At 55.8% G+C, this 57,671-nt stretch carries 46 protein-coding genes and 1 riboswitch; of the genes, 31 read left to right on the forward strand and 15 right to left on the reverse strand.

From position 1 onward, the window contains the following. Nucleotides 1–88: 88 nt before the first annotated feature. Nucleotides 89–1,090, reverse strand: coding sequence for a sugar phosphate nucleotidyltransferase (locus ACW9KT_RS20530; RefSeq protein WP_457083918.1), 1,002 nt, complete (start codon nucleotides 1,088–1,090; stop codon nucleotides 89–91). 150 nt (nucleotides 1,091–1,240) lie between these two features. On the opposite strand from ACW9KT_RS20530, the gene ACW9KT_RS20535 reads away from it, so the two are divergent. From ACW9KT_RS20535 to ACW9KT_RS20545, 3 genes are all read left to right on the forward strand, one after another. Continuing rightward, nucleotides 1,241–1,819 carry a LemA family protein gene (locus ACW9KT_RS20535; protein WP_457083920.1) on the forward strand — a complete coding sequence of 193 codons (579 nt, stop codon included), beginning with the start codon at nucleotides 1,241–1,243 and terminating at the stop codon, nucleotides 1,817–1,819. 87 nt (nucleotides 1,820–1,906) lie between these two features. Further along, the gene (locus ACW9KT_RS20540) at nucleotides 1,907–2,362 is read left to right on the forward strand and encodes a TPM domain-containing protein (RefSeq protein WP_457083922.1); all 456 of its coding nucleotides are present in this window, start codon (nucleotides 1,907–1,909) and stop codon (nucleotides 2,360–2,362) included. After that, nucleotides 2,359–3,198, forward strand: coding sequence for a TPM domain-containing protein (locus tag ACW9KT_RS20545; RefSeq protein WP_457083924.1), 840 nt, complete (start codon nucleotides 2,359–2,361; stop codon nucleotides 3,196–3,198). The genes ACW9KT_RS20540 and ACW9KT_RS20545 overlap by 4 nt, the downstream gene beginning before the upstream one ends. Here ACW9KT_RS20545 and ACW9KT_RS20550 read toward each other — a convergent pair whose 3' ends face one another. Then, nucleotides 3,199–3,819 (reverse strand): hypothetical protein, encoded by a 621-nt coding sequence (locus ACW9KT_RS20550; protein ID WP_457083926.1) that lies wholly within the window; start codon nucleotides 3,817–3,819, stop codon nucleotides 3,199–3,201. It lies immediately after the preceding gene. Between the two features lie 333 nt (nucleotides 3,820–4,152). Between ACW9KT_RS20550 and ACW9KT_RS20555 the strand changes: the two genes are divergently transcribed. From ACW9KT_RS20555 to ACW9KT_RS20570, 4 genes are all read left to right on the forward strand, one after another. Next, a complete protein-coding gene (locus ACW9KT_RS20555; RefSeq protein ID WP_457083928.1) occupies nucleotides 4,153–7,341 on the forward strand; it encodes a SusC/RagA family TonB-linked outer membrane protein in 3,189 nt (1,062 codons plus the stop codon). Nucleotides 7,342–7,401: 60 nt separating this feature from the next. Further along, entirely contained in the window at nucleotides 7,402–8,847 is a 1,446-nt protein-coding gene (locus ACW9KT_RS20560; protein WP_457083930.1) for a SusD/RagB family nutrient-binding outer membrane lipoprotein, read from the forward strand. Nucleotides 8,848–9,047: 200 nt separating this feature from the next. After that, nucleotides 9,048–10,544, forward strand: coding sequence for a calcineurin-like phosphoesterase C-terminal domain-containing protein (locus ACW9KT_RS20565; RefSeq protein WP_457083932.1), 1,497 nt, complete (start codon nucleotides 9,048–9,050; stop codon nucleotides 10,542–10,544). Nucleotides 10,545–10,636: 92 nt separating this feature from the next. Continuing rightward, on the forward strand, nucleotides 10,637–11,536 hold the full coding sequence (locus ACW9KT_RS20570) for a glycerophosphodiester phosphodiesterase (protein ID WP_457083934.1): 900 nt from the start codon (nucleotides 10,637–10,639) through the stop codon (nucleotides 11,534–11,536). Between the two features lie 16 nt (nucleotides 11,537–11,552). On the opposite strand, the gene ACW9KT_RS20575 is transcribed toward ACW9KT_RS20570, so the two are convergent. After that, complete coding sequence (locus ACW9KT_RS20575) at nucleotides 11,553–12,191, reverse strand: DUF1684 domain-containing protein (protein ID WP_457083936.1); 639 nt, start codon at nucleotides 12,189–12,191, stop codon at nucleotides 11,553–11,555. A 111-nt stretch (nucleotides 12,192–12,302) separates the two neighbouring features. Here ACW9KT_RS20575 and polA point away from each other — a divergent pair, with 111 nt between their 5' ends. Next, nucleotides 12,303–15,155: a DNA polymerase I gene (gene polA, locus ACW9KT_RS20580; protein WP_457083938.1), complete on the forward strand. Its 2,853-nt coding sequence runs from the start codon at nucleotides 12,303–12,305 to the stop codon at nucleotides 15,153–15,155. A gap of 136 nt (nucleotides 15,156–15,291) precedes the next feature. Here the strand turns inward: polA and ACW9KT_RS20585 are convergent, their stop codons facing one another. Beyond that, nucleotides 15,292–15,780 carry a hypothetical protein gene (locus ACW9KT_RS20585; protein ID WP_457083940.1) on the reverse strand — a complete coding sequence of 163 codons (489 nt, stop codon included), beginning with the start codon at nucleotides 15,778–15,780 and terminating at the stop codon, nucleotides 15,292–15,294. 152 nt (nucleotides 15,781–15,932) lie between these two features. Between ACW9KT_RS20585 and ACW9KT_RS20590 the strand changes: the two genes are divergently transcribed. Then, entirely contained in the window at nucleotides 15,933–16,955 is a 1,023-nt protein-coding gene (locus ACW9KT_RS20590; RefSeq protein WP_457083942.1) for a YpdA family putative bacillithiol disulfide reductase, read from the forward strand. Nucleotides 16,956–17,030: 75 nt separating this feature from the next. Here ACW9KT_RS20590 and ACW9KT_RS20595 read toward each other — a convergent pair whose 3' ends face one another. The 3 genes from ACW9KT_RS20595 to ACW9KT_RS20605 form a co-directional block, all read right to left on the reverse strand. Then, nucleotides 17,031–18,488, reverse strand: coding sequence for an SGNH/GDSL hydrolase family protein (locus tag ACW9KT_RS20595; RefSeq protein WP_457083943.1), 1,458 nt, complete (start codon nucleotides 18,486–18,488; stop codon nucleotides 17,031–17,033). 23 nt (nucleotides 18,489–18,511) lie between these two features. After that, nucleotides 18,512–19,765, reverse strand: a complete 1,254-nt coding sequence (locus tag ACW9KT_RS20600; protein ID WP_457083945.1) for an OmpP1/FadL family transporter — start codon at nucleotides 19,763–19,765, stop codon at nucleotides 18,512–18,514. 159 nt (nucleotides 19,766–19,924) lie between these two features. Beyond that, a complete protein-coding gene (locus tag ACW9KT_RS20605; protein WP_457083947.1) occupies nucleotides 19,925–20,728 on the reverse strand; it encodes a cyanophycinase in 804 nt (267 codons plus the stop codon). A 196-nt stretch (nucleotides 20,729–20,924) separates the two neighbouring features. Here ACW9KT_RS20605 and ACW9KT_RS20610 point away from each other — a divergent pair, with 196 nt between their 5' ends. From ACW9KT_RS20610 to ACW9KT_RS20625, 4 genes are all read left to right on the forward strand, one after another. Then, nucleotides 20,925–21,752 (forward strand): ion transporter, encoded by an 828-nt coding sequence (locus ACW9KT_RS20610; protein WP_457083949.1) that lies wholly within the window; start codon nucleotides 20,925–20,927, stop codon nucleotides 21,750–21,752. Between the two features lie 98 nt (nucleotides 21,753–21,850). Then, the gene (mgtE, locus tag ACW9KT_RS20615) at nucleotides 21,851–23,233 is read left to right on the forward strand and encodes a magnesium transporter (protein ID WP_457083951.1); all 1,383 of its coding nucleotides are present in this window, start codon (nucleotides 21,851–21,853) and stop codon (nucleotides 23,231–23,233) included. A gap of 77 nt (nucleotides 23,234–23,310) precedes the next feature. Beyond that, the gene (locus ACW9KT_RS20620) at nucleotides 23,311–24,222 is read left to right on the forward strand and encodes a magnesium transporter CorA family protein (RefSeq protein WP_457083953.1); all 912 of its coding nucleotides are present in this window, start codon (nucleotides 23,311–23,313) and stop codon (nucleotides 24,220–24,222) included. Between the two features lie 47 nt (nucleotides 24,223–24,269). Further along, a complete protein-coding gene (locus ACW9KT_RS20625) occupies nucleotides 24,270–25,019 on the forward strand; it encodes a hypothetical protein (protein WP_457083955.1) in 750 nt (249 codons plus the stop codon). A gap of 20 nt (nucleotides 25,020–25,039) precedes the next feature. On the opposite strand, the gene arfB is transcribed toward ACW9KT_RS20625, so the two are convergent. Both arfB and ACW9KT_RS20635 read right to left on the reverse strand, forming a co-directional pair. Further along, nucleotides 25,040–25,447 (reverse strand): alternative ribosome rescue aminoacyl-tRNA hydrolase ArfB, encoded by a 408-nt coding sequence (gene arfB / locus ACW9KT_RS20630; protein ID WP_457083957.1) that lies wholly within the window; start codon nucleotides 25,445–25,447, stop codon nucleotides 25,040–25,042. A 78-nt stretch (nucleotides 25,448–25,525) separates the two neighbouring features. Continuing rightward, nucleotides 25,526–25,960, reverse strand: coding sequence for a hypothetical protein (locus ACW9KT_RS20635; protein ID WP_457083959.1), 435 nt, complete (start codon nucleotides 25,958–25,960; stop codon nucleotides 25,526–25,528). A gap of 153 nt (nucleotides 25,961–26,113) precedes the next feature. Here ACW9KT_RS20635 and ACW9KT_RS20640 point away from each other — a divergent pair, with 153 nt between their 5' ends. Together ACW9KT_RS20640 and ACW9KT_RS20645 are read left to right on the forward strand one after the other, a co-directional pair. Beyond that, nucleotides 26,114–28,171: a M13 family metallopeptidase gene (locus ACW9KT_RS20640; protein WP_457083961.1), complete on the forward strand. Its 2,058-nt coding sequence runs from the start codon at nucleotides 26,114–26,116 to the stop codon at nucleotides 28,169–28,171. Between the two features lie 155 nt (nucleotides 28,172–28,326). Then, nucleotides 28,327–28,722 (forward strand): ACT domain-containing protein, encoded by a 396-nt coding sequence (locus tag ACW9KT_RS20645; RefSeq protein WP_457083963.1) that lies wholly within the window; start codon nucleotides 28,327–28,329, stop codon nucleotides 28,720–28,722. A gap of 86 nt (nucleotides 28,723–28,808) precedes the next feature. On the opposite strand, the gene ACW9KT_RS20650 is transcribed toward ACW9KT_RS20645, so the two are convergent. After that, on the reverse strand, nucleotides 28,809–29,732 hold the full coding sequence (locus tag ACW9KT_RS20650) for an SDR family NAD(P)-dependent oxidoreductase (RefSeq protein WP_457083965.1): 924 nt from the start codon (nucleotides 29,730–29,732) through the stop codon (nucleotides 28,809–28,811). Between the two features lie 166 nt (nucleotides 29,733–29,898). Between ACW9KT_RS20650 and ACW9KT_RS20655 the strand changes: the two genes are divergently transcribed. The 3 genes from ACW9KT_RS20655 (at nucleotide 29,899) to ACW9KT_RS20665 (ending at nucleotide 32,406) form a co-directional block, all read left to right on the forward strand. Then, complete coding sequence (locus ACW9KT_RS20655) at nucleotides 29,899–30,282, forward strand: winged helix-turn-helix transcriptional regulator (protein ID WP_457083967.1); 384 nt, start codon at nucleotides 29,899–29,901, stop codon at nucleotides 30,280–30,282. Between the two features lie 223 nt (nucleotides 30,283–30,505). Beyond that, nucleotides 30,506–31,231: a head GIN domain-containing protein gene (locus ACW9KT_RS20660; RefSeq protein ID WP_457083969.1), complete on the forward strand. Its 726-nt coding sequence runs from the start codon at nucleotides 30,506–30,508 to the stop codon at nucleotides 31,229–31,231. Between the two features lie 167 nt (nucleotides 31,232–31,398). Next, on the forward strand, nucleotides 31,399–32,406 hold the full coding sequence (locus ACW9KT_RS20665; protein ID WP_457083971.1) for a DUF3667 domain-containing protein: 1,008 nt from the start codon (nucleotides 31,399–31,401) through the stop codon (nucleotides 32,404–32,406). Nucleotides 32,407–32,432: 26 nt separating this feature from the next. On the opposite strand, the gene ACW9KT_RS20670 is transcribed toward ACW9KT_RS20665, so the two are convergent. Beyond that, nucleotides 32,433–33,029, reverse strand: a complete 597-nt coding sequence (locus ACW9KT_RS20670) for a hypothetical protein (protein WP_457083973.1) — start codon at nucleotides 33,027–33,029, stop codon at nucleotides 32,433–32,435. Nucleotides 33,030–33,189: 160 nt separating this feature from the next. On the opposite strand from ACW9KT_RS20670, the gene ACW9KT_RS20675 reads away from it, so the two are divergent. Further along, nucleotides 33,190–34,137, forward strand: a complete 948-nt coding sequence (locus tag ACW9KT_RS20675; protein WP_457084129.1) for a 3-oxoacyl-ACP synthase III family protein — start codon at nucleotides 33,190–33,192, stop codon at nucleotides 34,135–34,137. Nucleotides 34,138–34,215: 78 nt separating this feature from the next. After that, entirely contained in the window at nucleotides 34,216–34,821 is a 606-nt protein-coding gene (locus tag ACW9KT_RS20680) for a DUF6992 family protein (RefSeq protein ID WP_457083975.1), read from the forward strand. Between the two features lie 68 nt (nucleotides 34,822–34,889). Here ACW9KT_RS20680 and ACW9KT_RS20685 read toward each other — a convergent pair whose 3' ends face one another. Beyond that, complete coding sequence (locus ACW9KT_RS20685; protein WP_457083977.1) at nucleotides 34,890–36,935, reverse strand: matrixin family metalloprotease; 2,046 nt, start codon at nucleotides 36,933–36,935, stop codon at nucleotides 34,890–34,892. Between the two features lie 232 nt (nucleotides 36,936–37,167). Further along, nucleotides 37,168–38,082 carry a DUF72 domain-containing protein gene (locus tag ACW9KT_RS20690; protein WP_457083979.1) on the reverse strand — a complete coding sequence of 305 codons (915 nt, stop codon included), beginning with the start codon at nucleotides 38,080–38,082 and terminating at the stop codon, nucleotides 37,168–37,170. A gap of 405 nt (nucleotides 38,083–38,487) precedes the next feature. On the opposite strand from ACW9KT_RS20690, the gene ACW9KT_RS20695 reads away from it, so the two are divergent. The 3 genes from ACW9KT_RS20695 to ACW9KT_RS20705 all read left to right on the forward strand — a co-directional run bounded on the left by ACW9KT_RS20695 (nucleotide 38,488) and on the right by ACW9KT_RS20705 (nucleotide 42,519). Then, nucleotides 38,488–39,273, forward strand: a complete 786-nt coding sequence (locus tag ACW9KT_RS20695; protein WP_457083981.1) for a septal ring lytic transglycosylase RlpA family protein — start codon at nucleotides 38,488–38,490, stop codon at nucleotides 39,271–39,273. Between the two features lie 101 nt (nucleotides 39,274–39,374). Further along, entirely contained in the window at nucleotides 39,375–39,899 is a 525-nt protein-coding gene (locus ACW9KT_RS20700) for an N-acetyltransferase family protein (RefSeq protein WP_457083983.1), read from the forward strand. A 184-nt stretch (nucleotides 39,900–40,083) separates the two neighbouring features. Continuing rightward, a complete protein-coding gene (locus ACW9KT_RS20705) occupies nucleotides 40,084–42,519 on the forward strand; it encodes a penicillin acylase family protein (protein WP_457083985.1) in 2,436 nt (811 codons plus the stop codon). A 183-nt stretch (nucleotides 42,520–42,702) separates the two neighbouring features. Here ACW9KT_RS20705 and ACW9KT_RS20710 read toward each other — a convergent pair whose 3' ends face one another. Further along, nucleotides 42,703–43,461, reverse strand: a complete 759-nt coding sequence (locus tag ACW9KT_RS20710) for an alpha/beta fold hydrolase (RefSeq protein ID WP_457083987.1) — start codon at nucleotides 43,459–43,461, stop codon at nucleotides 42,703–42,705. Between the two features lie 96 nt (nucleotides 43,462–43,557). Then, nucleotides 43,558–43,944 carry a winged helix-turn-helix transcriptional regulator gene (locus ACW9KT_RS20715; protein WP_457083989.1) on the reverse strand — a complete coding sequence of 129 codons (387 nt, stop codon included), beginning with the start codon at nucleotides 43,942–43,944 and terminating at the stop codon, nucleotides 43,558–43,560. A 270-nt stretch (nucleotides 43,945–44,214) separates the two neighbouring features. On the opposite strand from ACW9KT_RS20715, the gene ACW9KT_RS20720 reads away from it, so the two are divergent. From ACW9KT_RS20720 to ACW9KT_RS20755, 8 genes are all read left to right on the forward strand, one after another. Further along, nucleotides 44,215–45,360, forward strand: a complete 1,146-nt coding sequence (locus tag ACW9KT_RS20720; RefSeq protein WP_457083991.1) for an alkene reductase — start codon at nucleotides 44,215–44,217, stop codon at nucleotides 45,358–45,360. Between the two features lie 463 nt (nucleotides 45,361–45,823). After that, on the forward strand, nucleotides 45,824–46,438 hold the full coding sequence (locus tag ACW9KT_RS20725) for a gluconate 2-dehydrogenase subunit 3 family protein (RefSeq protein WP_457083993.1): 615 nt from the start codon (nucleotides 45,824–45,826) through the stop codon (nucleotides 46,436–46,438). Nucleotides 46,439–46,534: 96 nt separating this feature from the next. Further along, a complete protein-coding gene (locus ACW9KT_RS20730) occupies nucleotides 46,535–48,208 on the forward strand; it encodes a GMC family oxidoreductase (RefSeq protein ID WP_457083995.1) in 1,674 nt (557 codons plus the stop codon). Between the two features lie 650 nt (nucleotides 48,209–48,858). Then, nucleotides 48,859–50,205 (forward strand): M16 family metallopeptidase, encoded by a 1,347-nt coding sequence (locus tag ACW9KT_RS20735; RefSeq protein WP_457083997.1) that lies wholly within the window; start codon nucleotides 48,859–48,861, stop codon nucleotides 50,203–50,205. Between the two features lie 124 nt (nucleotides 50,206–50,329). After that, nucleotides 50,330–51,721 (forward strand): M16 family metallopeptidase, encoded by a 1,392-nt coding sequence (locus ACW9KT_RS20740; protein WP_457083999.1) that lies wholly within the window; start codon nucleotides 50,330–50,332, stop codon nucleotides 51,719–51,721. 324 nt (nucleotides 51,722–52,045) lie between these two features. Next, nucleotides 52,046–52,151: riboswitch (SAM riboswitch) on the forward strand. Between the two features lie 71 nt (nucleotides 52,152–52,222). Next, nucleotides 52,223–55,936, forward strand: coding sequence for a methionine synthase (gene metH / locus ACW9KT_RS20745; protein WP_457084001.1), 3,714 nt, complete (start codon nucleotides 52,223–52,225; stop codon nucleotides 55,934–55,936). A gap of 83 nt (nucleotides 55,937–56,019) precedes the next feature. Next, nucleotides 56,020–56,976, forward strand: a complete 957-nt coding sequence (metF, locus tag ACW9KT_RS20750; protein WP_457084003.1) for a methylenetetrahydrofolate reductase [NAD(P)H] — start codon at nucleotides 56,020–56,022, stop codon at nucleotides 56,974–56,976. A gap of 178 nt (nucleotides 56,977–57,154) precedes the next feature. Further along, entirely contained in the window at nucleotides 57,155–57,628 is a 474-nt protein-coding gene (locus ACW9KT_RS20755) for a tetratricopeptide repeat protein (RefSeq protein WP_457084005.1), read from the forward strand. Nucleotides 57,629–57,671: the final 43 nt, after the last annotated feature.

A 57,671-nucleotide genomic window follows, 5' to 3' on the forward strand; every position in this document is an offset into this window, starting at 1 on the left:
CGCTCCCGCTCTGTATGACCGCTTTTATTTGGTGCTCATTTAGAAAAGCTCAAAAGCAAGCTGGGGGGCAAATTTGCCCCCCAGACCACTAGCTGTAGTTGATTTCCGTGTTATCGCCGATGTTTAGGCTGTGATTTAGGCCACTGAAGGAAGCGTCGCTGCCCACGATGCAATCCTGCATCACGGCGGAGCGCAGCTCGCTGTAAGAGCCGATGATCGAGTCGCTGATGATGGTGTTGCGCACGATGGTCCGGTCGCCGATGGCTACGTTGGGGCCAATGATGGAGTGGCGAATCTGGCAGTCGCGGCCGATGCTGACGGGCGGGATGATAATGGTATCTGGAAACTCGGGATACTCACGGGACGTCAGAAACTCGGGGCGGTTGAGCAGGCGCGCATTGGCTTCAAGCAAGCTTTCCTTGCGGCCGCAGTCAAACCAGTTATCTACCGACGAGGTAGTCATTTCCTCGCCTTCATTGATAAGCAGCATCAGAGCGTCAGTGAGTTGGTACTCATTATGGGTGCGTACTTCATCGGCAATAATGCGCTCCAGGGCTACGGCCAGACGCTCGGGATTAGCAATTTTATACAGCCCGACCAAGGCGTGATTCGACTTCGGAATGCGCGGCTTTTCGACCACCTTCGTCACCTGACCGGTAGCATCCGTCTCCACCAGTCCAAACATGGAGGGCGTTTTTACTTCTTTCACGGCCAGCACTGTGCCGTGGGTCTGGAGCAGTTGGGTTAAGTCAACGTCCACGATAGTATCGCCGAGCAGAATGAGAATGCCGTCGGTTTCGTGGCGAAAATGCTCGCGGGCCACCCACAAGGCGTGACCAATACCTTCACGGGGCTCCTGTACCACAAACTCGGTGCGCAGATTGGGGTACTGACGCCGAACGTAGCTCTCGATTTTTTCACCCAGATACCCAATCACGAACACAAAATCTTCGATGCCTGCAGCCACCAGCCGGTCGATAATATGCCCCAGAATCGTATTACCCGCCACCGGTACCAGCGACTTGGGCTGGGTATGCGTGTGGGGGCGTAAGCGCGAACCAATACCAGCAACAGGAATAACAGCTTTCATAAACGACATACGTGGCATAAGACCGCAAAATAGTAATTCGAGCGGCAGTAACTCTAAAGACAACCGCTAAGACAGGTTTCCGTACTTTGCTCAGCGCATATTTACTATATATGCACTGTCACAACCTATCTCTTCCTCTTCCTTACCCCTATGAAACGTTTTTTTCTTTATTTGTTCGGTTTAATTGTGCTGCTCACGCAATCGTCGTGCGGCTACAACGGCATGGTGCAGCGCGATGAAGCCGTGAAAGCCCAGTGGGGCAACGTGCAGAACGCCTACCAGCGCCGCGCCGATTTGATTCCGAACTTGGTGAACACCGTGAAAGGTGCCGCCAACTTCGAGCAGACCACGCTTACCAACGTAATTGAGGCCCGTGCCAAGGCAACCAGCGTGCAGCTTTCCGCCGATCAGCTTACGCCCGAAAACATTCAGAAATTTCAGGCTGCTCAAAGCCAACTAAGCAGTGGCCTGGGTCGTCTGCTGGCTGTGTCGGAGAACTACCCAGAGTTGAAGGCAAACGCCAACTTTCAGGAATTGCAGGCGCAGATTGAGGGCACCGAAAACCGTATTAACGTGGAGCGCAACAAGTTCAACAACGTCACCAACGATTACAACGGCTTCATTCGGCAGTTTCCAAACAACCTGTTCGCGGGCGTATTCGGCTTCTCCTCAAAAGGCTACTTCGAAGCGGATCCTGCTTCTCAGAAAGCCCCTACAGTACAGTTTTAATACAGCGCGCAGGGCTTCGTGCAGGGGTTTATGCTTTGCTACTACCCCTAACACGAAGCCCTACGCACCTCGTACTAAGCACTTATTATGAACAACCCTCTAACCCCGGAGCAAGAAGCGGCGCTGGTAGCGGCTATTCGCCAAGCCGAAATCAAAACGTCGGGTGAAATTCGGGTACACTTGGAAGACACCTGCCCTACGCCCGAGCCCCTGGATAGGGCTGCGCAGGTGTTTGCTGAGTTGAATATGCACCGCACTGCTCAGCGCAACGGGGTGCTTTTTTATCTGGCTTGGGAAACGCGCCGCTTCGCCGTCATTGGCGATGTAGGCATAAACGCGGCCGTGCCCGACGACTTTTGGGAAACAACCAAGGAAACCGTGATTAGGCATTTTCGCGCCAACGACTACGTGACCGGCCTGGAAAAAGGCGTGCGTATGGTGGGCGAGCAGCTCCAGCACTTTTTCCCCTACGATGCGGCCACTGACCGCAACGAACTCGACGATTCTATCTCTTTTGGCAAACCGACGCCCCCGCGCGCATGAGGCAGCTCTCCCCTTCGGCCTTCTGGCGAATCTTTGTTCCCTGCTTGGTATTGTGGCTGGCCGTGGCCGGAATTTGCCCCTCAGCCCTCGCCCAAAATTTGCCCCCCAGGCCCAGTCCGCCCCGGCTGGTAAATGACCTCGCCGGCATGCTGCGCCCCGATGAAGTAGCAGCGCTGGAAAATAAGCTCGTCGCCTACAACGACTCCACGTCCTCCCAGATTGCCGTCGTGACCATTCCCACGCTCGGCGACTACGAGCTGGCCGACTATGCTCAGCAGCTCTACGAGGCCTGGGGAATTGGCCAGAAAGGCAGCAACAACGGCATCCTGATTCTGGTGGCGCAAAAGGAGCGCAAAGCCCGCATCCAGACTGGCTACGGCCTGGAAGGCGCCGTGCCCGATGCCATTGCCAAACGTATTATCACGAATACCGTCGCGCCGGCTTTTCAGCAAGAGCGCTACTACGACGGCCTTAATCGGGCCACCGATCAGCTTATTGCTCTGGCAAAAGGCGAGTACAAAGCCGACCCAGTTGCTCGCCGTACCCGCAGCAGCGACAACAGCGGCTCCGGCTGGACCTTCTGGATTATTATTGGGGTGTTGGTGTTGTTTCTGCTGATGCGCAACCGCGGCGGCGGCTCCGGTGGCCGACGCAGCCGGGGCTTTGGTGGCATGGGCGTGCCTCCCATTATCTTCGGTGACTTCAGCGGCGGCCGCGGTGTATTTGGTGGCGGTGGAGGTTTTGGAGGTGGCTTCGGCGGAGGCGGTGGCGGCGGTGGTTTTGGCGGCTTCGGGGGCGGCAGCTCAGGCGGTGGCGGGGCCAGCGGCAGCTGGTAGCTACTGCGCCTGCTCGGTGCCGCCCGGCACCACCTGCTTATATACCGACAGCTCATAGAATGGGCGCAGCAGCTGAATAACGTCCAGGGCATCAGCTACGGCTTCGTGGGCTACTGTGTCGTCTTCAAACTTTGCGCGCGCCTTGCAGATGCTCATCGTTGGCAGGCGCGAATCCTTATTCCAATTTAAGTAAAATGCGGCCGGGTCCAGCATAGCGGGCTCGGCGCGCACTAAATTGCCGTAGCCCGGCAGCTCACGCAGAAAGCCTAAGTCGAAAGAGGCGATATTCTTGCCGGCCATAGTCACGGTTACGCAATCGTGCTTATCGGCTTTGAATCCTTGGGCCAGCAAAAACTCGCGCAATTGGGGCAGAAGTTCGTCTGGGGGGCAAATTTCCGGGTTGGGTTCTTTGCGCGCCAACTCTTCTAACAAGCGGGCATTCAGAGCCAGCGCCCCGGCGGTGCCTATGTACTCATGGTGGCGCACCGCGCGCCTAAACACGGGCAGTTCGCTGAGTGGCCGGGGCCGCTTGGTGTCTTCTACCACGGCTGCCAGTTCCAGAATCTGGTGGCGCTGAGGCTTGCCGCCGGTGGTTTCGAGGTCGAGGGAGATATAGCGCATACTGCAGAAATCAGGCTTAGCGGCTTTGAGTAAAGGAAACTGACTTTGAAACGTACGCAGAGCAGCAGGTGCTGTATGTTTTTGACCTTAACATCTTCTTCATAGTTAGTACCTGAGCAATCTTGGCTTATTGCCCCGAGCATTGGTATGCTCTTGCTTTATAACCGACAGTGTACCATATGGTAACAGCTCAGCAGGCAGATTTGCTGCTGTTATGGCTGCGTTAAGCAAGTCCTGCTTTTCTCTGCTTCAGCATACAATATCATAGCCTTGGGGTAATATTTCAGTAACAGCGTGCTGGTAGTTTTGCACCCACAACAACCATCCAACACCATGTTACACAGTTACTTCGCCCGAGCTGCCAAGCTCGGTGCGACGGGTCTTCTTGTGCTTTTTTGGAGCATCAGTGCCTTCGCACAATCTCAATCTGTTTCGGGAACTGTGACCGACGACCAAGGTCTAGGACTGCCAGGTGCTACCGTCATCGTGAAGGGTACGACTACGGGCACCTCCACCGATCCGGAGGGCGCTTACACTCTCAATGTAAGCCCCGATGCCGTGCTGGTAGTTACCTACATCGGCTACCTCACTCAGGAAGTGCCCGTGGGGGGCAAAACCCAAATCAACCTGCGCCTCTCGCCCGACGCCAAGCAACTCAACGAGGTGGTGGTGACGGCCCTCGGTATTGAGCGCGAACAGAAAGCGCTAGGTTATGCTGCCCAAACGATCGACGGAGAAGCATTGCTGGAAGCTCGGCCCAACAACTTTGCTCAGGCTTTATCGGGCAAAGTGGCGGGCCTGAACCTGGTTTCGGCGGGTTCGGGACCGGTAAACTCCACCCGCATTACGCTGCGTGGCGACAACTCCCTGAACCCCAACGGCAACAATGCCCTAATCATTCTGGATGGCGTGCCTATGAATAGCGGCCTGACCAGCTCGGGCGTGGGCAGCGCTTACGGCGCGGGCTCCGGCAACGACGTACCCGTAGACTTCGGCAACGGCATTGCCGATATTAACCCCGATGATATTGCCAGCATCACGGTGCTAAAAGGAGCCAGTGCCACAGCCCTTTATGGTAGCCGCGCCGCCAATGGAGCCCTGATTATTACTACCAAAACTGGCTCGCGCAAAAAGAAAGGCTTAGGCGTAACGGTGAACAGTAACTCCAGCATTAACACCGTGCTGCGGTGGCCCGAATATCAGTATGAGTACGGCCAGGGTACAGGGCGCTCCTTTAACGCCGCCGGCGAGCCTTACTACTCCTACGGCGCCTCGCCCGACGGGGCCAGCACGGGCGGCACCAGCAGCGCCTTCGGGCCCCGCTTCGATGGGCAAGAGTACTTCCAGTACGACCCCGTAATCCAAGCTCAGTCGGCGGAACGGCTGCCTTGGGTGCCTTATAAAGACAACATTAAAGGGTTCTTCCGCACTGGCTCTACTCTCACCAACAGCGTAGCCTTGGAAGGGGGCAACGAAACCAGCTCGGCACGCGCCTCCATCACCCACTCCAAGAACAAGTGGATAATGCCCAACACAGGGTATGAGCGGCTAACGGCGGCCCTCAGCGTGAACCATAATATCACGGATAAGCTGAAGCTGGGGGGCAAAGTAAACTTTACCAACCGCACCAGCGACAACCTGCCCGCCACTGGCTACAACAACCAGTCGCTGTCGTACTTCATGATTTTTCAGAACCCGAACGTGCCGCTCGACGCGTATCGCACCATCTGGAAAAACGGCTTCGATCAGATTGACCAAGTGCACCCGTTCAGCACCTTTATCGATAACCCTTACCTGATTGCTCAGGAAATGACCAACGCCGTGACGACGCGCACGACGGTGGGCAACGTGTCGGGTACTTATGAGTTTTCGCCTAAGTTCAGCCTGCTGGCGCGCTCAGGTATTAGCATGAGCCAGGAGGCCCGCGAGATGCGCCGCCCTTATAGCACCGCCAACTTCCAGCGCGGCTACTACAAGCAGCAGGATATCAGCAACTACGAAGTAAATACCGACGCCCTACTGACTTACCACGAGCAACTAGGCACCCACTTCGACCTGCGCGCCTCGGTGGGGGGCAATATTATGAACCGGCGATTTCGGGGAATTGACGGCGTGGTGGAAGGCTTGGTAATTCCGGGCGTGTACAAGCTGACCAATGGTCTGAGCAATCCGCTACTTACCAGCACCACCACGGCCCGCCGCATCAACAGTCTTTATGCCCTCACATCGTTTTCCTACGACGACAAGATTTTCATTGATCTGACCGGGCGTAATGACTGGTCGAGCACGCTGCCAGCTCAGAACAACTCGTTCTTCTATCCTTCTATCAGCTCCAGCTTTATTCTGAATGAGCTTCTGCCTATGCCCTCTTCCATTTCGCTGGCTAAAGTGCGACTGTCGGCGGCGCAGGTGGGCAACGATACCGACCCTTACTACACCCGCAAGTACTACGGTCGCAGCGACTTTCCGGGCGCGGGCTCAGTGCCAACGACGCTCTTCAACCGGGATTTCAAGCCCGAAATCACAACCAGCTACGAGGCCGGCGTGCAGTACCTCATGTTTCAGGGGCGCCTAGGAGCCGACGTGACGGTGTACCAAAATACCACCCGCAACCAGATTCTGGAGGTGCCCATCGACCCTACCACGGGCTACAGCCGCGCGCTGCTCAATGCTGGTGAGGTGCGCAACCGGGGCGTGGAGGTAGTATTCAATGCCCAGCCTATCGACAACAATGCCTTTAAGTGGAAAACCACTACCACGTGGTCGCGCAACCGCAACAAGGTGCTAAGTTTGGCCGAGGGCCTGGATGATCAGCAGGTAATTGGCACCGGCGGCACGGCCACTATTATGGCTACGGTAGGTGGCACCACCGGCGACATCTACGGCTTCGGCTTCGAGCGCGCCCCCGACGGGCAGATTATTTACAACAAGGACGGCCTGCCAGTGCAGCCCGCCGCCATCAAGTTTATCGGTCGGGCCTACGCCGACTGGCGGGGGGGCTTTTTAAACGAGTTCAGCTACAAAAACTTCCGCGTGAGCGCACTGCTCGACGGGCAGTACGGCGGCATCATCTATTCCCAGACTCACCACAAAATGAGCGAGCAGGGCAAGCTAAAATCGACGCTGCCGGGCCGCGAAGAAGGCTTCATCATCGGGGAAGGCGTGGTAGTCAATGCCGACGGCACTTACTCGCCTAATACCAAAGAGGTGATTCCGGCCGCGTACTACGCTGAGTACTACCGCCGCGCCAACATCGAGTCCAACTCGTTTGATGCCTCTTACCTGAAGCTGCGCGAAGCTCGCATTGAGTTCACGCTGCCAGCCGCTCTGCTGGCCCGCACCAAAGCCCTGAGCGGGGCCACAATTGGCCTCTATGGTCGCGACTTAGCCATGTGGACCAGGTTCCCCATTTTCGATCCGGAGACGGCGGCCCTGAATGGCGGCACGCTGCTGCCCGGCGTGGAAATCGGGCAGTTGCCTTCCACCCGCACCATGGGCGTGAACCTCACCCTTCAGTTTTAAGCCACCAGGAGCCTGAAAAAGCCCCCCAGTCGGCCATTTCCTTTCTGACTTTCTTTTTCGATGAAAAAATTCGTTGTTCTGCTGCTGCTCAGCTTAGGCGGCAGTATGGTGTCGTGTACCGATGGGTTTGAGGAGTTGAATCTAGACCCCAACCGCATTGAGAGAATTAGCCCTGGCACGCTGCTCAATCCGATTGTGTACAGCATAGCCACTTTCAATACCAGCCGCGCCGACGCATTCACCTTCGATATTATGCAAGTGGCCTTGCCGTTTCCGAGTGTATCGGGGGGCGTGCATCGCTACTTGGTCAGCGAAAGTGCCGGCAACTCTACCTGGACCACGTATTACCGCTGGCTGGCTAATATCCGGGAAATGCGCTTGGCAGCCGAGGCGGCCCAAGACCCCAACTACGAAGCCATAGCCCTCACGCTCAATGCCTGGGCGTACGCCAACCTGACCGACTGCTTCGGCAACATTCCCCAGACCGAAGCCAGCCGGGCTGAGGACGGCATTCTGTATCCCGTATTTGATTCTCAACAGGAGATTTACACCCGCCTGCTCGACGACCTGGAAACAGCCAACGGCTTGTTTGATGCCACTCGTACCATGAGCTACGGCAGCGACCTGTTGTACAACAACAGTGTGCCTAACTGGCGGCGCTTCTGCAACTCGCTGCGCATGCGCCTCCTATTGCGGGTATCCAAGCGCCCTGAGATGAATGCTCCAACCCAGTTGGCGGCCATGATCAATGACCCGGTGAAGTATCCGGTGTTTACTCAAAACAGCGAAGCCGCCATCCTGCGCCTTACGGGCGTCACGCCCAACGTATCGCCCTGGGGCCGCGCTATTGACTTTACCACCTTCCGCGCCGCCGCCGAGTTCTTTATCGACAACCTCAATACTTGGGCCGACCCCCGCTTGTCCAGGTTCAACACCCAGGCCAGAACCCAGAACGGCAGCACCACCATTGGCTACAAGGGCATTCCGAGCGCCTACGCGGGCAGCGACGCGCAGTTTCAATACCAGCCTTCCAATTTCAACGTGGCTTTGGTAACTGCTACGGCCGCCGCTCCCATGCCCTCGGTGCTAATGACGTATGCCGAGGTAGAGTTGATCAAGGCAGAAGCCGCCCAGCGTGGCTACACCACCGCCGACGCCCGCACCCATTACGAGCGGGGCGTAAAGGCAGCAGTGGAGCAGTGGGGGGCAGTTTTGTCGGCTACTTACTTCCAGAATCCGGCCGCAGCCTACAACGGCACCTTGGAGCGCATTATGCTACAGAAGTACTACGCGCTGTTTTTCAACGATTACCAGCAGTGGTTTGAGTACCGCCGCACGGGGCTACCCCGCTTGCCTCGCGGCCAGGATTTGCAGAACGGCGGCATCATGCCCGTGCGCTTTAAGTACCCTCTGGTGGTGCAAACAAACAACGGCCCCAACTATCGCGCGGCCGTGGAAGCCATGGGCGGCGACGACGTGAACACCAAAGTATGGTGGGAAAAATAGCCCCCAGCGCTTTTTTAAGAGCTGCCAGATTTTAATAGAACGTCATGCAGAGCGGAGCGAAGCATCTCGCGTGCTGATGTAAGGTTAGTAATCTAATGGCGCGAGCGAGATGCTTCGCTTCGCTCTGCATGACCACCTTTTGGTTTTCTGGTCACTCAACACCTGTAAACTGCTACTCTTCTTTCTCTTAACTCCTCACAATGTCTCAGCTAAGACGGACTTTTCTTAAATCAATTGGCTTGGCGGGCCTGGGCGTAACGCTGGATTGGAATACTGGCCTAGCCAGCCCGAAAGCGCCCCGTGCGCTTGGGGAAGAAAATACCATCACCACGCTCAGCGGTAAAGTACACGCTCAGGGTCAGGGAATTGCGGGCGTGGCCGTGACGGATGGCCTCCGCGTAACGCTTACGGATGCTAAGGGGCAATATTCTCTGGAAAGCAGCGGAGCGGCCGAGTTTGTGTACATCTCGGTGCCGCGGGGCTACGAGTTTCCGCACGAGCACGGCATGGCTCGCTTTTATCGGCGCAAAGAGGCCGTGCGGGGCCGTTTCAAGGCCGACTTTGAGCTGCGCAAGCTTAGCCAAGACGACACCCAGCACAACTTTATCGTGTGGGCAGATCCGCAGATGATTTCCAAAGCCGACGAGTTCAAGGCCACGGCCGTGCCCGACACGCAGAAGCTAGTGGCCAGCTATGGCGCGGGCACGTTGTTTCACGGCATTGGCTGCGGCGACTTGGTGTGGGATCATTTCGAGCTGTTTGAGGATTACCAGCAGGGCGTGACCAGCACCGGTATTCCCTTCTTTCAGGTGATCGGTAACCACGACATGGACCTCACCGCCCGCACCGATGAGGGCTCCGCTGATACGTTCAAAAAGCTTTTCGGCCCCACTTATTATTCTTTCAATCGGGGCGAAATTCACTACGTAGTGCTCGATGACGTGTTTTTCATTGGCACAGCCAAAAAATACATTGGCTACCTAACCGAGCGGCAACTGGCGTGGCTGGAGCAAGACCTGGCTCACGTGAAGCCGGGCACTACGGTGGTGGTGAATATGCACATTCCGCCTTACACCCGGCAGCACCTGCGCAACAAGGAAAAAGAGGAGCCGATGGGGGGCACAGTAGCCAACCGCAAAGAGCTGTACCGCCTGCTCAAGCCCTACAAAGCCCATATCATGTCGGGACATACCCACTTCAATGAGGTACTGCAAACGGAGGAAAACATAGTAGAGCACGTCCACGGCACCGTATGCGGAGCGTGGTGGACGGGCCCGATTTGCACCGATGGCACCCCCGGCGGCTATGGAGTGTACGAGGTGCGCGGCAGCGAGCTGAAGTGGTACTACAAGGCGCTGGGACAGGAGCGTAGCCATCAGTTTCGCATGTATCCTAAAGGCAGCTTGCCGGAGCGCCCCGAGGCCATGGTAGTAAACGTGTGGAACTGGGATGCGGCCTGGAAAGTGGCTTGGTTTGAGGATGGAGTGCGTCGGGGCGACATGCAGCAGTACACCGGCCTCGACCCCCTATCCGTGCAGCTCCACGCTGGCCCTGCCCTACCCGCCAAGCACAAATGGGTAGACCCAACGCTCACCGAGCACCTGTTTGTGGCTAATGTCTCGGCCGGCACCAAGGAAGTTAGAGTAGAAGTCACCGACCGGTTTGGGCAGGTGTACACGGATATCCTGTCGGCTTAGTTTCGCATCATTGCTTTTTATGAATAGTGCTCACTCCGCAGTGCAGGGTTGTTACCTTGGGCTGCGGAGTATTGTATGTTGCCTGTTTTGTTATGCCCAAGTCCCTGCCTTTCCTCTTCTGCCTGCTTCTTGTCTTGGCTACGGTCTTTAGCGCTACTGCCCAAAGGGCACCTCTCGATCGGCAGGGCCACCGCGGGTGTCGGGGCTTGATGCCGGAGAACACCATTCCAGCTATGCGCAAAGCTCTAGACCTAGGCGTGACGACGCTGGAAATGGATGTACTGGTTAGTCAGGACAATCAGGTCTTCCTCTCCCACGACCCCTACATGAATCCGGACTTTGTGCTCACGCCCGACGGCCAGCCTATTGCCCCGGCCGATGAGCACAAGCACCGCCTGTACGCCTTACCCTACGCCGAGATTCGGCGCTACGACGTGGGCAGCCAGGGCAACCCTAAGTTTCCACGTCAGCAGAAGCTCCGCACCTATAAGCCCCTGCTGGCTGAGGTCATTGACTCGGCCGAAGCCTACGCCCGCCTCAAAAAGCTCCCGCCGCCGCGCTACAACATCGAAACCAAAACTACCCCGGCCAGCGACGGTACTCTCCACCCTCAGCCTGCGCAGTTTGTGGAGCTATTGCTAGCGGTGGTGCAGGCCAAGGGCATTCAAAGCCGGGTTATCATTCAGTCATTCGACCCGCGCACCTTGGAAGTCGTGCACCGCGCCCAGCCTACCTTATCCACCGCTTTGCTAGTAGCGAATATAAAGGGCCTAACAGCCAACTTAGAGCAGCTCAGCTTCCGCCCCAGTATCTATAGCCCCAGCCATCAACTGGTAACGGCGAAGCTGGTAGAAGCCTGCCATCAGCTTGGTATCCAAGTCATTCCCTGGACCGTAAATTCCGCCGCCGATATTGCGCGCCTCACCAAGCTGCAAGTAGACGGCATCATCACAGATTACCCCGACTTATTTGCCCCCCAGCCCACGCGCTAAGCTGGGCAAATGGGTGTTAATGGTCGCTCATGACGCCGGCCGCAATAGCAACCGGTAGACGGTTTTCGGCAGGTGGCACCGGGCAGGAATATGGCCCCCCGTAGGCGCAAAAGGGATTATAAGCGCGGTTGAAATCCAGCACAACTTGCCCCTGCTGAATCTGCCCGATGCGCAGGTCGAGGTAGCGGCCGCCACCGTAGCTAGTGTGGCCGTTAGTTTGGTCAGTGAAGGGTACGAACAGATAATCCTGGTAGCCTTCGCGCTGGGTTAACTCTAGGTTTTGATAAATGGTAAGCTTGAGCTCTTGGCCATTCAGGGTGAAGTAAGCGTCGCCGTATTTGCGGTACATCGGGCGCCGGTCGGTGCTGGTTACCATAGCGAAGGGCGCCGCTAAGGAGTCGCGCACGAAGCGGGCTTGTACGCGGGCAGCGTAGTTGACAGGGAAGAACGGCAGGCTCTTGAATTTCTTCCGCACCTCCACCGGCAGCGGCGACTCGGCGGGGTTGCGGTACTCGGCGTTCAGTTCCCGCTGAAACTCAGCTACCAGCTTAGCGTGCTCAGCCGTCGATATAGCCGCGCTGACGGTGGTTGCTTGAGCCAGTAAGCTGCTCAGGGGCAGCAAGCCTAAAAGTATCAGAAGCCAGATCCGTTTCATGGCGGAAAGTACAGCAACTTTTGCGGACCATTTCTATCATTGTCGGAACACAGCGGAGCCTGGCGCGTTTACTCCATACGCTTGCTCCCTACCGCTTGTATATTCGCCTCCATGACCGAGACTACCGCCCCCGTCACCCCCAAAAAACTCTTCCTCCTCGACGCTTTTGCCCTGATCTACCGCGCTCACTTTGCCTTCAGCAAGAACCCGCGCATCAACTCCAAGGGTATGAATACGGGCGCCGTGCTTGGCTTCACCAACACGCTGGTAGAAGTGCTGCAAAAGGAAAAACCCACCCACCTCGGCGTGGCCTTCGATGCCCAGAAAAAGACGTTTCGCCATGAGAATTTCGCCGAGTATAAGGCTCAGCGCCAAGCTATGCCCGAGGATATCGGCACGGCCATTCCCTACATCAAGCGCATCATCGACGCCTTCAACATCCCGATTCTGATGGTGGATGGCTTTGAGGCCGACGACGTGATTGGCACCCTGGCTCAGCGGGCCGAAGCGCAAGGCTTTGAGGTGTTTATGATGACGCCCGACAAAGACTACTGCCAGCTCGTTACTGAGAAAATCAAGATTTACCGGCCCGCTTTCATGGGCAACGCCGCCGAAGTGCTGGACTTGCCTCACGTACTCCAGCGTTTCGAGATTGAGCGCGTAGAGCAGGTGACGGACATCCTGGGCTTGCAGGGCGACGCCTCCGACAACATTCCCGGTATTCCCGGCATCGGCGAAAAGACGGCCAAGACCCTGATTCAGAAGTACGGCTCCGTGGAGCAGCTCATTGCCCACGTAGACGAGCTAAAAGGCAAGCAGCAAGAAAACGTGCGCAACTTCGCCGAGCAGGGATTGATGAGCAAGGAGTTGGCGACGATTCACGTGAATGTGCCCATCCCATTCGAGCCCGACGCGCTGCTAATGGGTCCGCCCAACGAGGAGCAACTGCGGTCTTTGTTCGATGATCTGGAGTTTCGGCAGCTCGCGGCGCGGGTACTAAGCGGCGGCGCACCTGCCACTTCCACGCCTTCGCCCCGGGCGCGGCGTGCGGCGACTGGGGGGCAAATTGCCCTGTTTGGCGCGCCGGCCGCTACGGCTACGGCCGAGGGCGATGAGGAGGATGAAAATTTGCCCCCCGCTACCAAGCGGACCCTAGCCGATGTGCCCCACCAGTATCATTTGGTGGATACGCCGGCCATGCGCAAGTCTCTGCTGAGCTTCCTGATGCAGCAAAAAGAAGTCAGCTTTGATACTGAGACGACTGGCTTGGATACGATGACTTCCCGGCTAGTAGGCTTGTCGTTCTGCTACCTGCCCGGTGAGGCATATTACGTACCTGTTCCCCACGATGATACGGCCGCGGCCCAGGCTATTGTCGACGAGTTTCGGCCCTTCTTGGAAAGCGAAACCATCGGTAAGATCGGCCAGAACATCAAGTACGACCTCACCATCCTGAAGCACTACAACGTGCGGGTGCGCGGGCCGCTGTTCGATACCATGCTGGCCCACTACCTGCTGGAGCCCGACATGCGCCACAACATGGACATCTTGGCCGAGACCTACCTGCACTACACGCCGGTGTCGATTCTGGAACTTATCGGCCCCAAGGGCAAAAACCAGAAAACCATGGCCGATTTGCCCCCCAGCCAGGTCGCCGATTATGCCTGCGAAGACGCCGACGTGACCTTGCAGCTCAAGCACGTATTCGAGCCGAAGCTGGCTAAAGTCGGCTTACTCAAGTTGCTGAACGAAGTCGAAAATCCGCTGGTACCGGTGCTAGCCGATGTGGAGTACGAAGGCGTGCGCATCGACAGCTCGGCCATGGGCGAATACTCAGCCGAGCTGCAAGGCTACGTGACCGAGCTGGAGCAGCAGATTTTTAAAGCTGCCGGCCAAGAGTTCAACATCGGCTCCCCCAAGCAGTTGGGCGAAGTGCTGTTCGACAAAATGCAGCTCGGTGGCGGTAAAATCAAGAAGACGAAAACCGGCCAATACGCCACCGGCGAAGAGGTACTGAGCGTGCTGGCCATCGATAACCCCGTGGCCGCGCTTATTCTGGAATACCGCCAGCTCACCAAGCTACGCTCAACCTACGTAGAGGCGCTGCCGCAACTGGTATGTAGCCTTGATGGTCGCGTGCATACCTCTTTCAACCAGGCAGTAACTGCCACCGGCCGTCTGAGCAGCACCAATCCCAACCTTCAAAACATTCCGATCCGGACTGAGAAAGGCCGCGAAATTCGCAAAGCCTTCGTGCCCCGCGATGCCGACCACCTACTCGTCGCGGCCGATTACTCCCAGATTGAGCTGCGCATCATGGCCGACTTTAGCAAGGACGCCACGATGATTGAGTCTTTCCGTCAAGGCATTGATATTCACAGCAGTACGGCCAGCAAAGTGTTTCATGTGCCGTTATCGGCCGTGGACGGCGAGATGCGCCGCCGAGCCAAGACGGTGAACTTCGGTATTATTTACGGCATCAGTAGCTTCGGTTTGGCTCAGCGTCTGAGCATTTCCCGTAAGGAAGCCACTGAAATCATTGAAGCCTACTTTGAGGAGTTTTCGGCCGTGAAGCGCTTCATGGATGAGAGCATCAATAAGGCCCGCGAGTTGGAATACGCCGAGACCCTACTCGGTCGCCGCCGCTACCTGCGCGACATCAACTCGCGCAACGCTACCCTACGTGGCTTCACCGAGCGCAACGCCATCAACGCGCCCATCCAAGGCACCGCCGCCGACATCATCAAAATTGCGATGATCCGCATTCACGACTGGCTGGAGCAGGAAAAGTTAGGCACCAAGATGATTCTGCAAGTACACGACGAATTGGTGTTCGACGCGCCCAAGGAGGAAGTTGAGTATATCATTCCTCACATTAAGGAGCTGATGATAAACGCGTTGCCGCTAAGCGTGCCAATGGAAGTGGAAGTAGGCACGGGAAGCAACTGGTTGCAGGCGCACTAAATCCCTTATATAACAAAGAGCACCTTGCTTCTCGCTGAATGTACGAGAAGCAAGGTGCTCTTTGTTATATAAGGGATTTACTGAACTCGAGTGAATACGACTCTATTTGTCATAATTGAATCCTGACGTTGGCCTATTACGTGAGTAGATCTAAAACTAAATTCACTTGGTTCATTTGAATAATAGTGTAAGAACCAGTGACTGCTTGTACAGTAGGTAATGCACTTACCCCCGCCCCTAGCCTATCGTACCCAATGAATAGCATGCTTTGATCGTCAGTAATCTTCCACGTCCCCCATTCTATTGTTTGCCCCCCTCCCCACACATCACTGATATTTAAGGCGCATGCTCCTGGTTCAGTACTCCATGTCACCTTACTACTGGGGTCAAAGGTAATTGTACTCTTACCCAAGCATGGCGTTGAAGAATTTGGTGAAAATGACTTGAAAAAGTCATGTGTAATTTTAGCCGCACCATTCTTTGCGCTCAAATCGAACGTATAAGCAGTCATACGCCAAGTGCTATCACCTAATGTAGTCATTTGGCGAGATGGCGAAACCTTCTCCTTTGAGCAAGAGATAAATAAACCACTTACAAGCAGTGGGATCAAAAAATAACTTTTCATGTTTTAATACTTAAGAGACGTAAATATTGTTAAAAGAGGTGATTGCTAATCTCTCATAGCAATCACCTAACTGCTTTATGCAAGCGAATATTGTGAATACTCTATAATAATTACATTTAACAATATTAGCCTTTAGATTTTAAGACTTTACTATGATTGCTAATACTAGCACTTTCTATGATGTTGTCGTAATTGGCGCGGGACCAGTAGGCCTAGCCTGCGCTATTGAGGTGCAGCGTCGTGGCTTGTCGGTTTGCGTGGTCGATAAAGGTGCCTTGGTCAACTCTATTGTGGGTTACCCCACTAACATGGAGTTCTTCTCAACGCCCGAGCTGCTCGAAATTGGCGGTTACCCCTTTCCAACCAGCGGATACAAGCCTCTGCGCGAGGACGCTTTGGATTATTACCGTCGCGTAGCTCTGGCCGAGAAACTACCCCTGCGTTTGTATGAGCGCGTACTAGGACTGGAAGGCGAAGCTGGCTCCTACGAGTTGCTGACTAACCTGGGCCGTATTCGGGCGCAAGCCGTGATTGTGGCTACCGGATTCTTTGACGTACCAAATAAGATGAATGTGCCCGGCGAAGACCTGCCCCACGTAAGTCATTATTATAAAGAGCCCTATGCGCACGTCGGGCAGTCGGTTGTTGTAGTGGGGGCCAAAAACTCATCGGCCAAAGCGGCGTTGCAGCTGGCCCGCGCCGGCGCCGATGTGACGCTGGTCGTGCGCAGTGCAGCCATTGCCGACTCGGTGAAATACTGGATTCGGCCCGACTTGGTGAACCGCATTTCCGAGGGGCGCATCAAAGCATTGTTCAACACTGCTATCATGGCTATTCGGCCCGGTGAGGTAGATGTGTTGACTGAAAATGCCCCCCAGACCTTGCCCGCAAGCTTTGTGTATGCGCTCACCGGCTACCGCCCCGATTACAGCTTGCTTGCTGCCTTAGGCATTGATACACAGCCCGACGCGGCCCGCACTCCCTGTCATGACCCTGAGACATTCGAAACCAACCGCGCTGGCGTGTACTTGGCTGGTACCGTATGTGGGGGGCTAAATACCAGCCGTTGGTTTATTGAAAACGGTCGGTATCACGCGGCTGTCATTGCGGCACATCTGGCGGGCCAGGCGGCGCCGGCGTTACCGCCCGTGCTACAGCAAGTGCAACTATCGTAGCGTAGGCAGAATGCATAGAACAAAAAAGCCTCTCCTGTATAGGAGAGGCTTTTTTGTTCTATAACCTAAAGCAATTTACGGGAACTGAACACCCCGGTAATCATTAGGATTAATCGTCGGTACAGAGGCTCCGTACTGCTGGTTGATGATGCGGATCATCTCGTTGGCTACGATAGCGTAGCCGCGGGGAGTGAGGTGGACGCCATCTAGGGAGAACAGGTTACCAGTAATGAACTGAGCCGTATTGTTTATACCGTTCGTTACGATGCCGTTGGTAGCTACGCGGGCGAAGAAGCCGTTAACATCAAATACCGCCAACCCTTTAGCGGTAGCTTTTGCTGTAATTGCGTTATTGAAGGAAGTAGTAGCATTACGTACTAAAGTCTGCTCTGCATCATCCAGTACAAAGGCACTTGGAATAGGATTGCGTGGATCCGTTCCGAACGTTTGAAGCGTGTCGATGCCATAAGCGACTAGAAATGCAGGGAAGGCCGCTGCAGGGCCACCACTCTGCCCATATACAAAACGCCAAGCCCGACCGGTACGCTGATTCAGCAAGCCAAGAAACGGCGAAGAAGTCAGAGTAAACAGTTGGCGACCTACACCATCAGCACCACGAATGTCAGCGGTTGTGATCTGTCTACGGTTGGTAGAAGTCGGCCCACCTATAGCCGATCCTGTCTGAATTACGATAGCAGGTACACCGTTTGGCAAACCCGGCTGCGGAGTCTGCAACGTAGCTTTGAACGATGGACCTACTGTAGTGAAGAACGGAATGTTGGTAACATCCGGAATAGTAGCAACTATGCCTTTTGCATTACCTGCTGTGAGCGCATCAATGAGCGCGTTATTATTGTTCGTAAAGGTGTTTACAGCTGTTAGCGAACTGGTTGCAGCAGTACTTGCACCACCCGATGTTGCGTAGCCTAATACGTCGTTATTACCTAGCCAAGCACTGAAGAAAGTAGGCTGAGAAGCCGCAACGCGGGCTAAATAAGTTTGCGTAGCCTGAGCATCGGGAGTAATACGCTCGAATAGAGGATTACCCTGTGTGCTACCGTAACCAGCTGTTTGAATATCCGCCATGCGAATGCCGGGTACTCCCAAGTTATTGATCGGCTCGGTAAACTTAGTATAGAGTGGGCGGGCGGCCGTGGCACCTGCACGCAGAGCTAGCTCAGTAGTAACAGATGCGGTGATAGGGTTTCCAGTAGCAGTAAAGCCCGTCAGACGCAAGTAGCCGGTACCATTGCGTTGCGCTTCCGTAAAGAGTGGCTGTACAAACTCGCCACCGCCTACGGCACGAAACTGCTGCGCTAGCAAAGCGGGATACGAATTTAGCTGTCCTTCTCGGTACAAACCACCATCTGCTTGTCCAGCGGTCAGGGAGTTACCTACAGCAATGTAGCGCGAGAAGTCCGCGGTGCCACTGCTGGGCTTGATGTCTTCTTCCAAATCGGGCTGGCAGCCAGTGAGAGCCAACCCAAGCAGCGCCAGGAAAGGAGCGGATTTAGTAAACAGTTTGGAGATCATATAGATACAAGCAAGGCAAAGAGTTAGAAAGAGTAATTCAGGCCGATACCAGGAATTACAATATTGGTTTTGTAGGTACCTGCTACCCGGTCCTGCGTGCCATTAGCTACCAGCTGGCTTTGCGTCTGGCTGCGCTTGGCAATGCTTACAAACTGAGTGGAGAAGTCTACGCCGAACTTGCCGAAGGCGTAAGAAGCACCGATAGTACCACTAACGCGGTTCGCGTCAGGCGTCTCAGGCGTTACGTATCCATCACGCACCGGCGACTCATCATAAGCACCACCGGCACGTACCGTCAGGCCTTCGGTAAGTTTGTATTGCCCACCTAAACGGAATGTAAGCGCATCCTCGTAGTTGCGCTTTGATACGCTGGTGTTGGAACCGTTGATAGGATCAGCAAAATTGAATTGCAGGCTCTTATACTTGCTCCACTCAGCGTAGTTTACATCAAGGCCGATAGTCAGCTTCTCAGTAGGCATGAAACCCAGACCGATGCTGGTGGTCGCAATCAGGGGAAGCGTAGCGCTAAACTTGGTATTGGGGAAACGAGCAGCAAATACCGACTGAGGGTCAATGCCGGTGAACGTCACGTCGCCGTCTTTTACTTCGGCGTCAATCTTAGAGCGGTAGTTTATACCCAGGCTAAATTTCTCCGAAGGCCGGAACATAACGCCGGCGTTGAAACCGACTTTACGTTCGGCTTCGCCATCCAACTCAATGTGACCAAAAGAGTTAGGCAAGGGCACATCGCGCTGCAAGTTCACGGCTCCATAAGCCAGCACCGTGAGGCCTGCTCCTACGCTGATTTTGTCTGTGATAGCATAGCTCACGGTAGGCTGCACATATACAGATACAAGTTCGATCTCGGTCAGGGCCGTGCGACCTTCCCAACCCTCAGCGTACTTCAGCGTGCTGCCAAAAGGCGTGTAGACGGCAATACCTGCCCGAAACTTTCCTTCTGCCGGACCAAAGCTCGCATACAGGTTGAAAGGCGTAACCACCGAATTGCGCAGCTCACGCTGAGTATTTCCTCCTTCAGCCACGAAAGCCGAGCGGGCAAACGTAGCGTTAACTCCCACCTGTACACCTCGCTCGCGGACAAAAGCCAGCGCACCTGGATTATAAAACATGGCAGCTTGGTCGAGTGATAAGCCGACACCGACGCCGCCCATACCATTGTTTTTCTGCCCGGCCAGCGTCACCTGATAGCCACCCGCCGAGGCCGCCGTACCCGTAAGTAGCGCACCACCCACGAGGAGTAGAGATTTAAACTTCATAAAAAAAGAGGAATGAGTGAGAATTTGGGGTTATCGGGTCTAAATGTAAGTAGAAAAATCAACCATTAGTAGGCGTGCCGAACAGTTAATATTGGAATAATATCTTTCTGTTAATTGCCCCCAGCTGTTCCTTGAGGCTTACCAATGGTAGCGCATTGTTCAAGCAGCCACTACTTGTCGCTTTTGTAGGTTCAGGCGCTGCCCGCTCACCAGCACATGCACGCGCAAATCTTGGGCCGCAACGGGCTCGCCGCGCCCAATGCGCCCTAAGTTACTGCCGTGCAGATGCTGTCCATCGACCACCATCACAACGCCGTCACCAAAAACTTCTGCTTCGTGCCCGCTTCGCACGATAATACCCGTCTCTTGACCTAAACCCAGGCCCAGCCGAGTAGGATGCTGCACCACCGCATGAGCCAAGCGGCCAAAGCGCCCTCGCTCAGCAAAGTGCTGATCTAGGTACACTTGGCCTAGTAAACCCAAGCCGCTGGCCGTGCGCAGGCCGCCTTTGGTAAGCGAGCGGGCCCCGTAGCCTTCTACAATCATACAATCGGGGAGTACGGCGGCGCCAGCACTAGTGCCGGCTACGATAAAGGCCGCATCGTGGCGGTAGCGGTCGGCGAGTACGGCTAAGGCGCGGGTTTGCTGCCAAAACTCGGTGATGCGCTCCTGGTCGCCGCCCGTAAAGAAAACTAGGCTAGCGCGCTCCAGTCGCTTCAGGTTTTCGGGGGTGTCGGCTGGATGGCGCTCATCTACTCGCAGGTGGTGCACCGATTGGCAGCCCAGATCGCGCAAGCTATCCTGGTAGCCCCGGCTGCTGCGCCCAGGGTTGCTAGAGGCCGTAGTCACAATTTCAACAGTGGCAGCGGGCGAGGGCAGCATATCGGTAAGCATGGCTAACATGGCGTCGTCGTCGCCACCGCCCAAGGCTACTAGAGTTCCGAGAGGTAGTTTTTTGGGCATAAACCGAAGATTATAAGAGTTTTATTTAGTAAGTGCAGCAGTGGCCCAGGGGGCTTTTCCTAGATTCGACATCTACTTTGGAGACCTAAGCAAGCAGCCCGGATCAAATGTTAGGTCCTGCTACCTACGTTAACTTGACCAGATAGAGGGCGTATTGATTGACAGTTAGTTATTCGCTCACGTTTTCGTCCTTGTTATGCCCTCCGATTCTACCTCTTCATCCGAAAAAGATCAGCTTCAGCACGAGCGGAACGAACTTCTCGAGCAAATCACCGACTGGTTGGAAACGCCTATGCTGGTGTTGGGTTTCATTTGGCTGGCTTTATTAGGCGTCGAGCTGATTTGGGGGCTTTCGCCGGCGCTAGAGCTGCTAGGTACAGGTATATGGGTCATCTTTATTTTGGATTTCCTGCTCAAGCTGTGGTTGGCGCCACACAAATGGGCGTTTATTAAAGCTAATGTTATTACACTGATTTCGTTGCTAGTGCCAGCCCTGCGGCTGTTTCGGCTGGCGCGAGTGGTTCGTGTATTCCGTGCAACCCGCGCCGTGCGCGGGCTACGGCTCGTAAAAGTGGTAGGCTCACTGAACCGCGGTATGCGGGCTTTGTCCAGTACGTTTGGGCGCCGGGGTGCCGGGTATGTGGCCGCCCTCACCGGAGTCGCTTTATTTCTAGGTGCTGCGGGCATGTATGCTTTCGAAAACCAAGTTAAAGGCGGCTTTCACTCCTACGCCGATGCGCTGTGGTGGACGGCCATGCTACTCACTAGCCTAGGTAGCGAATACTGGCCCCAAACCCTGGAGGGCCGAACCTTATGCTTCCTGCTGGCATTATATGGCTTTGCAGTATTTGGCTACTTCACGGCTACGCTGGCCTCTTTTTTCATGGGGCGCGACGCCGAAAGCCCCGAAGCCGAGCTGGCCGGTGCGGCCCAAGTGGCGGCTCTGCACGCCGAGTTGCGACAGCTGCGCCAAGAGCTGCGTGCTGTTCAGCTCCCGCCCCCACCCAACACCCTGCAGAATTAGCGGACTGCTGGCGGCAGAGCGGGTTTTTTAGGCTAATTTTGGGGGCCTATTTCCAACCAACTCACCCTTGCCTAGCGAAGCACTCCTCTTAGTCGTTCATGAATCAGCATCCTACCACCGACCAGATTACGTCCCTGATTCAGGAGGGCGAATTTTTTAAGCTCAAGGAACTGCTCAAGAAGTTTGAGCCAGCCGAAGTGGTAGAGCTTATTGAAGAGGAAGAAGAACGCGAACAGCTGATTATTTTTCGCCTCTTGCCTTTGCAATTGGCTACTCAGGTATTCGAGTACCTCGACATTGATGTGCAGCGGCATTTTCTGGCCAATCTTAGTCAGGATAAAATCTCGGATATTCTAAACGAGATGTCGCCGGATGACCGGACGGCCCTGCTGGAGTTTTTGCCCGACGACTTTGTAAAGGAGCTGATTCAGACTTTGTCGGAGCCCGAGCGCAAGGTAACGCTGGAGCTGCTGGGCTACCCCGAGTACAGCGTGGGCCGCCTGATGACGCCCGATTACATTGCCATCCGCGAGAGCTGGACGGTACAGCAGGTGCTCGACTACATTCGGCGGCACGGGGGGCAATCTGAGACGCTGAGCGTGCTGTACGTAACCGATGAGCGCGGTGTCCTTATCGATGACATTCGCATTCGGGAGTTTTTGTTGGCTGATCCCAGCAAGCGTGTGAGCGAATTGATGGACCGCCGCTTTGTGCACCTTCAAGCCATGCAGGACCAGGAGGAGGCTATTGAGGTATTTCGCAAAAATGACCGGGTGGCCTTGCCTGTTGTCAATGATGATGGCGTGCTCTTCGGCATCGTGACCATTGACGATATTCTGGACATCCGGGAAGAGGAAGACACCGAAGACATTCAGAAGCTTGGTGGCTCTCAAGCCCTCGACGAGCCTTACCTCAGCATTCCTCTCATTGGCATGGTGCGCAAGCGGGCTGGCTGGCTTGTCATTCTGCTTATCGGCGAGATGTTTACGGCCACGGCCATGGGTTTTTTTGAGGAAGAAATAGCCAAAGCTGTCGTACTGGCCCTATTTATTCCACTTATCATCAGCGCGGGCGGCAACGCGGGCTCTCAGGCTACCTCCCTTATTATTCGGGCTATGTCATTGGGCGAATTGAGTATAAGCGAGTGGTGGCGGGTTATGCGCCGCGAGTTGGCTACCGGGCTCATGCTGGGGGGCATTTTGGGTTTAGTAGGCCTTCTGCGTATCCTACTCTGGTCGCGGCTCTATCCGGCTGAATACGGTGAGTACTATTGGCAGATAGGGTTTACCGTCGGCTTTTCCCTCGTAGGTATTGTGCTGTGGGGCTCATTGTGCGGGTCTATGCTGCCCCTGCTGCTTAAGCGCTTGGGCGCCGACCCAGCTACCTCATCAGCACCTTTCGTGGCTACGCTGGTGGACGTGACGGGTTTGGTAATCTATTTCTCTTTTGCCCTGCTGTTTTTGAGCGGCACCCTACTTTAGGCCGTATTAAGTGGTCCGCAGCCGATCGTTGCCCACGCCAGCGCCGTATGCTGGCCTAAGGTTTCTTTCTAGGGCTTATGACTGAACAACTGATCACTCAAAAGGAAAGCCAGTTCGACTGGCTCGATATTACTAATCCAGGCACCGGCGAGCTTCAGGCTATAGCCGAGCAGTACGATTTGCCCGATTCGCTGGTTCTCGACTGTTTGGAGGCCACTCACTTACCGAAGTTCGAAACCAGTAACGGCCTGAATTTTATTATTCTGCGGGTATTAGTCACGCCCGAGTATAGCGAAGCTGACACTATTCAAGAGTTGAGCACCAAGATTGCCATCTTCTACACCGCCGATTACCTGATTACCGTTCATCGGCGGCCGCATCCTGTGCTTGGTGAACTGAAAGATGTAGCCTGTAACCGCGACCAAGGGTGTAGCTCACCGGCTGAGGTGGCGATTCACATTGTGCGCTATGCCCTCAATAGCTACGTTAAACCGGCCCATATTCTTACCCGCCAGCTCGACGACTACGAGGCGGATATTTTCCTGAAGCGCGAAGTACCCAATACGTTGCAGGGCCTTTACTTTCTGAAGCGCAAAGCCTCAGCGGCCAAGCAGCTCCTGCTGCTCACTCGCGACATCCTGACCATGCTGCGGCGCCAGTCGGCTACCGATGATGCCAACCTCATGCAGGACACCCAGGATTTGCAAGTGAAAGTGGAGACGCTTTATCAACAGCTCGACGGCGCGGCCACCAACTTGATGAACCTGTACCTGTCGTTGAACTCGCAACGTACGAACGAGGCTATGCGCGTACTGACGGTGTTTTCGGCCTTTTTCCTGCCCCTGACTTTTATTGCCGGCGTCTACGGGATGAACTTTGAGTACATGCCCGAGCTAACCTGGAAGCTAGGCTATCCGGGCGCCATGGCAGCCATGGTGCTCATATCCGTGGGTATCTATTTTTGGTTTAAGCGCAAAGGCTGGATTTAATACGGCCTTAAAGTTTCTCCTTTGGCGAATACCCTAAGCAAGCTCTAATGCCGCTTTTTACGCTTCTGCGCCAAAACCCATGTTCACGCCTCTTTCTGCTGGCTGGAATTTTAGGAGACGGCTTATTGGCGAGTTGCGTGGCGGTAGGGCGGCTGGAAAAGCTGGAAGCTGACGATTATCGGCTTTTCAAAACGAACGATCCTGCCTTACAGGCAACCGCAGGAAAAGAAAGGGCTTTCTATGTAGAGCAGAATCAGGATTCGCTCCACTTTAGTGTAAAGTCAAAGGAGAGCGGATCAAGCACTACAATGCATCGGTTCAGCTATCCCGTGCGCCGAGGAAAGCACGTTATTCTCTTAAAAAGCAAGTTTGACCTAGACGTATTTACCATCCCTTTCAAGGCGCGTCCACCGCGGGGGCGTGTTCCGGTGCAGCTCAATACGAATTTCAACGCCGCGCTTTATTTCGGGCGACGCCTAGATTTTTACCATGTGAACAGCCACCTGCAACTGGCCGACCAACAAACACCTAAGGTGCGCACTGTAGGCTTAGGCTACGGACTATTTACGGGCCTAGGCTCCACGATTATCAACCCCGATGTAACCAACCAGCAAAGCCGCGTACCTGAGTACGAGGGTTTTGTGGTGCACGCGGGGGCGGCGGCCATTTACGATGCGCGCGTCTTCAATTTAGGTCTCGCGGTCGGGGCCGATCAACTGCTGGGCCCCGATGGCCGCCACTGGATATATCAGCGCAAGCCGTGGTTTGGGATATTGTTTGGACTGGACATCAACTAGCTCCTTCCTAGACGTTCGGCTTACAGATCAAGCCGACGATTAGCTTTCTTTTCACTGTGCTTTTTCTTGGTTTCCAGGCGTTTGCGCACGGCGCCTTTACTGGGCTTGGTGGGTTTGCGGGCTTTGGGCTTGTGCAAAGTCCGCTTGAGCAGGTCGTGAAACTTCTGGAGGGCGATTTCCTTGTTGCGGAGCTGACTACGGTCTTCCTGGGCCGTGATTAATAAATAGCCTTCCGAGGTCAGCTGCTTCTCCAGTTTTTGCAGCAGTGTTTGCTTTTGCTCCTCCGTGAGCAGCAGAGAAGAAGCCACGTGCCACCGCAGCTCCACCCGCGACTCTACTTTGTTTACATTTTGCCCCCCAGGCCCGCTGCTGCGGCTGGTTTGCACCTGAAGCTCAGACAAAAAATGGTCGGCGGGAGGGAGAGTCATTTAAAAAATTAACAGTTAGCATTAACAATCTGATGCGGAATAGACTGATGTGATACTCGGTGGATAAGCTAATAAGGGCTATTTAATTAGTCGCCACAACATAAAGCCCAACAACGCCAGTCGTGCTGTCCAGGCTAGCGTGCGCAGCCAGTTGGTACGCACCAGCCCATCGATGGCAATGTAGTCGAAGCCCTGGGCGAGGCGGTTGTGGAAGGGCACGGAGATGAAGAAAGTCACGGCCCAGATAATCAGCACCAGCGCCAAGCTCCACAGCACATTGCCCCCCAGCGCCCTCCCCTGCCACGCCAGCCACGCGGCCAGGCCTAGTTCCGCTACCATCGGCGCCATCACCACCCAGCCCATGCGCGTGGAGTGGGCCCGGTGGAAATCCACAAACTTATCGGCGCTTACCAAGGCGAAGCTGGGATAATGCACAAGCTGTATCGTCCAGATAAGGCCAGTGAGGTAAGCCGCCAGGGCAAAATTGAGCAGAACAAGTAGCTTAAGGGACATAGCAACCCAAGGTACGCGCCGAAAGCAGAAACGTGACGCTCAGCCCGCAGAATGAAGCGTGCAACGGTGCGTCGGCCGCCGTCGGTGTACCAACTATTGCCCAGAAACAGTAGCTTGGCTGCACTTTTTCAGTTCCTTTCCCCCTTCCCTCCTATGATCTATTCTTTTGCTTCGCGCAGGTGGCTTTTTGCCCTGCCAGTTGCCCTGCTAGCCTTGAATGGCTGCCAATCGTCGGATAAAGCGGCCGCTAACCAGCCCGATTTGCTGCAAGCCAACGCCGACACTACGGTAACCCCGGGCGACGATTTTTTCAAGTACGCCAACGGCGCCTGGCTCAAGAAACATCCCATTCCAGCCTCCGAAAGCTCCTGGAGCATTGGTAAGGAAGTGCAGAACGAGGTGTACGCCCGCTTGCGCAAGCTCAACGAAGACGCAACCAAAGCCAAAGCCGTCCCCGGCAGCAACGAGCAGAAAATCGGGGATTTCTATGCCATGGGCATGGATTCGGTCACGATAAACAAGCAAGGAATTGCTCCCCTGAAGCCGGAGCTGGACCGCATTGCCGCCATCCGGACGGTGCAGGACGTGCCGGCCGTTATAGCTCACCTTCAGCCTCTGGGGGTAAACGCGCTGGTCGGCCTTTATATCGGCCAAGATGCGAAGAACAGCGAGAAAATGGCCGTTCAGTTGTGGCAGTCGGGACTGGGGCTGCCCAACCGCGACTACTACTTCAATAAGGATGCGCGCACGGCCAACATTCGCAAGGAATACGGGCAGCACGTGGCGCGCATGTTTCAGCTCATGGGTCAAGATTCGGGGCAAGCGAAGGTCAATAGTGGCCGCGTAATGCGCCTCGAAACCGCGTTGGCAGGCTCTTCGCGCAAGCTGGAGGCCCTGCGCGACCCTTATGCCAACTACAACAAGATGGCTGTAGCCGACCTGGGCAAGCTCACGCCCGGCCTCGACTGGAAAACTTGGCTCACGCAAATGGAGATGACCAAGGTAGACACTGTGATTGTGGGCCAGCCAGAGTTCTACAAACAAGCCGGGCAGCTACTCAAAACAGCTTCGGTAGACGACTGGAAAGCCTATTTGCAGTGGCATTTGGTAAACACCTTCGCCTCAAACCTAAGCAAGCCCATTGATGATGAGCACTTCCGCTTCTACGGCACCGTATTGCAGGGCCAAAAGGAGCAGCGGGCCCGCTGGAAACGGGTGCTTGATGCGGAAGAAGATGCGATGGGCGAAATTCTGGGTCAGCAGTTTGTGAAGGAATACTTCACGCCCGAAACCAAAGAGCGCTACGAAAAGCTGACCGAAAACGTGGTAGCCGCCTTCCGCGAGCACATTCAGGCCCTAGACTGGATGAGTGACTCCACTAAGCAAAAAGCGCTGGTGAAGCTGGCTAAAATCAATAAGAAAGTAGGCTACCCCGACAAGTGGCGCGACTATTCCACCCTCAAAATTGCCCGCGACTCTTACGCTCAAAACGTGATGCGCGCCAATCAATGGGAGTATCGCTACCGGCTCAACAAGCTGGGCAAGCCCGTGGACCGCACCGAATGGGAAATGACGCCCCAAACGTATAATGCCTACTATAATCCATCGAACAATGAGATTGTGCTGCCAGCAGCTATCTTCTCTATTCCCGGTCTGATCGACAAAAACGCCGACGACGCCATTATTTATGGCTACGCCGGCGCCAGCACCATTGGCCACGAGCTCACCCACGGCTTCGACGACGAAGGCAGCCAGTTTGATGAGAAGGGCAACCTGCGCAACTGGTGGAGCAAAAAAGACCGGGCCGCCTTCCAGCAACGCGTCGATGGTATCGTGCGCCAGTTCAACGGCTATACGGTGCTCGATTCTTTGCACATCAACGGCAAGGCTACGGCTGGTGAAAACATTGCCGATCTGGGGGGCATTGTCATTGCTCTTGATGCTTTCAAGAAGACAGACCAGTACAAGAAAGGAGAGAAAATTGGCGGCTTCACGCCCGTGCAGCGCTACTTTCTGGGCTACGCGCTCGGCTGGCAAAGCCACCAGCGCGACGAGGTGCTGGCCCAGCGCATCCTCACCGATGTGCACTCCCCGGCCAGCTACCGCGTAAACGGCCCCTTCGCCGACGTGCCGGAGTTCTACGAAGCCTTCAATGTGAAGCCCGGCCAGAAGCTTTACTTACCTGACTCGGCCCGGGTGAAGATTTGGTAGAAACAAGTAATCTACTGATTAATTAAGCTGTAAAAAGCCCCCGAACGTCATACAGAGCAGAGCGAAGCATCTCGCTCGCGGTCGTTGCAATGCTAGTCAGACGACCGCACGCGAGATGCTTCGCTCTGCTCTGCATGACCGTTTATGATAGAACAATGACCGGCGAACGAAACCTTGACCAACTGTTACGCTCTATGCAGCCGGTGCTGCTGGACGAAGAATACGTGTTTTGCACGCTGCCGATAGGTCAGCTGACACCGGAGTCGCTGACGCCAATGAGCACTTTCCGCGAGGCGGAAGGCCTAACGCTCATCGTGGCCAGACAGCAGGCGGAGCAAGCGGCGCTACCCTTCAGTTTTCCGTGTCGCATGATTACGCTGAATGTGCACTCCAGCCTGGAGGCGGTGGGGTTCCTGGCGCGCATCACGGCGAAGCTCGCCAGGCACGGCATCAGCGTGAATGCGGTGTCGGCCTTTTACCACGACCACCTTTTTGTGCCCACCGCCCGCGCCAATGAGGCGATGTTGTTACTGCACGAGTTGGCTAGCTAAATTACCTTGACCAAAAAAGCCCCCAGAGCACTTCTGGGGGGCTTTTTTTATTATACAAACCTTAAGTCTGAACCAAGCTGCGCGATTTAGGCTACGGGCTGAGCGCTACTCACGTGTTGGTAGATAGGCGCGAACACTTGCTGAGCAAACTCCTCCAACGTGGTGGGTGTGGTGTTTTGAGGCGTGCGCGGCTCCTGCACCATTACCTTCTCCTCGTTCATGTTGCGGGTCATTTCCTCGTAGAGGTTGGCCATGCTTTCGGAAAGACCGCCCTGAAGCATGCCTTTTTTGGCGTCTTCGTAGGAGAATGGCACGTAGGGCAGTTCCGGCTTGCCAATGGCCTCACTAATGGCGCGGATAGCCTCGGTCATGGTGTAGTTGCGCGGGCCGAGCAGCAGGTGGGCGGAATGGTTGGGCAGGTCGGCGTCGAAGGCCTCGGCAGCGCGGGCCGCGATGTCCTGAGTGGCAATCATGGGGAAGCTTAGATCGGGGCGCATGGCCGAGCCGGTAATGCCCATGTGCTGAATCAGGGGCAGATTAGCCAGCAGGTTTTCCATGAAATAAGCCGGGCGCAGATGTACCACGTGCAGGCCTTCAATGGCATTGAGACGGGCTTCCTGGTGATGCAGGCCCACCACAGGGCCTGTGCCGGCCGGCAAATCGGCGCCGATGCTGCTCAAGTGCACCGCCTGCTTCAAGCCCGCGGCACGCACGGCCTGGGCAATGCTTTCTCCTACCTGCGCCTGATAAGCCATAAAATCGGGGGCCTGCATGTTGGGCGGAATCATGAGGAAGGCGGCATCGGCCGTGCGCAGTGCTTCGGTCAGGAATGCTGTATCGGCCAGATCACCGGTTTGGGTGGTGGCGCCAGCCGTTTGCAATGGCTGAAGCTTGTCGGCGGACCGGCCTATAGCCGTTACGCGGTGTCCGCGCTCGAGCAAGTGATGCACTAGGCGGGAGCCAATGTTGCCGGTAGCGCCCGTCACGACGATGTGTTTTGAGGTAGCCATGATGAATTCGTTTTATGGGGTTTATAGTCTGCTTTTGATTTCAGTTGAAGACAGCTCTCTTCGTGTTATCAAAACAACTTAGTAACTTCGCTTTTAGCAAGTACCTACCAAAAAGTAGGGTGCACACTATTAAGTTAGTAATACTGATAATCAGACGCAAAACTTCATGTCTAAGATAACAAAACAGCAGCAAGCCGAAGCAGAGTGGCAAGGAACGGCACCGCCCAACACGCTGAACATGTGTCCCGTGCGCACGACCATGAACGTGCTGGGGGGCAAATGGAAGCTCCTTATTCTGTCCTACCTGCTGCACGGCCCGAGGCGCTACGGAGAGCTGCGCCGCGCCATTCCTGAAATCACCGAGAAGATGCTGATTCAGGAGTTGCGTGAGCTAGAGCTGGATGGTATCCTTACCCGCATGGTTTATCAGCAGGTGCCTCCCAAAGTTGAGTACCAGCTCACCCAGCAAGGCCAGCGCATCCAGCCCCTGCTCGACTCTCTGACGCAGTGGGGCCACGGCTATCTGCAACGAGAAGGCGGGCAGTGCTGATCGAATTCTTTTATTTGGCCTAGGTTTCTTTGAGCTTAAAAAAGTCTCCCAGCATGGCTCTGGGGGGCTTTTTTAAGCTCAAAGCGGCGGTACTGCATGCTTCGCCTACGGCAGCAGCCGCTACGGCGCATCTACTTACTTCGGGTGGGAGGCAACGGTTGGTGTAAGTTCTTCATCTTATGGGTACTGTCTTAACTTTCACTTCTAAGCTGACTTGTCTACCATGAAAACATCCTACTTGTTCTGCTTTCCCCTGCTGGCCCTGCTATTTGTACTGTCGGCTTTTCGCCTCGATGCGGCTGAGCGGGAGGCGCGTGATGTGCCAACCTTCACGCAGCTCAACCTCGCGGGCTCGTTTAACGTCGTACTCCGCCAGGGCAGCCCCCAAAAGGTGGAAGTAGAAGCCGATCCGGAAGATTTATCGCACGTGGAAACCACTGTCACCAACGGTAAGCTACGCGTGGGCGCCAAACAGGAGAAGAAAGGCATGGGTATGAGCTGGTCGTCGTATAACTTCAAAAAGCCAGTTACCGTGTACGTTACCATGCCTAACATTGAGGCCCTGGGCGTAAGCGGCTCCGGCTCGATGTCGGCCGCTGATCCTATCCGGGGCGGCAATCTCAACTTATCGGTGAGCGGCTCGGGGCGCCTCAAGCTAAACCGCGTGCAGGCTGACAAGCTGAATTCGTCGGTTTCAGGCTCTGGCAATATTTCCATGACGGGCAACAGCGCCCACCACGACGTGAATATTAGTGGCTCGGGGCAGGTAGATGCGCCTGGTTTTCGGAGCGAAACCTGCCGCGTGAGCATTAGCGGCTCGGGCAACTGCCGCATAGAAGTCACCAAAACCCTCGACGCAAGCCTAGCCGGCTCCGGCAATGTGTATGTGACCGGCAAGCCCCAAATCAATGCTTCCACGGCCGGCAGCGGCCGCGTACGCAGCAGCTAGCTTTATTTTTGACAAGAGATTCCTAAAAAAGCCCCCCCGAGTCTGTCTGGGGGGCTTTTTTGAGTTTGCGGAAATCTGTGGTGCGCCCTACTAGAGAGCTACTCTAAAAGCACTTACTTGTGCCTTAAATTACTCAGCTCGCGGCCTGATTCTCTACCGCTCACATTATGGCTCACACTGCTACTAAACTTCCCGCCTGCGCCAACTGCCATTACACCTTTCCCACCGACCGACCCAATGAATTTTGCCCGCGCTGCGGCCAGCAAAACCATGAACTGAGCCTCTCGATTGGGCATGTGGTGGAAGAAACGCTGGAGGGCTTGTTTCACTTCGATGGCAAAGTGTTTCGCACTGCCAAGCTCCTGCTGTTCAAGCCTGGCGAGCTCACCAAACAGTTTCTGGAAGGCAAGCGCATGCCCTATGTGCCGCCCATCCGGCTGTATGTTTTTCTGAGCTTTATCTTTTTCTTTCTGCTCTCGCTAAGCATGGGGCCCATATCTAAGGAGCCGACCAAGAAGCTGCTGGAGCAGAAAGCGGTGCAGCAGATAGCCGATTCTATCCGCACTGCTAGCGCGCAATCCTCCAAGTTTGAAGTGTACGTAGCCGATTCTGGCTCTAGCCCTCTTACCTCTTACTTCAACTTAAAATTCAGCCAAGCCGAGCTGCTTTATCTCAGCCAAGACCCCAGCCCAGCCCGGCTAGATTCGGCCATTCGTAGCCGGGGCGTAGAGCCTACCACCATGCGGCGCCTGGCACTGCGCCAAACGGTAAAGTCGCTCAATGCCAGCCCCAATGAAATAACAAGTAAGTGGCTCAAAACCTTACCCATCGTCATGTTTGTGCTGATGCCGCTGTTTGCTTTGCTCTTAAAGGGCCTTTACAGAAGGCAGCGGCAGTATTATCTCTCCCACCTCATCTTCTCCATCCACTTCCACAGCTTCGTGTTTGTGCTCTTTATCGTGAACATCCTGCTTGGGTACCTGAAAATTGCTGATTGGTTTGAGCCAGTGATTTTCTTCTTGCCCGCTGCGTATTTCTACCTGGCGCTACGCAACAACTTCAAGCAATCGAGGCAGAAGACCTTGGCCAAAGTGCTCCTGATGATGGTGGTTTACGGCTTGATATTGGGAGTAGCGATGGTGATAACGGCGCTAATCAGCGTGTTTATTCTGTAGCGACCTGCGCGCCAGGCGCCGAGTACTTAAAAATCGAACAACCCTCGGCGCGGCGCGTCTTTTTTGTCGCGGTCGCGCTTCTTCTGCTCCTTTTCCCGCTGACGGCGTCGGTCGTCGCGGTCATTGCCGTCACCAAAGACATTATTTAGGAAGCCCTCTTTTTTGTCTTTAATCAGAATATAGCGCACCGACAAAGCGGCCGGAAACCGAAACCAATCGTCGCTGTTGCTGATTTCTACGCTGGGCTTCACATCCAGCGAAAGCACCACCGGCACGAAGGCAATTTTGTACTCCACGCCCGCAATGGCGTCAACACCGCCGAAGCCGCCATCATTCTTCTGAACTCCAACGTGGGCGCCCGCGCCGAGGTAATAGTTCAGGCTTTTGCCTAGCAAACCAAAGTGCTGCTCGGCTAGCAGCGTGGCGCTTACCTCGCGGGTACCAACCAGGCCAATACCCTCCAGCGTGGTTCTTTCAAACACTTTTTGCTGCACCGTCACACCGAAATTGTCGCGGCCAATACGCACGCCGGCGGCGGTGCGGTATTTCTGGGCCGTGGCTCCGAGTGCTAATAGCGTCAGCAAAGCCGTAAAAGTGAGGCGCAGGAAGGTGTTAAATATCATAATCTTGTAACTATTGCAGTTGAACTCCAGCTTCAGGAGGCTGTTTGAACGTTAAATGAGGGCACAAAGTACGGGGCAACCTGCCATTTGGTAGCGCTTTCTCTAGCAGCGCCGTAACTTGCAGCCTCATTCTCTGCCCTCATTCAGCCCCATTCCACCCGTGTACATTCATCAGGTAGCGGCGTATGTGCCCACCAAGGTTATTACCAACGAGCATTTTACCCGTCTAAACGGCCTTTCCCACGACTGGATTATTGAGCGTACTGGTATCCGGGAGCGCCGTAAGGCCGGCCCTGGAGAAAACACGAATACGATGGCTACTCTGGTAGCCCGGCAGGTGCTGGAAGCTTCTCCCAAGGTACCCACCGACAGCATCGACCTCATTGTGGGCGCCACCTATACCCCCCACGATACTATCTATACCATTGCTCACGCCGTACAGCGCGAGCTGGACGTGGCCGATATTCCGGTGGTGAGCATTTCGTCGGCTTGCTCGTCCTTGCTCAATGCCATTGAGATTGTGGAAGGCTATTTTGCCATGAATAAGGCTACCCGCGCTTTGGTAGTAGTATCAGAGCACAACACAGCCTACAATAACGAGGAAGACACCGTAGCCGGCCACTTGTGGGGCGATGGGGCCGCCGCGCTGATTATCAGCAAGGAGCGCCTCGCCGACACCGACCTGCGCATGGTAGACCTGATAACGGGTGGTGCCGGCCAGATCGGCAAAGCCGACACGGCCGTCACCCTCAAGCCCGTTGAGAAAGGCATCGTTATGCCCCACGGCCGCGATGTATTCACCCATGCCTGTCAGTACATGGCCCGCGTGACCAGCCAAGTATTGGAGCGCAATGAGCTGGAGGTAAACGACGTAAACTACCTCATTCCGCACCAAGCTAACCTGCGCATCACCAAGAACGTGGTGCAGGCACTGGGCTTGCCCGCCGAGCGCGCCGTTTCTAATATTCAGGAGCTAGGCAATACGGGGTGCGCAGGTGCCGCCATTGCCTTGGCCGATTATCATCCGCGCCTGCAGCCGGGCGAGCGGGTTGTTATCACCGTTTTTGGTGGTGGCTACTCCTACGGCGCTATGCTCCTGGAGCGGTAGCAGCTAGCGGGCTTCAAACAAATGCCACAGCGCGTGTCTTATTGAGCAACTAACTGGCGCTCAGGGCGCTTCGTGCTTATGCGTTTTTGCAGTCTGTTTGCTGTTCTTGCCTGCCTGCCCTTACTATCAGCGGCGCAAAATGCCCCCCAGCAGAATGCGCCGCTGTCTACTTTCAATGCTGAGCGCAAAACCTTGGACCAGCGTGGCATGCGTGTGCTCGGCGCATGGGCCGTGGGTAATATTGGCGCGAGTGGGGCGCGCTACTTCGCTACGTCGGGTTCCGAGAAGTACTTCCACCAAATGAATGTAGGCTGGGGAGTTATCAATGCGGCGTTGGCGGGAGTGTCGCTTCGAAGTGCGCGCCGCGAGGAGGCACCCCTGAATCGGGCCGAAACCACGCGGCTCCAACTTCGCACCGAAAACATTTACCTATTCAATACGGGCCTCGATGTGGCGTACGTGGTGGGGGGCCTTTATCTGAAAGAGCGGGCCCGAACCCGAACTACGGAGCGCCAACAGCAGCGCCTGCGTGGCTATGGCCAATCAATACTACTTCAGGGAGGCTTTTTGCTCGTATTTGATGGGCTGATGTACGCTGCCCACCACGGCCACGCCAGTAAGCGCTTATATCCGCTGCTTAGCAATGTGCGCTTGGGCCCAGGCACGATAGCCCTTGTATTTTAAGAAAAAAGCCCCCCGCGCTGCTGTAGAACGAAGCGCGGGGGGCTTTTTTACTTAAACTAAGAAGGCGCTTATTCGAGGGAGCGCACAAATTGCAGTTTGCCAGATTTGCCCGTTTGATCGCTCCAGCGCACCACGTACCACCCCGACCGCAAATCAGCTAGATCTACTAGAAACGGGACCCCTGAGCGGTAATTAGCTTGTATGGAGCGCCGCTTGCGCCCTACGGCGTCAAAGATATCCAGGGTAAGCTGACCAGTAGCGGCACCTATGAACAGAAAATTGCCTGGCCCTGAAGCCAAAGGATTTGGAAAAAGCTGAAGCCCTTCCTCCGCCGGGCCGCCTGCCAGCGTCGTGACGGCGATGGGCTGGGTGTTGTCTAGGCTGTTGTCAGGGCGGCGCACCCGCAGACGGTAAAACGACCGGCCTGGCAGGGGTGAGGTATCAATGTAGGTATACTGCCCCGCCGTGCTTCCTTGCGGTACCGTAGCTAGGGGCTGCCAGGCCGTGGTATCAACGGCCCGCTCTATCACAAATTCGCGTAGGAAGCATTCATCTTGCGTGCTCCAATTTACTTGGTTGCCGATGCCAGCTAGGGCGTTGGCCGTTACGCTGGTAAGTGGCGCCGGCAGCAGGGGCGTGACCGAACCGCAGCCCGGAGGTACAAAGCTGCGGGTGCGCAGCAAAAAACGCCCCCCGGCTACATCGCTCACCGGATTTATCTGCCGGCTTTGCTGCCCGCGCGCTACGGAATAATGCATAACGGCCGCGGGCAGAATCACGTGGGAAAGCTGCTGAGCGTGGCCCAGCTCGTGCACTACCACCGACTCAAAATCGATCTGCGAAGCCGACGGGTTTGCCGTACCATATTGCCAGGCAGTTTCGGTATCCAGCTGCATATCAATTTCCGATACCCAGAAAAAGACCCGGCCGTTATTGCCCAAGCGGCAGCCTTCGTAGTAGCTGGTCGTGCGGCCCAGCACGAGCTCGGGTAGCTGGGAGTCGCCGGTGCCAAAGTCGAAGCCAATTACGTTTTCGTTGTCTTCCTCAGCGCCGCGCTTGGTGCTGGTAGCACCTATTTCCCAGTTCATGCCCGATTGGCAGCGCCAGGTAGCCATGGCCCGCTGAAAGGCGGCTACGGCGGGGGCGTTGCTAGCTAGACTCGACGAGAAGCGGAGCGTATAGCCGCCCTTGCCATTCTGGTTGATGTGGCCGGGCCGCACAATTTCGCCGCTGCCCTCTGTTTCCACATTACTCACGGCGTATAATACCGTCAGTGCCACCCCACTTACGCCCTCTAGCTGCTCGGTGGTGGTCACGCGTACAGGGCCCGTGCCGGCGGGGGCGCTTCGCTCTGGGTCGCTGCTGCTGGGCAGGCTAGGCACGGTGCCGTTGGAAGGTACACGCACCTGAATGCGCGTGTCGGTCCAGCTTACGTAGTCGGAAGTCTTGGCTCGGGTTCTGGTTTTGCCTCCATCATCAGCATTAGGAAAAGAAACGAAGCCCGTACCGCGCACAGCCCCAAAGCCCGTACCGGTGATGGTGAGCACTACCCCGGTGCCCGCCGTAATACTAAGGGGCGATAAGCCGGAAATAATAGGAGCCGTGCCTTTGGCCGCTACGGCCGGGCGCGCACGCTGGGCCAAAGCTGCCGATAAAGCCGAATTAGCAGCCACTTCGCGGGTTGACTGGCCTAGCTGGAGTTCGCTATAAAAGCTCTGATTTATAGCTGCGTATTGATGAAAAGGCTCCGTAGCCGTGGCGGTAGTTAAGTCGTAGCGAATAAAGCCTTGTTCGCTGGCATATACGGCCCAGGCTGGACCAGCGGCTTCTACGCCTTTAAAACCAACTGGCGACAGGAATAATACGCCCTGCTCACCAGGAAACAGCCGCAACGTATTCGTCAGCTCCTGGCGCTTTAAGTCTACGGTGCCGCCCTCTGTAATAACCGTAAGCTCGGCGGCGGCATTGCCCTTAAACACTTTATAAACACGCACTCTATGTGCCGTGTAGATACGCTTATGATTGGCATCCCAAAAGCCGCGGGCATCCAGCACCTCCCCTTCCACTACCAGCTCGGCCGCCTGAACCCGCTTAGTGGGGTCGAGGGGCAGCATCAGGCAGTGAGATTCGGGCGCTACGCTAACCGTTTGCGCAAGCGCAGCTGTTAATCCAAAAGAAAAAATTAGCCCTATGGCTAAGTGTAAAGAAGCCAATGATTTCATACCGAAGCAAGAAGGACGATAAGCGCCGATAATGGCGTGTAGCAAGATACGGCTTTCGTTGTCCTCTGGTCGGGGTGAAGGGATGACTCAGCCGGATTTTTTCAACAGCTAGTGCACCAGTTAGTTAAAATAAGCTTCCCTGTACCGGCTGCACGATAATCTTCGGGGGAGCAATTTCGAGGCCCGTGAGGGTGCGCAGCTTCTCCAGAAAGTACTGCGTCCAGATGGGCGAGTGCATGATGTCTTTCTGATGAATAAAGATGTAGGCCGTGTGCAGGCCGGCGCTGAGCCAACCAGCGAGGCGCTCAGCCCAGGCATCGGCGCGGCGATAGTCGCTGTTGCCGAGGCCGTGGCCGTTGAAGCGAATAAAAGCCACGGGGGTGGTCAGGCGCTGATGAAGCACGTCGCGGCGGCCGGCTACGTCGGTAATGACCAGGGTTTTATTCAAGGCCTCAAACAAAGCAAAGACCGTATCGCGCAGCCCAATATCTGTAAACCAGCGCGGGTGGCGCAGCTCCACGGCCAGGGGCACGTAGTTGGGAAAGTCGAGCAGGTAGCGCTCCAGGCGGCGCAGGTGCTCGGGCCCGAATGTGGGGGGCAATTGTAGAAACGCGTGGCCAAGACGGTCTTCCAGCCCACTAATGGCCCGGCAAAAACTCGTCGTCAGTTCGTCGGCGTTGTAAAGCTCCCGCTCGTGCGTGATGCTCTGCGGCATTTTGGGGCAAAACTTGAAGCCCGCTGGCACGGCATCGCGCCACTTGCGCACAGTGGGCGCATCCGGAATGCGGTAGTGCGTGGTATTTAGCTCAATGCTGTTGAACTGCCGGGCGTAGTGGTACAGGTAGTCCGCATCCTTGATGCCGGCCGGAAAGTAGGAGCCCAGCCACGCCTTATTGGTCCAGATGGGGCAGCCCACATATACGGCCGGCTGGGACGGCGCAGAAGCCTGCGCCCGACCCAGCAAAAGAGCCGTGTCGGGGTGGTCGGGGGGGAGCGTGAAATCCACGCCGCGCAGGTCGGAAAGGCGGCCAAAATCCATGGGGCAAAGTACGGCAAAACCGCACGCTTAAAGTGGGTTATTCCAGTAACAAAATATCGGGACTTTTGCAACCAGGTTTTGAAGAGGGCAAAATGCCCAATGACATAATTTTGTACTCGGCGGATAATCTTATTCTTTTTACGCCCTGAGAGCCTTCTTTTAATAATACAAAGGGTGCCATTAGGAAATACAAAAGGGCATTTCGCCTAATTGAGTACAATTATTTTAGTGCAAGTTTTATCCGAAAAATATAATTTATTATACTTGGTAATAGCTACCGCCGGTGGAATCGACATCCTCTTAAAAAGTGGCGCTCTAGTTTTGGCTGTTTACCAATTGACTAAAAGTGTGATTTGTACCCCACGATTGCCTCTTGCCGGTTGGCTGTTTGCTCTGCTTCTATCCTTGCCTTTAGCCTTCCCCCAACTAGCCCACGCCAGCCGGCTCAGCGACGACGAAAAAGCTTCTTCAACTACCGCACGTAAGAAAACATCAGTACTAAGAGGCCAGGCCTCTTGGTACGGCCGCGAGCATCAGGGCATGCGCACCAGCAGCGGCGAGCGTTTCGACCGCACCAAGTACACGGCCGCTCACAAGACGCTTCCCTTCAACACCCGCTTACGCGTTACAAACCCCCAAAACGGCAAATCGGTTGTCGTGCGCATCACCGACCGCGGGCCTTTCCGCCACGAGCGCATTCTTGATTTATCCGAAATAGCGGCCCGCCCGCTGGGTATCGTGCAGCAAGGCGCCATATCGGTAGTGGCCGAAATTGTGCCTGACACAACGCCCGTTGGCCCTACCGACTCCCCCGTAGATCTGGCCGAGCTGCTCAACGACACTATCGACCCCGAAATGCCTGAGGTCGCTACCGCCGACAATACGGTGCCAGCTACCCTGCCAGCCTCGGTAGCTGCTTTCGTGGTGCAAACGGGCACTTTCGGTACCATCGCTAACGCCCAGAATCAGCTCACCAAAATCAAGGCGACCAATAGCCAGCTTACGGTGACGATGACGCCGGAAACTATCAACGGCAAGCCGCTGAACCGCGTGGTAGTAGGTCATTTCGACAACTGGAAAGCCGCCGAGGCCGTGCGTCGTCAGCTTAAGCAGCACGGCATCACCGGCTTGGTGCGCCAGATTCAGGTACCTGTAGCGCCGCCGGCCACTGTGGCAACTGCCGGCCGTTAAGCCCATATTTCACTCAATTTTGCTTGAAAAAGGTAGTAGTCGGTCTTGTAAAGGCTGGCTCTACCTTTTCTGGTTTGCAGTAATTTCTTTGCTTGACGCTTATGCTGGACTATATCATTCGGCCTGCCAGCCTTGCTGATACTCCTGCTATCGAGCAGCTCTACCGCGCTGTGGCCGAGCAAGGCGGGGGCTTGGCCCGGCAGCCCGCCGAAATCACCGCCGAGTACGTGCAAACTTTTCTTACCCGCAGCCTGACTGCGGGTGTAGCCCTGGTTGTTGAACACCCCAATGATGCTGGGCTAGTCGGCGAGATTCATGCGTATTCCAGCGGCCTACACATCTTTGCGCACGTGTTTGGCGAGTTGACCGTAGCTGTTCATCCGGCGCACCAAGGCCAGAAGCTGGGGCATCGGTTATTTACAACTTTGCTAACTATCACCGCTCAGCAGTTTCCGCACATTCGGCGCGTAGAACTGCTGGTGCGTGAGAGCAACCAGCGCGCCATTGCCCTCTATGAAAAGCTGGGCTTTCAGCAAGAGGGTCGCCTGCGAGGCCGCGTCTCCACGGTTCCTGGACACTTTGAGGCGGATATTCCCATGGCCTGGCACGCTCCGCAGACTATCTAAGCAAGGCACCCATTTTCGTTTTCGCGGCCCGTGGAGGTTCTTTGCGGCAGCTGGGGGGCAAATTTGCAACCCGACCAGCAGCCCACATCTAAGCAGGCCTTGTTTTGTTGGTGTGTGGCCCTACCTTGGGACTGGTGCCCACCTGCTGGGGGCATTTTCGTGTCTAACTTCTACTGCTCTTTCCATGGCCTGGATAAAAGCTTTGCTGGCCCTGCTCGTCAGTGTTACGCTTACGTGGGTGCTCAACAGTAAGCAGGGCGATTTACCTCCTTTTGGCAAGTTCCTGAGTCCGTTCGTTGGCTTCTGGCAAAACGCTGAAGCCTCCGATGCCCAAGCCCCTCAGCAGCAGCTAACATTGCCCGGCTTAAAGGCGCCTGTGCAAGTGCGCTTTGATGATAAGCGCGTGCCCCACGTCTTTGCCCAGAACGACCACGACCTCTACTTAGCCCAAGGCTACCTCACCGCCCGCGACCGGCTCTGGCAGATGGAATTTCAAACCCACGTAGCCGCCGGCCGCATTTCGGAGGTAGTCGGGGATAAAGCGCTGGAGTACGACCGGTTTCAGCGGCGCATGGGCTTGCCGTTTGGGGCGCAGAAGTCTTTGAAAGTCGTGATGGCTGACCCAACTACGCGCACCGTGCTAGAGGCGTATTCGGCGGGAGTGAATGCTTATATATATTCCTTATCCGACAAAACACTGCCCTTCGAGTACAAGCTGCTGGACTACAAACCCGAAACCTGGCAGCCGCTGAAGTGTGCCCTGCTGCTCAAGCTGATGGCCTGGGACCTGAGCGGCCGCTCCGATGACCTACGCCTGTCCAACGCTCTGAACAAGTACGGCCCCAGCATCATCAACAACCTTTTCCCCAGCTACCCCAGCCGCGAAGATCCCATCGTGCCCGTAGGTGCTCCTCAGGATTTTAAGCCGGTGCCGGTGCCTGCCACGCCACCGGCGTTTTTGGCAGCATTGTCGGATAAGGTGCCGGCGCGGGAGCCGGACGCTGATTTGGGTTCCAACAACTTTGCCGTGAGCGGCGCTAAGTCGGCCTCGGGCTTTCCAATTTTAGCTAATGACCCTCACTTGCAGCTTAACCTGCCCAGCATTTGGTATCAGATTCAACTGACAGCGCCGGGCGTGAACGTGTATGGCGTGACCATTCCGGGTTCCCCGCTGGTAATTATCGGCTTCAACCAACAAATAGCCTGGGGAGTGACCAACGTTGGCGCCGACGTGCTCGACTGGTATCAGCTTAAATTTAAGGACAACACCAAGCGCGAATACTGGCACGATGGCCGCTGGAAACCAGTACGCCGGGTGGTGGAGCGCATCAAAATACGCGGCCGCCCCGACCGTCTCGACACGGTACTCTACACCCACCACGGCCCCGTGGTGTACGACCAAGACGAAAAGGTTTTTAACAAACAAACGCCCATTCGCCACGCCCTGCGCTGGACTGCCCACGAAGGCGGCAACGAAGTAAAGACGTTTTATGGCCTGAACCGCGCCCAAAGCTACGCCGACTATACTGCCGCCCTGCAGCACTACGCGGCCCCGGCTCAAAATTTCATCTTTGCCAGCGCCCAAAACGATGTAGCCATTTGGCCCAACGGCAAGTTTCCGCTGAAATGGACTGATCAGGGCAAGTTTATTCTCGATGGCACCAACCCAGCCTATGATTGGCAAGGCTGGATTCCGGCCACTCACAACCCCCACGTGCACAACCCTGCGCGCGGCTTCGTCAGCTCGGCAAATCAGTTTCCGGCCGGCCCGGATTACCCGTATTACTTGGGTTGGTCGTTTGCAACTTGGGAGCGCGGCCACCGCATCAACGAGCGCCTGAGCGCCATGCAGGGCGCCACGCCCGACAGCCTGCGCTTGTTGCAGCTTGACAACCTGAACCTGAACGCCCAGCTTATGCTGCCACGCCTGCTGGCTTTGGTGGCCCCGCAGCAACTCTCGGCAGCCCAGCGCAGCACTTACGAAACCATGCGCCGCTGGAATTATTTCTACGAAGCCGACGCCATTGGGCCTAGCGTGTTCGACTTGTGGTATAATAATCTGGTAAAGCGCCTCTGGGATGATGACTTTAGCGCCGCCGCTACCGGCCTAGAAATGCGCTACCCTCCCCGCGACCGGACCAACAACCTGCTCCTCACCCAAGATACCAGCCGCTGGATAGACGACCGGCGCACGCCCAAGCGCGAAACGTTGCCCCAGCTCGTGCAAGCTTCCTTCCAGTTTGCCACAGATTCGCTGGAGCGCAAATTTGGCCCCCAGGGCCCGGCCTGGCGCTGGGCCAACCAAAAAAGCACCGACATTCTTCACCTGGCCCAGCTTAAAGGCTTCGGCCGCATGGATCTGGAAGTAGGTGGCGGGGCGGCAATCGTAAACGCCATTTCGGAGCGCAACGGGCCTTCCTGGCGCATGGTGGTAGCGCTGGGCCCGCAGGTGAAGGCGTATGGTGTATTTCCCGGCGGCCAAAGTGGCAACCCTGGCTCTGCTTACTACGATGACATGATCGAAACCTGGCGCAAGGGCGAACTGAATGAATTAATCTTTCTGAAAAAGCCCGATGAGCAAAACCCGCGGGTAAAGGCAGATTTGGCCTTAAAGCCGTGAAATAAGCTGCAGTAAAAGACTAATAAGCACCTAACGACAGGCGGTCATGCAGAGCGCCGCGAAGCATCTTGCGTGCTGACGCAGGATTACTAATCTCACGACCCCGAGTGAGATGCTTCGCGGCACTCTGCATGACCGCCTTTGAGCAAAGTTTGAGGTGTTATTTATAAGCTTGTTTTGAGCTTAACGCTCCAGTGACTCTGCAAACTCCCGCAGCAGCACTGCTACTTCTTGCGGAGCCTCCAGTGGCAATAAGTGCCCGGCGCCACCGATAATCTCTAGGGGTGTGTCGGGGGGCAAATGTGGGAGCGTTTCCAGGCCGTGCAGAGAGGGTGACATCACCGCGTCGGCGTCGCCGGCTATTACCACGGCCGGCACCGTGAGTAGCGGCATGTGGGCCAGAATACTCTCGCGACTCCCGTGTAGCAGCCAGGCTTCCCAAGCCGCGCGGGTAGTGCGCAAATTGTCTTCGATGACCTGCTTTCGCACTTCATCCGAAAGCGGACGAACCGCGATATGGGCTAGTGTGCGGGCGGCAGCCTCGGGGTTGCCGTAGGCGTGCAAGGATGCGGTGCGCTCCTCGTCCGTCATGGGCTCAGCCGACGGCGGCGAGGGCGACAGCAGCGCAATCCCGCGCAGGCCGGCTGGCTGCTGAGCCGCCAGAGCCATTGCAATTTTGCCCCCCATGCTATGCCCCACCAGTACATAATTGCTCAGGCCCTGCTCGGTAATATAGTCGCTCACGGAGTCGGCGTAAGCGCTTAACGAATAGCCGCCACCTGGGGCCTGGGCCGCGCCAAAACCGCCTAAGTCCGGTGCGAGGCAGGTATACTCGGGTGTTAGCTCGGCGGCTACTGCACTCCACTCGCGCCCCGAGCCAGCCCAATAATGCAGACAAACAAACGTGAGCGTAGTGGAAGCGGAGGAGGCAGGCAAAGGCATAAGCAGCGCGGAGAATTATACAGCCTGCTTACGCAAATGCTCCGTAAAGCGGTCAAAATGCCCCAGCCAACAGAGCGGTGACCTCCACAGCCGTTTTTATCCAGCTGTTACGACTGCTTCGGCAGCTACTTCCGAGCAATCAGCCTCGGCTGCGCCTAGCTTCTCTCGGTGCAAGTCGCCCCACGTACGCAGGGACCGGAGCACGGGGCACAGCGTCTGACCGTGGGTAGTGAGGCGATACTCCACTTTGGGCGGCACCTGAGCATATACCCGTCTATCAATGAGGCCGGCCTCCTCTAATTCACGCAGTTGCTGAGCCAACATCTTTTGGGTCACCTTCGGAATAAGCCGTTTTAACTCCCCGAAGCGCAGCGTTTCGTGCTGCGTGAGATGAGAGAGAATAAATACTTTCCATTTGCCCCCCAGCACATCGAGCGCCGCCGTAATAGCGCAGATCGGAGGATTCTTTGTGGAGCCCTTCATTTTAATAACTTGATTATCAACATCAGTATTAAAAAGGTACCTGCATTACTTTCCGGTACCTACTTGACAAATGTATCCTATTGCCGGCACCTTTACAACGTCAAGTATGGCATTCGTGTTGGCCTAGGCAAGCACGATAGCAACGGAGCAGCGGGCCAACATTCCCAGCGGCCGAGTGGTTTGGCTCAACGCAGTCGACGTCCGGCCGCTACAGCGGATCAGCTGCCCTTTCCAGCTCAATCCATTTTTAGTTAATCAATTAGTATCTGTATGTCATCCTCAACCAAGCAGCTTTTCACGCCCTTCCAAATGGGCGCTCTCTCTTTGCCCAACCGCCTCGTGATGGCGCCCATGACGCGCAGCCGCGCCAATAACGACGGCAACGTACCCACCAACTCCACGGTAGAATACTACCGGCAGCGCGCCTCGGCGGGCCTCATCATTTCCGAAGGCTCGCAGGTGTCGCAGCAGGGCGTAGGCTATGTTTTTACGCCTGGTATCTACTCCGAAGCCCAAGTAGCGGGCTGGAAAAAAGTAACTGATGCGGTGCACGCTGAAGGCGGGCGTATTTTCATCCAATTGTGGCATGTAGGCCGCATTTCGCACCCCTTCTTTCACAACGGCGAGTTGCCGGTGGCCCCTTCCAGTGTAAAGCCTACCGATGTAAAGGCCTACACAGCCAACGGCATGGAAGAAATCCCGGCCCCGCGTGCCTTGGAGGTAAGCGAAATTGCCGACGTCGTTAACGACTTCCGTAAAGCAGCTCAGAACGCGAAGGATGCGGGCTTCGATGGCGTAGAAATTCACGGTGCCAATGGCTACCTGCTCGACCAGTTCATTCAGGATGGCACTAACCAGCGCACCGACGAGTATGGCGGCAGCGTAGAAAACCGCGCCCGCTTCGTGCTGCAAGTAGTGCAAGCCACTGCTGACGTTTTCGGGGCTGACCGCGTAGGCATTCGTTTATCGCCCACCGGCAACGTAGGGGGCATTTCCGACTCCGACCGCCTGAGCACGTTTAGCTACGTAACCGAGCAGCTCAACAAGTTTGGCCTGGCATACCTGCATGTCATTGAGGCCTTGCCCGGCCACTCCATGGCGGCCAAAAATGGTCAGGAGCCGGTAGGTCCGCACCTGCGCAAGATTTTCAACGGTCCATTTATTCTCAATGGCGGCTACACTCAGGAAACCGCCGAAGCCGCGCTGGAAAACAACGAAGCTGACCTCATTGCCTTCGGTGTACCGTTTATCGCCAACCCCGACCTGGTGGAGCGCTTCGAGCAGGGAGCAGCCCTCAACACCCCTGACCAAGCCACGTTCTACGGCGGCGGCGACGAAGGCTACATCGACTACCCTTCCTTGGAGTTGGCAGAAGCTACAGAAGCTTCGCCCAAGCAGGATATCGTGAATTATTAATGCCTAACAAAGCGGCTTAGCCGTTTCTGTTTATAAAGAATAAAACCCCGCCTCGGAGCTGTCCAGAGCGGGGTTTTGTGTGTTAAGAGCAGGAGCATTTATGCTTTCTCTGACCGTCATGCGGATTGTTAGCATGACGGACGGCTATGAGTTATTTAAACACGCCGAAAACCACTAGCCTTTACCCCAATCTAAGTTCTGCGTAAACAAGAAGCTCATCAATATTACTTCGCTTTTTAATGGCTGCCAAGTAAGCCTCTGCCCCACCGAAACGTCCGCTGCCGAAGCCACTCCTGCGTCTATTGAGCACCCCACGTGACGGAAGGCAAGTTATCTAGCAACCCTACGGCTAAGTCAACAGTAAGACAGCAGCGGAGGCCGGCGTAAAATACTAATCGCAACGGGAAGTTGTAAATTTCAAGCAGTTACTACTTGCAGCTTCCCTTCACTAGCTACTTTCGCCATGACTTTTCCCCGCTATCCGGACGGCACAGTGCGTGCCCTGTTAGAAACTGAACTGGTCACTGAAGCTACCCGCGCCGCCCTTCTGGCCCGCCTCCATGCGCCGCCCTACGAGCCTCAATTTCTGGAGCCTGCTACGTATGATTTGCTGCGCGCCGTGGCTGCTTGTCTTATCCCGCAGCTCGACCGGCACGAGCCCATCGAGTTGGCCCCCAGCATCGACCTGCGCCTCGCCGAAGGCCGTAGCGATGGCTGGCGCTACGACACTATGCCGCCCGACCGTGAGGCCTATCGGCTGGGACTGGGGGGCATTAATCAAGCTGCACAAGCTCTTTTTCAGCAAGAGTTCCGTGCACTCAATTCTGACGATCAGGCTTCGGTTCTTCAGTTGGTACAAGAAGAAAAAGCACCCGGCGAAGCTTGGCAAATAGTACCAGCCGGCCGATTCTTTGAAGAAATGCTGGCCGAGCTAACGGAGTACTACTATGCTCATCCGTTGGCGCAGGAGGAAATCGGCTATGTAGGCATGGCCGACGCACCCGGTTGGACCCGGTTGGGCCTGAACGAGTTGGAGCCCCGCGAGCCGGAGCCACTAGCACCCGAGCCGACTCAATGATGCAGCTTAGCTCGATTTGTCATTGTGGCTGTTTAATCGCCACTCACCTATTCAACTTCGCTTGAGCACGCTCTGCCGAGCTCCTACCTGCCTTGTATGCCTGACGAAGAAATTATAGAAGAAAGCGTTCTGAATCCGCTTAAGCAGGAAGTGCAGGACCCGCTGTTGCGGCAGATTATTCAGGAGTCAGTTCTTGAGCCTGAGCCTCAGCCCGCCGAAATCCCGCTGCCTACTGATGAGGTAGACTGTCTTGTCATCGGCACCGGCGCTGGTGGTGCGCCCTTATTGGCGCGCCTGGCTATGGCGGGCCTGAAGGTGGTAGCGCTGGAAGCCGGCCCCTGGCACGACCCCAAAACGGATTTTGCCACCGATGAAAAAGCTCAGGAATTTCTATACTGGACCGATGAGCGGTTGTCGGCGGGCAAAGACCCTGTCGCCTTCGGCAAAAACAACTCCGGCACCGGTGTTGGCGGCTCCACCTTGCTTTATATGGCCCACACGCCTCGCGCCCAGCCCGATGATTTGCACCTGCACCGCGACTTCGGCGTGGGCGTTGATTGGCCTTTTGGCTACGAGGAGTTGGAGCCGTATTATGAAGAACTAGAGCAGTTTTTAGGCATTTCGGGCCCAACGCCTTATCCCTGGGGTCCTAAGCGACGCCGCGGCTACCCGCTGGCTCCACTCCCGCTCAATGGTGCTGCCCAGCTTATGGAGCGAGCCTGTCAGCAACTTGGTATTCAAACTTCGCCGGCGGCCAACGCAGCCTTATCGGCGCGCTACTACCAAGAGGGTGTAGGTTGGCGCGAGGCCTGCACCAACCGCGGCTTCTGCCAAGCCGGTTGTAGCACCGGCGCTAAAGCCAGCATGGACGTCACGTTTCTGCCCCTGGCCGTAGCGCATGGTGCCGAAATTCGCCCCAATTGCTTCGTAACTGAGATTGAGCGAGACGAGCAGGGCCGCGTAACGGGCGTGGTGTATGAGCACAACGGCATCACCGAGCGCCAGCGTTGCCGCCATTTGTTTATCTGCGCCGGCGCTATTGAAACACCTCGACTACTACTACTTAATGACTTAGCCATGAGCAGCGGTCATGTTGGGCGCAACTTTATGGCACATCTCGGCGTGCAAGTGTGGGGCACCTTCCCAGAAGATATCCGACCCTATAAGGGCATTCCTGGGGGGCTAATTTCCGAGGACACCCACCGCCCGGCGGATGCCGACTTTGCGGGCGGCTACTTATTACAAAGCGTTGGTATGATGCCCGTTACGTTTGCCAGCCAAGTAGTGCGGGAGCGGAAGTTCTGGGGAGCAAAATTGCGCGACTACATGCGTCAGTACAACCACATTGCTGGCATCAACATCCTGGGCGATTGTTTGCCCCACGAGGATAACTTCCTGGAGCTGGCCGAGGAAAAAGACGCGCGCGGCCTGCCCAAGCCTCGATTGCACTTCACTTACCACGAAAACGAAATCCGCATGAATCGCCACGCCGAGCAGCTCATGCGCCGCATTTGGGAAACGGCCGGTGCCTCCGATATCTGGAGTTTCCCCCGCTCGACACACGTCATCGGCACCGCCCGCATGGGCCTCTCCGGCGACGATGCCGTGGTAAATGCCGATGGCCGCGCCTTCGACGTGCCCAATCTCTACATCTGCGATAACTCGGTATTCCCAAGTGCCTTAAGCGTCAACCCGACTCTCACCATTATGGCCCTGAGCCTACGCACCGCCGATAAGTTTTTAGAAAGCGAGCAAAGAAGAGATACCTGAACAGCACTTCCCGCCTCAGCTGAGGCGGGGACGCCGTGCCGCAGGCACGGCTGGTTTGCTCGTTGTTTAGTTGATTATCAAAACAACACAAAGAGCCGTCATGCTTAGCTTGTCGAAGCATCTCACCCGCTTCATTGCAATACCTTGGATTATAACAATCGGTAGAGATGCTTTGGCAAGCTCAGCATGAGATTCGGGTTTGGTGAGTTAGTGCAGCAACTAAACACGCATGATGCTTCGCCCTGCATGACGACCTTTTAAAATACGGTTGGACGCGCAAGGGTGGCACCGTAATCGCCTTCGGCCTTTATGACCTTGACCGTAACCACGCCAAGTGGAAGAAGCTTATCGACAATTGCTGCAGGAGTACGGCCAAATCACGATTGTGCCACACAGGGAGTTGTTTGTAGCAACCAAGCAACTAGCTACCTTGAAGGTAGAAGTGTAGCTGAACGGGAAAGCAACGGTTCGATTAAGAATACCATCTTTTAGCAGAATGGTACAGTTTCTTAATAGATCAAAACCTAAATTTTCCCACCTTCAAGCCTCCACTACTTATGCTTTCATCAAGACGTCTTCTCCCAAGTCTACTATTGGGTTTGGGGGGCTTTTTGACCCTAAATTCCTGTAGTCAGAAAACAACCTCGGGTGTGGCAAGCGGCCAAAATGCCCCCCAAGCGCAAACTACGCAGGCCACCCAAGTCGCGACCTACCAGGTTCCGGTAGACTATTACACCCTCGACAACGGCCTGAAAGTGGTGCTCTCGCCCGACAAAACGGCGCCCGTTGCTACCATTGCGGCTTATTACAACATCGGCTTCCGCATCGAGCCCCGCAACCGCACCGGCTTTGCCCACTTGTTTGAGCACATGATGTTCCAGGGCTCCCAAAACCTGGGCAAGATGGAGTTCATCCAGGTGGTGCAGAAAAACGGCGGCATCCTGAACGGCTCCACCCGCTTCGATTTCACCAACTACTTCGAAATCGTGCCCGCCCACAAGCTCGAAACCATGCTCTGGGCCGAAGCCGACCGTATGCGCGGCCTCAACATCACCCAGGAAAACCTCACTAACCAGCAGGGCGTGGTGAAGAATGAGGTGAAGGTAAACGTGCTCAACCAACCTTATGGCGGCTTTCCGTGGTTGGATATGCCCCAGTATGCCAACAAAAACTGGCACAACGCCCACAACTTCTACGGCGACCTGAAAGACCTCGACGCAGCCAACCTGGAGGATGTACAATCTTTCTTCAAGACCTATTACGCCCCCAACAACGCCGTGCTGGTCGTAGTGGGCGACTTCGATCCTAAAGAGGCAATGGCTTGGATTGAGAAATACTTCAAGGATATTCCGCAGGGTACGCCACCGCCCAAAGTAGACCTCAGCGAGCCTCGTCAGGAGAAGGAGCAGCGCTTCAGCAAAGATGACAAGCTAGCCACCAAACCAGCCCTCGCCTTTGCCTACCACATGCCCGACAAGAACACGCCGGAGTACTACGCCATGGGCCTGCTCGACCAGATTCTGCTCCAGGGCAACGACAGTCGGCTATATCAAGCGTTGGTGCAGGAGCGCGGCTACACGGGCTCAGTCAGTGGAGGCATCAACTCGAGTCTGGGCAACATGTTCAATTATAACGGCCCTATGCTCTGGGATGGCAGCTTGGTGTATGACAAAAACGTCTCGGCCGACTCGGTGGTGGCCGTGCTGGACCGTGAAATTCAGCGACTCGACAAAGAAGGCGTAAGTCAAGAGCTGCTGGATCTGGCCATCGTGAAGATGCGCTCCGACCTGTATGATCAGATAAGCCAACTGTATGGCTTCGGCAAAGCTGATTTGCTGGCCAGCTTCGCACTGTTTGAGAATGACCCCAAGCGTATCAACCAACTGGAAAGCGAGTTTCGGAAAGTAACGCCGGAGCTGATGCAGAAGACGCTGCGTGAGTATCTGCGGACCACCAACCGGACCATTCTCACGGTGAACCCACTGGCTAAGAGCTAGCTGCACCTCTGCCCTCCCACGCAGCGCGGGCTGTGTAGTCCGCACTTTCAGAACGCTGGGGGGCTTTTTCCAACACTTACTAAGCCCAGGTTAGCACTTCGCTCCAAATCCCAAAGACTTACTCATGAAAAATATAGTTATCGGCTTACTAAGCGCCGCATGCGCCCTCAGCGCGCCGGCCTTTGCCCAAAAACAAACACCTCCCGCCGGCGGCACGCCCCGCGACTTCACATTACCTGCCAAAACGGAATTTACTCTCGACAATGGCTTGCAAGCCACACTGGTGCCCTACGGTGAAATTCCGAAAGTGACGGTGAGCATGGTTGTGCAAGTCGGCAACGTGCACGAAGCGGCCAACGAAAACGGCCTGGCCGACATCGTTGGCCGCCTGATGCGGGAAGGCACCACGACACTCTCGGCCAAGGAGATTTCGGAAAAAGCCGCTCGGATGGGGGGCTCGCTCAGCGTATCTGTGGGGCCCAACCAAACGTTTATCACTGGCTCGGTGCTGTCGGAATACGGACCGGAGCTCGTGCGGCTAATGGCCGATGTGGTTCAGAACCCCGCCTTTCCGCCTACCGAGATTGAGCGCATCAAGAATGACTTTAAGCGCGAGAACAACCTGTCCCGCTCCCAACCCGGTACCCAGGCTCGCACCAAGTTTGCCATGGCCATGTACAAAGGGCACCCCTACGGCCGCGACATTCCGACTGATGCCGAAGTAAATGCCTATGGCCCCGAGCAGGTGCGCGATTTTTACACCAAGCAATTTGGTGCTCAGCGCACGGCAGTATACGCTGCTGGCAAGTTTGATGAGAAGGCTATGCGCGAAGCTGTTACCTCTTCGCTAAGCAACTGGACGAAAGGCCCCGCCCCGCGCATTGCCATTGCCAAGCCCATTACTAAAACTGACTTGATGGTACAGGATCGGCCCGGTGCGCCGCAGTCTACGCTAGTCATTGGCCTACCCGTGATAGACCCCACGCACCCCGACTACATGCGCCTGCGCGTGATGAACTCCTTATTGGGGGGCTCTTTTGGCTCGCGCATTACCAGTAATATTCGGGAGAACAAAGGCTATACGTATTCTCCTTCCAGCAGCATAAATGCTCGCTACCGCGTGGGTGAGTGGACCGAAGTAGCCGACGTAACCACCGAGCACACGGGCAACTCACTCAAGGAAATCGTCTACGAGATTGAGCGTTTGCAAAAAGAAGCGCCGACGGAAGCCGAACTGGAAGGCATCAAAAACTACGAAGCCGGCCTGTTTGTGCTGCGCAACTCTACGCCGGCTGGCATTATCGGCCAGCTTAATTTCCTCGATCTGCATGGTCTCCCCGACACCTACCTCACAAATCAAGTAAAAGAGATTCACGCCATTACTCCGAAAGAGGTGCAGGATGCGGCCAAAAAATATGTCCGTCCTGATGAGATGACCATTGTGGTGGTGGGTGATAAAAAGCAGATTGATCCACAGTTGAAGAAATTTCAGGCCGAGCGAAAGAAGGCGCTGTAGAAGTTATACAGCCCATAGTAGTCAGCTAGAAGGCTAGAAGGCTAGAGAGCTAGTTCCCCTCCTCAGCTGAGGAGGGGTTAGGAGTGGTTGGCCGGAGCGACCGAACATCAGCTATAGCTAGTTCTACTTAACTGTGCAACGATTGTCAACCACCCCTAGCCCCTGCTCAGCTGAGGAGGGGAACTAGCTCTCTAGTTTTCTAGCTCTAATTTTGAAAGCTGTTTCCCTCCCTTTCCCTAAGCTTTATGCTTGAATGAAGCCATGGCTAATGGGTGGGGTTACACGTTGCACTTTTTTCGTCATCATACTGTATCTTTGCTGAGCTACTTATCCAGAAAGACCGAGGGACTGGGCCCTGTGACGTCTTGGCAACCTGAGTAAAACAAGGTGCCAACTCCCATTTTGCCCCCAGGGCAGAAGAAGATAAGTGCGGAGCCCTCATTTCGAGGTTCTCTTTCTGGATAGGCGGTAGTTTAAACGCCTTTTTAGTAAGGAGACCTTATGAAAACGACTCGCCCCGCCTCCCCCCTCTACGACATTCTCCAACAGCGCATTCTGGTGCTCGATGGCGCCATGGGCACCATGATTCAGCGCCACCCGCTGACGGAGGAGGACTTCCGGGGCACGCGCTTCGCCGACCACCCTAAACCTCTGCGCGGCAACAACGACCTGCTCAGTCTGACCCGCCCCGATATTATCAAGGGCATTCACGCCGAATATTTCGCCGCCGGGGCCGACATGGTGGAAACCAACACCTTCAGCGGCACCACCATCGCCCAGGCCGATTACGGGCTGGAGCATCTAGCGTATGAGCTGAACTACGAGTCAGCGCGGATTGCGAAAGAAGTTGCCGACGAGTTTACCGCCCGCGAGCCACATAAGCCGCGCTTCGTAGCCGGCGCCATCGGCCCCACCAACCGGACCGCCTCTCTCTCGCCCGACGTGAACCGCCCTGGCTTCCGCGCCGTGACCTTCGATGAGCTAGCTATTGCCTACCACGAGCAAGTGCGCGGCCTAGTGGAAGGCGGCTCCGATACGCTGCTAATTGAAACCATTTTCGATACCCTGAATGCTAAAGCGGCCTTGTACGCCGTCCAGAAGTTCTTCGACGAAGGTGGACGGGTTGTGCCGGTTATGATTTCGGGCACCATCACCGATGCTTCGGGCCGTACCCTTTCGGGGCAGACAGTGGAAGCTTTCTGGAATTCCATCAGTCATTTGCCGCTGCTAAGCGTGGGCCTAAACTGCGCCCTTGGGGCTGATCAGCTGCACGTATATGTGAAGGAGTTGAGCCGCATTGCTGATGTGCACGTGTCAGCTTATCCGAACGCTGGTTTGCCCAACGCGTTTGGCGGCTACGACGAGTCCGCCGAAGAGTTTGCGGCAGTGGTAGAGAATTATCTAAAGGAAGGCATCGTGACGGTGGCCGGCGGTTGTTGTGGCACCACGCCCCAGCACATTGCCGAGCTGGCGAAGTTGGCCGAAAAATACCAACCGCGCCAACTACCCAATTTGCCCCCCGCAACTCATTTGTCAGGCTTAGAACCGTTTGACATTACGCCCAACAGCCTGTTTGTGAACGTAGGTGAGCGGTGTAACGTGACCGGCTCCCGTGCTTTTGCCCGCCTCATCCGCACCGGCGCCTACGAGCAGGCTCTACAAGTTGCCCGCGACCAGGTAGAAGGCGGTGCCCAGGTCCTTGACGTGAACATGGACGAAGGCATGCTCGACTCGGAGCAGGCCATGACCACCTTTCTTAACCTCATTGCCTCCGAGCCCGACATTTCACGGGTGCCGGTGATGATTGACTCCTCTAAATGGAGCGTGCTTGAAGCCGGGCTGAAGTGCGTGCAGGGCAAGAGCATCGTCAATTCGATTTCGCTGAAAGAAGGCGAGGAAGTATTCAAGGAGCGCGCCCGCACCGTGCGCCAGTACGGCGCGGCTATGGTCGTAATGGCTTTTGATGAAAACGGCCAGGCTGACTCTTTGGAGCGGCGCATCGAAATATGTAAGCGCAGCTACGACATTTTGGTGAACGAAGTAGGCTTCCCGGCCACGGACATCATCTTCGACCCCAACATCCTGACCGTGGGCACGGGCATGGAGGAGCACCGCAACTACGCGCTGGACTTCATCGAAGCCGTTCGTTGGATCAAAGCTAACCTGCCCGGCGCCCTCACCAGCGGCGGCGTCAGCAATATCAGCTTCTCCTACCGCGGCAACGACGTGGTTCGCGAAGCTATGCACACGGCGTTCCTCTACCACGCCATTCGCGCCGGCTTGGATATGGGCATCGTAAATCCCAGTCAGTTGGGCGTGTACGACGAGATTCCGAAGGACTTGCTGGAGTTGGTAGAAGACGTGCTACTCAACCGCCGCCCCGATTCTACCGAACGCCTCGTCGACTTTGCTGAAACGGTAAAGCAGAAAGACAAAGTAGAAGTGGTGGCCGACGCGTGGCGCAGCCTGCCCGTAGCCGAGCGCTTACAGCATGCGCTGGTACGCGGCATTACCGAGTTTATCGACGAAGACACTGAGGAAGTACGTCAGCAAGTAGGCCGGCCGCTAGAGGTAATCGAAGGCCCGCTGATGGCCGGCATGAACGTGGTGGGTGACCTATTTGGAGCCGGCAAAATGTTCCTGCCGCAAGTGGTGAAGTCGGCCCGCGTGATGAAGAAAGCGGTGGCGTATCTGGAGCCTTTCCTGCTGGCCGACAAGCAAGGTTCGGAGCGGCAAACGGCCGGTAAAATCTTGCTGGCTACGGTGAAAGGCGACGTGCACGACATTGGCAAAAACATCGTGGGCGTGGTGTTGGCGTGCAACAACTTCGACATCGTGGATCTTGGCGTGATGGTGCCATTGGAGCGCATTCTGGACGAAGCGGTAAAGCAGAACGTGGACGTTATCGGCCTGAGCGGCCTGATTACGCCTAGTCTTGATGAGATGGTGTACGTGGCTCAGGAGATGGAAAAGCGTGGCCTGAAAACGCCGCTGCTTATTGGTGGTGCTACCACTTCTCGTCTGCACGCGGCTGTGAAAGTGGCCCCCAACTATTCGGGACCCATGGTGCACGTACACGACGCCTCCCGCTCGGTGGGTGTGGCTGCCAGCCTGCTTGGCTCCAGCGCCGAAACCTACGCCCAGGCCGTTCGCGACGAGTACACCGCCCTGCGCACCGACTACGCCACCCGCCAGCGGGAGAAGAATTACTTAACCATCGAAGCGGCTCGTGAAAATCAATTCAAGGCCGACTGGGAAACCGCGCCCATCACCAAGCCGACCTTCCTCGGCACCAAAGTGCTGAATAATTACCCCTTGGCTGAACTAGCCGAGTACATCGACTGGACGCCTTTCTTCCACACCTGGGAGTTGAAAGGGCGCTACCCGCGCATTTTGGAAGATGAGAACTTAGGTGAGGCGGCTACCAAGCTGTTTGCCGATGCCCAGGCCATGTTGCAAAAAGTTATCAGCGAAAACCTGCTCACGGCCCGCGCCGTGGTTGGTTTCTGGCCGGCTAATACGGTTGGCTACGACACTATCGAGGTCTACGCCGATGATACGCGCGAGCAGGTAATGACTGAATTCTTCACGTTGCGCCAGCAAGGCGAAAAGGGCCCAAACATTCCTAACCTGGCTTTCTCCGACTTTTTGGCTCCCAAAGAATCGGGTCGTCAGGACTACATCGGCGGCTTTGCCGTGACGGCTGGTTTGGGCATCGAAAAGCTTATCGAGCAGTTTGAAGCCGACCACGATGACTATTCCAGTATCATGATTAAGGCCCTAGCCGATCGTCTGGCCGAGGCTTTTGCTGAGCGTCTGCACCAGCGCGTGCGGGAAGAGTTCTGGGGTTATTCGGCCGGTGAGAAACTAACTAAAGAAGAGCTGATTCAGGAGAAATATCGCGGTGTGCGACCCGCACCGGGCTACCCCGGCTGCCCCGACCACACCGAGAAAATCACTTTGTTCCAGCTCCTCGACGCCGACCAACAAACCGGCATTCAGCTCACTGAAAACCTGGCTATGTACCCCGCTTCGTCGGTTAGCGGCCTCTACTACGCCCACCCCGATTCGCGCTACTTCGGCTTAGGCAAAATAGCCCGCGACCAGGTGGAGGATATTGCGCAGCGCAAAAACATGCCGATTGCGGAGCTGGAGCGCTGGCTCTCTCCAAACCTAAATTATAACCCAACCAGCGTACCGGTAACAGCGCTGTAGAAACGACCAACTTCTCTTTTTAACTGAAGGAAGAAGCTTATACACTACCCAAACCTCTCACCAACCGCCCGTTGGTGTTCTATATGAAAGTAACTGACCACCTGATCCAAGCCGACGGCAAAACGCTGTTTTCTTTTGAAGTTTTGCCCCCCAGAAAGGGCGAGAACATTCAGAACCTGTTCAGCAACATTGAACCGCTAATGGAGTTCAAGCCGCCGTTCATCGACGTGACTTATCACCGCGAGGAGTACGTGTACCGCAAGCAGCCGAACGGCTTCCTAGAGCGCAAAACTGTGCGCAAGCGGCCGGGTACGGTGGGGATTTGCGCAGCCATCAAGAACCGCTTCGATGTGGACACGGTGCCGCATTTGACCTGTGGTGGCTTTTCCAAAGAGGAAACCGAGAACGCCCTGATTGACCTGCACTTTCTGGGTATTGATAACGTGCTGGCCTTGCGCGGCGACCCAATAAAGTCGGAGCCGCACTTTGTGCCCGAGCCTGATGGTCACGCCTACGCCAGCGACCTAATTGAGCAGGTAGCGTGCATGAACAAGGGCCGCTATCTGGATGACGAGCAGGAGGATACCTTTCCAACGAATTTCTGCATTGGTACGGCCGGCTACCCAGAGAAGCACTTTGAGGCGCCCAATTACGGCTCCGATATTCGCTTTCTGAAACAGAAGATGGACCGCGGCGCTGAGTACATCGTCACGCAGATGTTCTTCGACAACGAGCAGTTTTTCAACTTCGAGAAGCGCTGCCGAGCGGCGGGTATTACGGCGCCCATCATTCCCGGCTTGAAGCCATTGACTACTAAAAGTCAGCTGACGATGCTGCCCCGCTCATTCTTCCTCAATATTCCGGAGGAGCTAGCCGAGGCCGTGAGCCAGTGCCGCGACAACGAGGATGCGCGCCGCATCGGCATTGAATGGTGTATCAACCAAAGCCGCGAGCTGATGGCCCACGGCGTGCCCTGCCTGCACTATTATTCGATGGGCAAGTCAGAGTCGATTCGGCGCGTGGCGAAAGAGTTATTCTAACGCAGCCTTCTACTCAAGTAAGCAAAAGCCAGCAACCACGTTGTTGGCTTTTGCTTTTAAGGGACCCGTATACGTTGGAGAAGGCCACAAAATTTGTGAAAATGCCCCCTGAAAGCCGCGTCGCTAAACGCGCCCTCGGTTCTAGCGTAAACCTGTTTCATCATTTACTCGCCCAACCATGACAACGCTCGACGATCTGTTTGCCCGGTTGCAGGTAGCGGAGGCGCCAGCCGAAGTTGAGGCGTTGCAAAGTGGCATCTGGCAGATCTGGCTTACTACCGGCGACCACGCGCTTGACAAGCACCTAGAGGCTGGCATGCGGGCCTTATCAGCCGGCGACTATACCCGCGCCATTGCCGACTTCACGTATTTGATTGAAACCCGGCCCGATTTTGCTGAAGGCTGGAATAAGCGCGCTACCGCTTATTATTTACGTGGCGAGTATCGCGCTTCCCTGCTTGATATTGCTGAAACCCTGCGTTTGGAACCACGTCACTTTGGAGCGCTTTCGGGCTGGGCTACCATGCTACGTATGCTGGGCGAAGACCGCAGTGCGCTGCGGGTATTGCGGCGCCTGGCCAAAATCTGTCCGCACTTTCCCGGTCTGCAAACCCAGCTGCGCGACCTGCGCGACCGCACCGACGAGGAATGAACTAGACGCAGACAATCCCTGGGGGGCTTTTTTACTTCATTCA

The organism is Hymenobacter sp. HD11105 (genome assembly GCF_054051685.1).

Bases quoted from the DNA above. Each gene is read 5' to 3' on its own strand.
- ACW9KT_RS20530 (WP_457083918.1), bottom strand. From the start codon at position 1,090: ATGAAAGCTGTTATTCCTGTTGCTGGTATTGGTTCGCGCTTACGCCCC.
- ACW9KT_RS20535 (WP_457083920.1), top strand. From the start codon at position 1,241: ATGAAACGTTTTTTTCTTTATTTGTTCGGTTTAATTGTGCTGCTCACG.
- ACW9KT_RS20540 (WP_457083922.1), top strand. From the start codon at position 1,907: ATGAACAACCCTCTAACCCCGGAGCAAGAAGCGGCGCTGGTAGCGGCT.
- ACW9KT_RS20545 (WP_457083924.1), top strand. From the start codon at position 2,359: ATGAGGCAGCTCTCCCCTTCGGCCTTCTGGCGAATCTTTGTTCCCTGC.
- ACW9KT_RS20550 (WP_457083926.1), bottom strand. From the start codon at position 3,819: ATGCGCTATATCTCCCTCGACCTCGAAACCACCGGCGGCAAGCCTCAG.
- ACW9KT_RS20555 (WP_457083928.1), top strand. From the start codon at position 4,153: ATGTTACACAGTTACTTCGCCCGAGCTGCCAAGCTCGGTGCGACGGGT.
- ACW9KT_RS20560 (WP_457083930.1), top strand. From the start codon at position 7,402: ATGAAAAAATTCGTTGTTCTGCTGCTGCTCAGCTTAGGCGGCAGTATG.
- ACW9KT_RS20565 (WP_457083932.1), top strand. From the start codon at position 9,048: ATGTCTCAGCTAAGACGGACTTTTCTTAAATCAATTGGCTTGGCGGGC.
- ACW9KT_RS20570 (WP_457083934.1), top strand. From the start codon at position 10,637: ATGCCCAAGTCCCTGCCTTTCCTCTTCTGCCTGCTTCTTGTCTTGGCT.
- ACW9KT_RS20575 (WP_457083936.1), bottom strand. From the start codon at position 12,191: ATGAAACGGATCTGGCTTCTGATACTTTTAGGCTTGCTGCCCCTGAGC.
- polA (WP_457083938.1), top strand. From the start codon at position 12,303: ATGACCGAGACTACCGCCCCCGTCACCCCCAAAAAACTCTTCCTCCTC.
- ACW9KT_RS20585 (WP_457083940.1), bottom strand. From the start codon at position 15,780: ATGAAAAGTTATTTTTTGATCCCACTGCTTGTAAGTGGTTTATTTATC.
- ACW9KT_RS20590 (WP_457083942.1), top strand. From the start codon at position 15,933: ATGATTGCTAATACTAGCACTTTCTATGATGTTGTCGTAATTGGCGCG.
- ACW9KT_RS20595 (WP_457083943.1), bottom strand. From the start codon at position 18,488: ATGATCTCCAAACTGTTTACTAAATCCGCTCCTTTCCTGGCGCTGCTT.
- ACW9KT_RS20600 (WP_457083945.1), bottom strand. From the start codon at position 19,765: ATGAAGTTTAAATCTCTACTCCTCGTGGGTGGTGCGCTACTTACGGGT.
- ACW9KT_RS20605 (WP_457083947.1), bottom strand. From the start codon at position 20,728: ATGCCCAAAAAACTACCTCTCGGAACTCTAGTAGCCTTGGGCGGTGGC.
- ACW9KT_RS20610 (WP_457083949.1), top strand. From the start codon at position 20,925: ATGCCCTCCGATTCTACCTCTTCATCCGAAAAAGATCAGCTTCAGCAC.
- mgtE (WP_457083951.1), top strand. From the start codon at position 21,851: ATGAATCAGCATCCTACCACCGACCAGATTACGTCCCTGATTCAGGAG.
- ACW9KT_RS20620 (WP_457083953.1), top strand. From the start codon at position 23,311: ATGACTGAACAACTGATCACTCAAAAGGAAAGCCAGTTCGACTGGCTC.
- ACW9KT_RS20625 (WP_457083955.1), top strand. From the start codon at position 24,270: ATGCCGCTTTTTACGCTTCTGCGCCAAAACCCATGTTCACGCCTCTTT.
- arfB (WP_457083957.1), bottom strand. From the start codon at position 25,447: ATGACTCTCCCTCCCGCCGACCATTTTTTGTCTGAGCTTCAGGTGCAA.
- ACW9KT_RS20635 (WP_457083959.1), bottom strand. From the start codon at position 25,960: ATGTCCCTTAAGCTACTTGTTCTGCTCAATTTTGCCCTGGCGGCTTAC.
- ACW9KT_RS20640 (WP_457083961.1), top strand. From the start codon at position 26,114: ATGATCTATTCTTTTGCTTCGCGCAGGTGGCTTTTTGCCCTGCCAGTT.
- ACW9KT_RS20645 (WP_457083963.1), top strand. From the start codon at position 28,327: ATGACCGGCGAACGAAACCTTGACCAACTGTTACGCTCTATGCAGCCG.
- ACW9KT_RS20650 (WP_457083965.1), bottom strand. From the start codon at position 29,732: ATGGCTACCTCAAAACACATCGTCGTGACGGGCGCTACCGGCAACATT.
- ACW9KT_RS20655 (WP_457083967.1), top strand. From the start codon at position 29,899: ATGTCTAAGATAACAAAACAGCAGCAAGCCGAAGCAGAGTGGCAAGGA.
- ACW9KT_RS20660 (WP_457083969.1), top strand. From the start codon at position 30,506: ATGAAAACATCCTACTTGTTCTGCTTTCCCCTGCTGGCCCTGCTATTT.
- ACW9KT_RS20665 (WP_457083971.1), top strand. From the start codon at position 31,399: ATGGCTCACACTGCTACTAAACTTCCCGCCTGCGCCAACTGCCATTAC.
- ACW9KT_RS20670 (WP_457083973.1), bottom strand. From the start codon at position 33,029: ATGATATTTAACACCTTCCTGCGCCTCACTTTTACGGCTTTGCTGACG.
- ACW9KT_RS20680 (WP_457083975.1), top strand. From the start codon at position 34,216: ATGCGTTTTTGCAGTCTGTTTGCTGTTCTTGCCTGCCTGCCCTTACTA.
- ACW9KT_RS20685 (WP_457083977.1), bottom strand. From the start codon at position 36,935: ATGCTGCCCCTCGACCCCACTAAGCGGGTTCAGGCGGCCGAGCTGGTA.
- ACW9KT_RS20690 (WP_457083979.1), bottom strand. From the start codon at position 38,082: ATGGATTTTGGCCGCCTTTCCGACCTGCGCGGCGTGGATTTCACGCTC.
- ACW9KT_RS20700 (WP_457083983.1), top strand. From the start codon at position 39,375: ATGCTGGACTATATCATTCGGCCTGCCAGCCTTGCTGATACTCCTGCT.
- ACW9KT_RS20705 (WP_457083985.1), top strand. From the start codon at position 40,084: ATGGCCTGGATAAAAGCTTTGCTGGCCCTGCTCGTCAGTGTTACGCTT.
- ACW9KT_RS20710 (WP_457083987.1), bottom strand. From the start codon at position 43,461: ATGCCTTTGCCTGCCTCCTCCGCTTCCACTACGCTCACGTTTGTTTGT.
- ACW9KT_RS20715 (WP_457083989.1), bottom strand. From the start codon at position 43,944: ATGAAGGGCTCCACAAAGAATCCTCCGATCTGCGCTATTACGGCGGCG.
- ACW9KT_RS20720 (WP_457083991.1), top strand. From the start codon at position 44,215: ATGTCATCCTCAACCAAGCAGCTTTTCACGCCCTTCCAAATGGGCGCT.
- ACW9KT_RS20725 (WP_457083993.1), top strand. From the start codon at position 45,824: ATGACTTTTCCCCGCTATCCGGACGGCACAGTGCGTGCCCTGTTAGAA.
- ACW9KT_RS20730 (WP_457083995.1), top strand. From the start codon at position 46,535: ATGCCTGACGAAGAAATTATAGAAGAAAGCGTTCTGAATCCGCTTAAG.
- ACW9KT_RS20740 (WP_457083999.1), top strand. From the start codon at position 50,330: ATGAAAAATATAGTTATCGGCTTACTAAGCGCCGCATGCGCCCTCAGC.
- metH (WP_457084001.1), top strand. From the start codon at position 52,223: ATGAAAACGACTCGCCCCGCCTCCCCCCTCTACGACATTCTCCAACAG.
- metF (WP_457084003.1), top strand. From the start codon at position 56,020: ATGAAAGTAACTGACCACCTGATCCAAGCCGACGGCAAAACGCTGTTT.
- ACW9KT_RS20755 (WP_457084005.1), top strand. From the start codon at position 57,155: ATGACAACGCTCGACGATCTGTTTGCCCGGTTGCAGGTAGCGGAGGCG.